This window comes from Cupriavidus sp. 05L411 (assembly GCF_056398045.1).
This window is the reverse complement of record NZ_JBFTOQ010000005.1, coordinates 56,984-113,540: the sequence shown is the minus strand read 5'-3', so window position 1 is coordinate 113,540 and position 56,557 is coordinate 56,984. Positions and strand designations below refer to the sequence as shown.

50 protein-coding genes and 1 riboswitch (2 of these 51 cut by a window edge) are annotated in these 56,557 nt (G+C 66.4%); of the genes, 27 read left to right on the top strand and 23 right to left on the bottom strand.

What is annotated here, in order from left to right; all coding sequences use genetic code 11:
* Both AC1DQR_RS07495 and AC1DQR_RS07490 read left to right on the top strand, forming a co-directional pair.
* Positions 1-686, top strand: partial view of an ABC transporter ATP-binding protein gene (locus AC1DQR_RS07495; RefSeq protein WP_309405275.1) — the 3' portion only. It extends 298 nt beyond the left edge of the window; 686 of the gene's 984 nt are visible here — the last part of the coding sequence; the start codon falls outside the window, past its left edge; its stop codon occupies positions 684-686.
* Positions 673-1,713, top strand: a complete 1,041-nt coding sequence (locus AC1DQR_RS07490; RefSeq protein ID WP_416053358.1) for an ABC transporter ATP-binding protein — start codon at positions 673-675, stop codon at positions 1,711-1,713. The genes AC1DQR_RS07495 and AC1DQR_RS07490 overlap by 14 nt, the downstream gene beginning before the upstream one ends.
* 60 nt (positions 1,714-1,773) lie before the next feature.
* Here the strand turns inward: AC1DQR_RS07490 and AC1DQR_RS07485 are convergent, their stop codons facing one another.
* The 11 genes from AC1DQR_RS07485 to AC1DQR_RS07435 form a co-directional block, all read right to left on the bottom strand.
* Complete coding sequence (locus AC1DQR_RS07485) at positions 1,774-3,003, bottom strand: TetR/AcrR family transcriptional regulator (RefSeq protein WP_416051596.1); 1,230 nt, start codon at positions 3,001-3,003, stop codon at positions 1,774-1,776.
* Positions 3,004-3,112: 109 nt separating this feature from the next.
* Positions 3,113-4,558 (bottom strand): amidase, encoded by a 1,446-nt coding sequence (locus AC1DQR_RS07480; protein ID WP_477132817.1) that lies wholly within the window; start codon positions 4,556-4,558, stop codon positions 3,113-3,115.
* 7 nt (positions 4,559-4,565) lie between these two features.
* Positions 4,566-4,802: a hypothetical protein gene (locus AC1DQR_RS07475; protein ID WP_416051598.1), complete on the bottom strand. Its 237-nt coding sequence runs from the start codon at positions 4,800-4,802 to the stop codon at positions 4,566-4,568.
* On the bottom strand, positions 4,795-5,490 hold the full coding sequence (locus tag AC1DQR_RS07470; protein WP_416051599.1) for an RraA family protein: 696 nt from the start codon (positions 5,488-5,490) through the stop codon (positions 4,795-4,797). The genes AC1DQR_RS07475 and AC1DQR_RS07470 overlap by 8 nt, the downstream gene beginning before the upstream one ends.
* Before the next feature lie 26 nt (positions 5,491-5,516).
* A complete protein-coding gene (locus tag AC1DQR_RS07465; protein WP_416051600.1) occupies positions 5,517-6,302 on the bottom strand; it encodes an SDR family oxidoreductase in 786 nt (261 codons plus the stop codon).
* A 21-nt stretch (positions 6,303-6,323) separates the two neighbouring features.
* Complete coding sequence (locus tag AC1DQR_RS07460) at positions 6,324-7,139, bottom strand: aspartate dehydrogenase (RefSeq protein WP_416051601.1); 816 nt, start codon at positions 7,137-7,139, stop codon at positions 6,324-6,326.
* Between the two features lie 41 nt (positions 7,140-7,180).
* Entirely contained in the window at positions 7,181-8,062 is an 882-nt protein-coding gene (locus AC1DQR_RS07455; protein WP_477132816.1) for a polysaccharide deacetylase family protein, read from the bottom strand.
* A gap of 63 nt (positions 8,063-8,125) precedes the next feature.
* Positions 8,126-9,094 (bottom strand): TMAO reductase system protein TorT, encoded by a 969-nt coding sequence (locus AC1DQR_RS07450; RefSeq protein WP_477132815.1) that lies wholly within the window; start codon positions 9,092-9,094, stop codon positions 8,126-8,128.
* 43 nt (positions 9,095-9,137) lie between these two features.
* Positions 9,138-10,148, bottom strand: coding sequence for an ABC transporter permease (locus AC1DQR_RS07445; protein WP_416051604.1), 1,011 nt, complete (start codon positions 10,146-10,148; stop codon positions 9,138-9,140).
* 10 nt (positions 10,149-10,158) lie between these two features.
* Positions 10,159-11,124 carry an ABC transporter permease gene (locus tag AC1DQR_RS07440; RefSeq protein ID WP_416051605.1) on the bottom strand — a complete coding sequence of 322 codons (966 nt, stop codon included), beginning with the start codon at positions 11,122-11,124 and terminating at the stop codon, positions 10,159-10,161.
* Positions 11,111-12,673: a sugar ABC transporter ATP-binding protein gene (locus tag AC1DQR_RS07435; protein ID WP_416051606.1), complete on the bottom strand. Its 1,563-nt coding sequence runs from the start codon at positions 12,671-12,673 to the stop codon at positions 11,111-11,113. The genes AC1DQR_RS07440 and AC1DQR_RS07435 overlap by 14 nt, the downstream gene beginning before the upstream one ends.
* A 172-nt stretch (positions 12,674-12,845) precedes the next feature.
* Between AC1DQR_RS07435 and AC1DQR_RS07430 the strand changes: the two genes are divergently transcribed.
* The 11 genes from AC1DQR_RS07430 (at position 12,846) to AC1DQR_RS07380 (ending at position 22,689) form a co-directional block, all read left to right on the top strand.
* Positions 12,846-13,796 carry a LysR substrate-binding domain-containing protein gene (locus AC1DQR_RS07430; protein WP_416051607.1) on the top strand — a complete coding sequence of 317 codons (951 nt, stop codon included), beginning with the start codon at positions 12,846-12,848 and terminating at the stop codon, positions 13,794-13,796.
* A 220-nt stretch (positions 13,797-14,016) separates the two neighbouring features.
* The gene (locus AC1DQR_RS07425; RefSeq protein ID WP_477132814.1) at positions 14,017-14,562 is read left to right on the top strand and encodes a RidA family protein; all 546 of its coding nucleotides are present in this window, start codon (positions 14,017-14,019) and stop codon (positions 14,560-14,562) included.
* Positions 14,563-14,640: 78 nt separating this feature from the next.
* Entirely contained in the window at positions 14,641-15,402 is a 762-nt protein-coding gene (locus AC1DQR_RS07420) for an ABC transporter ATP-binding protein (RefSeq protein ID WP_477132813.1), read from the top strand.
* Positions 15,399-16,685, top strand: coding sequence for an ABC transporter permease (locus AC1DQR_RS07415; protein WP_416051610.1), 1,287 nt, complete (start codon positions 15,399-15,401; stop codon positions 16,683-16,685). Before AC1DQR_RS07420 ends, AC1DQR_RS07415 begins: the two co-directional genes overlap by 4 nt.
* The gene (locus AC1DQR_RS07410) at positions 16,682-17,356 is read left to right on the top strand and encodes a DUF3299 domain-containing protein (RefSeq protein WP_416051611.1); all 675 of its coding nucleotides are present in this window, start codon (positions 16,682-16,684) and stop codon (positions 17,354-17,356) included. The genes AC1DQR_RS07415 and AC1DQR_RS07410 overlap by 4 nt, the downstream gene beginning before the upstream one ends.
* 248 nt (positions 17,357-17,604) lie before the next feature.
* The gene (locus tag AC1DQR_RS07405) at positions 17,605-18,507 is read left to right on the top strand and encodes an NAD-dependent epimerase/dehydratase family protein (RefSeq protein ID WP_477132812.1); all 903 of its coding nucleotides are present in this window, start codon (positions 17,605-17,607) and stop codon (positions 18,505-18,507) included.
* 84 nt (positions 18,508-18,591) lie between these two features.
* Entirely contained in the window at positions 18,592-19,395 is an 804-nt protein-coding gene (gene dkgB / locus AC1DQR_RS07400; RefSeq protein ID WP_477132811.1) for a 2,5-didehydrogluconate reductase DkgB, read from the top strand.
* A 468-nt stretch (positions 19,396-19,863) separates the two neighbouring features.
* A complete protein-coding gene (locus tag AC1DQR_RS07395; RefSeq protein WP_416051614.1) occupies positions 19,864-20,025 on the top strand; it encodes a TRAP transporter large permease subunit in 162 nt (53 codons plus the stop codon).
* A gap of 102 nt (positions 20,026-20,127) precedes the next feature.
* Complete coding sequence (locus AC1DQR_RS07390; protein ID WP_477132810.1) at positions 20,128-21,204, top strand: LacI family DNA-binding transcriptional regulator; 1,077 nt, start codon at positions 20,128-20,130, stop codon at positions 21,202-21,204.
* A gap of 117 nt (positions 21,205-21,321) precedes the next feature.
* On the top strand, positions 21,322-21,639 hold the full coding sequence (locus AC1DQR_RS07385; RefSeq protein WP_416051616.1) for a hypothetical protein: 318 nt from the start codon (positions 21,322-21,324) through the stop codon (positions 21,637-21,639).
* A gap of 195 nt (positions 21,640-21,834) precedes the next feature.
* Complete coding sequence (locus AC1DQR_RS07380; protein ID WP_416051617.1) at positions 21,835-22,689, top strand: transcriptional regulator; 855 nt, start codon at positions 21,835-21,837, stop codon at positions 22,687-22,689.
* A 28-nt stretch (positions 22,690-22,717) separates the two neighbouring features.
* Here the strand turns inward: AC1DQR_RS07380 and AC1DQR_RS07375 are convergent, their stop codons facing one another.
* The gene (locus AC1DQR_RS07375; RefSeq protein WP_477132809.1) at positions 22,718-23,734 is read right to left on the bottom strand and encodes a tripartite tricarboxylate transporter substrate binding protein; all 1,017 of its coding nucleotides are present in this window, start codon (positions 23,732-23,734) and stop codon (positions 22,718-22,720) included.
* Positions 23,735-23,977: 243 nt separating this feature from the next.
* On the opposite strand from AC1DQR_RS07375, the gene AC1DQR_RS07370 reads away from it, so the two are divergent.
* From AC1DQR_RS07370 to AC1DQR_RS07360, 3 genes are all read left to right on the top strand, one after another.
* A complete protein-coding gene (locus tag AC1DQR_RS07370) occupies positions 23,978-24,418 on the top strand; it encodes a DoxX family protein (protein ID WP_416051619.1) in 441 nt (146 codons plus the stop codon).
* A gap of 44 nt (positions 24,419-24,462) precedes the next feature.
* Positions 24,463-26,070 (top strand): MFS transporter, encoded by a 1,608-nt coding sequence (locus tag AC1DQR_RS07365; RefSeq protein ID WP_416051620.1) that lies wholly within the window; start codon positions 24,463-24,465, stop codon positions 26,068-26,070.
* A 242-nt stretch (positions 26,071-26,312) separates the two neighbouring features.
* A complete protein-coding gene (locus AC1DQR_RS07360; protein ID WP_477132808.1) occupies positions 26,313-28,376 on the top strand; it encodes an NAD(+) synthase in 2,064 nt (687 codons plus the stop codon).
* Positions 28,377-28,497: 121 nt separating this feature from the next.
* Here AC1DQR_RS07360 and AC1DQR_RS07355 read toward each other — a convergent pair whose 3' ends face one another.
* Positions 28,498-29,379 carry a LysR family transcriptional regulator gene (locus AC1DQR_RS07355; RefSeq protein WP_416053359.1) on the bottom strand — a complete coding sequence of 294 codons (882 nt, stop codon included), beginning with the start codon at positions 29,377-29,379 and terminating at the stop codon, positions 28,498-28,500.
* A 215-nt stretch (positions 29,380-29,594) separates the two neighbouring features.
* Between AC1DQR_RS07355 and AC1DQR_RS07350 the strand changes: the two genes are divergently transcribed.
* A complete protein-coding gene (locus tag AC1DQR_RS07350; RefSeq protein ID WP_477132807.1) occupies positions 29,595-30,842 on the top strand; it encodes an MFS transporter in 1,248 nt (415 codons plus the stop codon).
* A gap of 243 nt (positions 30,843-31,085) precedes the next feature.
* Here the strand turns inward: AC1DQR_RS07350 and AC1DQR_RS07345 are convergent, their stop codons facing one another.
* The 8 genes from AC1DQR_RS07345 to AC1DQR_RS07310 all read right to left on the bottom strand — a co-directional run bounded on the left by AC1DQR_RS07345 (position 31,086) and on the right by AC1DQR_RS07310 (position 41,840).
* The gene (locus AC1DQR_RS07345; protein WP_416051623.1) at positions 31,086-32,567 is read right to left on the bottom strand and encodes a carboxylesterase family protein; all 1,482 of its coding nucleotides are present in this window, start codon (positions 32,565-32,567) and stop codon (positions 31,086-31,088) included.
* A gap of 4 nt (positions 32,568-32,571) precedes the next feature.
* Positions 32,572-33,864, bottom strand: a complete 1,293-nt coding sequence (locus AC1DQR_RS07340) for an MFS transporter (RefSeq protein ID WP_477132806.1) — start codon at positions 33,862-33,864, stop codon at positions 32,572-32,574.
* 18 nt (positions 33,865-33,882) lie between these two features.
* Positions 33,883-35,028 carry a porin gene (locus AC1DQR_RS07335; protein WP_477132805.1) on the bottom strand — a complete coding sequence of 382 codons (1,146 nt, stop codon included), beginning with the start codon at positions 35,026-35,028 and terminating at the stop codon, positions 33,883-33,885.
* A 326-nt stretch (positions 35,029-35,354) separates the two neighbouring features.
* Positions 35,355-36,371: a LysR family transcriptional regulator gene (locus AC1DQR_RS07330; protein ID WP_477132804.1), complete on the bottom strand. Its 1,017-nt coding sequence runs from the start codon at positions 36,369-36,371 to the stop codon at positions 35,355-35,357.
* A 29-nt stretch (positions 36,372-36,400) separates the two neighbouring features.
* A complete protein-coding gene (locus tag AC1DQR_RS07325; RefSeq protein WP_416051627.1) occupies positions 36,401-37,780 on the bottom strand; it encodes an MFS transporter in 1,380 nt (459 codons plus the stop codon).
* A gap of 386 nt (positions 37,781-38,166) precedes the next feature.
* Positions 38,167-39,738 carry a benzoate-CoA ligase family protein gene (locus tag AC1DQR_RS07320; RefSeq protein WP_416051628.1) on the bottom strand — a complete coding sequence of 524 codons (1,572 nt, stop codon included), beginning with the start codon at positions 39,736-39,738 and terminating at the stop codon, positions 38,167-38,169.
* 82 nt (positions 39,739-39,820) lie between these two features.
* The gene (locus AC1DQR_RS07315; RefSeq protein ID WP_477132803.1) at positions 39,821-41,365 is read right to left on the bottom strand and encodes a 3,4-dehydroadipyl-CoA semialdehyde dehydrogenase; all 1,545 of its coding nucleotides are present in this window, start codon (positions 41,363-41,365) and stop codon (positions 39,821-39,823) included.
* A gap of 10 nt (positions 41,366-41,375) precedes the next feature.
* A complete protein-coding gene (locus AC1DQR_RS07310; protein ID WP_477132802.1) occupies positions 41,376-41,840 on the bottom strand; it encodes a DUF4863 family protein in 465 nt (154 codons plus the stop codon).
* A gap of 89 nt (positions 41,841-41,929) precedes the next feature.
* On the opposite strand from AC1DQR_RS07310, the gene AC1DQR_RS07305 reads away from it, so the two are divergent.
* The 4 genes from AC1DQR_RS07305 to boxA all read left to right on the top strand — a co-directional run bounded on the left by AC1DQR_RS07305 (position 41,930) and on the right by boxA (position 47,609).
* On the top strand, positions 41,930-42,904 hold the full coding sequence (locus AC1DQR_RS07305; RefSeq protein WP_477132801.1) for a helix-turn-helix transcriptional regulator: 975 nt from the start codon (positions 41,930-41,932) through the stop codon (positions 42,902-42,904).
* Positions 42,905-43,019: 115 nt separating this feature from the next.
* Entirely contained in the window at positions 43,020-44,678 is a 1,659-nt protein-coding gene (boxC, locus tag AC1DQR_RS07300) for a 2,3-epoxybenzoyl-CoA dihydrolase (RefSeq protein ID WP_416051632.1), read from the top strand.
* A gap of 104 nt (positions 44,679-44,782) precedes the next feature.
* A complete protein-coding gene (boxB, locus tag AC1DQR_RS07295) occupies positions 44,783-46,210 on the top strand; it encodes a benzoyl-CoA 2,3-epoxidase subunit BoxB (protein ID WP_174424313.1) in 1,428 nt (475 codons plus the stop codon).
* Positions 46,211-46,328: 118 nt separating this feature from the next.
* Positions 46,329-47,609 (top strand): benzoyl-CoA 2,3-epoxidase subunit BoxA, encoded by a 1,281-nt coding sequence (gene boxA, locus AC1DQR_RS07290; RefSeq protein WP_477132800.1) that lies wholly within the window; start codon positions 46,329-46,331, stop codon positions 47,607-47,609.
* A gap of 52 nt (positions 47,610-47,661) precedes the next feature.
* Here the strand turns inward: boxA and AC1DQR_RS07285 are convergent, their stop codons facing one another.
* Positions 47,662-48,174 carry a 6,7-dimethyl-8-ribityllumazine synthase gene (locus tag AC1DQR_RS07285; RefSeq protein WP_416051634.1) on the bottom strand — a complete coding sequence of 171 codons (513 nt, stop codon included), beginning with the start codon at positions 48,172-48,174 and terminating at the stop codon, positions 47,662-47,664.
* An 86-nt stretch (positions 48,175-48,260) separates the two neighbouring features.
* Positions 48,261-48,424: riboswitch (FMN riboswitch) on the bottom strand.
* Between the two features lie 108 nt (positions 48,425-48,532).
* Positions 48,533-49,621, bottom strand: coding sequence for an MBL fold metallo-hydrolase (locus tag AC1DQR_RS07280; protein WP_477132799.1), 1,089 nt, complete (start codon positions 49,619-49,621; stop codon positions 48,533-48,535).
* Positions 49,622-49,789: 168 nt separating this feature from the next.
* Here AC1DQR_RS07280 and AC1DQR_RS07275 point away from each other — a divergent pair, with 168 nt between their 5' ends.
* From AC1DQR_RS07275 to AC1DQR_RS07250, 6 genes are all read left to right on the top strand, one after another.
* Positions 49,790-50,416: a TetR/AcrR family transcriptional regulator gene (locus AC1DQR_RS07275; RefSeq protein WP_416051636.1), complete on the top strand. Its 627-nt coding sequence runs from the start codon at positions 49,790-49,792 to the stop codon at positions 50,414-50,416.
* Positions 50,417-51,213: 797 nt separating this feature from the next.
* Positions 51,214-53,697 carry a type VI secretion system Vgr family protein gene (locus tag AC1DQR_RS07270; protein ID WP_477132798.1) on the top strand — a complete coding sequence of 828 codons (2,484 nt, stop codon included), beginning with the start codon at positions 51,214-51,216 and terminating at the stop codon, positions 53,695-53,697.
* A 16-nt stretch (positions 53,698-53,713) separates the two neighbouring features.
* Complete coding sequence (locus AC1DQR_RS07265) at positions 53,714-54,610, top strand: DUF4123 domain-containing protein (protein WP_477132797.1); 897 nt, start codon at positions 53,714-53,716, stop codon at positions 54,608-54,610.
* A 186-nt stretch (positions 54,611-54,796) separates the two neighbouring features.
* Positions 54,797-55,261 carry an inner membrane protein YiaA gene (yiaA, locus tag AC1DQR_RS07260; RefSeq protein ID WP_416051639.1) on the top strand — a complete coding sequence of 155 codons (465 nt, stop codon included), beginning with the start codon at positions 54,797-54,799 and terminating at the stop codon, positions 55,259-55,261.
* 72 nt (positions 55,262-55,333) lie between these two features.
* Complete coding sequence (locus tag AC1DQR_RS07255; RefSeq protein ID WP_416051640.1) at positions 55,334-56,068, top strand: DUF3304 domain-containing protein; 735 nt, start codon at positions 55,334-55,336, stop codon at positions 56,066-56,068.
* Positions 56,065-56,557, top strand: partial view of a DUF3304 domain-containing protein gene (locus AC1DQR_RS07250; protein ID WP_477132796.1) — the 5' portion only. 326 nt of this gene lie beyond the right edge of the window; only the first 493 of its 819 coding nucleotides appear in the window; it begins with the start codon at positions 56,065-56,067; its stop codon lies off the right edge, out of view. Before AC1DQR_RS07255 ends, AC1DQR_RS07250 begins: the two co-directional genes overlap by 4 nt.

The following is a 56,557-nucleotide window of genomic DNA, read 5'->3' as shown; positions in this document are numbered from 1 at the left end:
AGCCGATGTCGTCGATGAACCCGGCGCTCACCGTGGGCAAGCAGATCGCCGAGCCGATCAACCTGCACCAGGGCATGCCCTGGAAGACCGCCCTGGGCATCGCCGGCGAGCTGCTTGGCAAGGTGCAGATCCCCGAGCCGCAGAGCCGGCTGGGCGCCTATCCGCACCAGTTCTCGGGCGGCATGCGCCAGCGCGCCATGATCGCCATGGCGCTGGCCTGCAAGCCGCAGCTGATCATCGCGGACGAACCCACCACCGCGCTCGACGTCACGGTGCAAGCGCAGATCCTTGACCTGCTCAAGGACCTGGCCAGCCAGTCCGGTACGGCACTGGTCCTCATCACGCACGACCTGGGCGTGGTGGCCCGCTATGCCGATCGCGTGGCCGTGATGTACGGCGGCCGCATGGTCGAGACCGCCACGGCGCGCGAGCTCTACGGCCATCCCGCGCACCCGTACACGCGCGGGCTGATGGCCTCGGTGCCGCGTATCGACGGCGATACCCGCCAGCCGCTGGTGCCCATCGACGGCCAGCCGCCCGACCTTACCGCGCTGCCGCCAGGGTGCGCTTTCATGCCGCGGTGCAAGCTCGCCACCGATCAATGCGGCCTGTCGCGCCCCGCGCTGCGTGCCGTGCGGCCGAATCACTTCAAGGCATGTTTCCTCCATGACCATGACCACCACTGAAGCACGGGCAGTGCCCGCTGCGCGCCAGCACGGCAAGATCGGCGACGAGATCCTGCGCGTCGAGGACCTCAAGGTGCATTTTCCCGTGACCCAGGGCGTCTTCATCAAGCGGCAGGTGGGCTCGGTCAAGGCGGTGGACGGCGTATCGTTCACCCTCAGGCGCGGCGAGACACTGGGCCTGGTCGGCGAAAGCGGCTGCGGCAAGTCCACGACCGGCCTCGCCATCATCAAGATGCTGGCCGCCAGCGGCGGACGGATCGCCTTCGACGGCGACGACTTCGCCACCTTCAGCAAGGCGCAGGAGAAGAACTTCCGCCGCAGCGTGCAGATGGTCTACCAGGATCCGTTCGGCTCGCTGAACCCGCGCATGAAGGTCTGCGACATCATCGGCGAGCCGCTCGAAGTGCACGGCATGGCCAACGACCGCGAGCACTATCGCGCCCGCATCGCCGAGCTGCTGCAGATGGTCGGCCTGCTGCCTTATATGGCGGACCGCTACCCGCACGAGTTCTCCGGCGGCCAGCGCCAGCGCATCGGCATTGCCCGCGCGCTGGCGGTCGAACCCAGCCTGATCGTTTGCGATGAACCCGTCTCCGCGCTGGATGTATCGATCCAGGCGCAGGTGGTCAATGTGTTCATGGAACTGCAGCGGCGGCTCGGGCTGACCTATATCTTCATTGCGCACGACCTGGCCGTGGTGCGCCACATCAGCGACCGCATCGCCGTGATGTACCTCGGCCGCATCGTGGAAATCGCCAGCCGGGACGCGCTATATGCGAATCCCCGGCATCCCTACACCAAGGCGCTGCTGTCCGCCGTGCCGGTGGCGAGCGTCGAAGCCGAGGAAAGGCGCCAGCGCATCGTGCTCAAGGGCGAAGTGCCAAGTCCGCTGAACCCGCCATCCGGCTGCCGCTTTCACCCGCGCTGCGCGCAGGCAACGCAGCGCTGCAGGGTGGAGGATCCGGTGCTGAGGGAACGGGGAGGTGGGCAGATGGTGGCTTGCCATCTGGAGGACCTTGAGGGATGACACGGGAAGCGAGGAGCCAGGCCTTGGTGCATCGAAGCGCATCCAGGCGCACCCTCGCGCTCACTGCCCTGAAAATATCCCCAGGAACAAAGGCCGGATAAACAAATCCGCCGCGTTTTCCCCGGATGCATCCGGCACCCACCGCCGCAACTCCACTGCGGCATTGATCATCCCATTTACCTGCAACGAAGCAATCGACTGATCCAGCGCCCGGATCGACCCGTCCTGCATCCCTTGCACCAGGAACCGCGCAAACCGCGCCGACAGCCGGTTCATCGTCAGCATCTTCTCCTTGCGCATCTCCTCGGGCAGCGCGCCGTAGATAGTCAGCCGCAGCAACGGCCCCTGGCTGGAAAACTGATAGCTGACCAGCGCGCGCGCGATCGCGCACAGCTTGTCCCAGCCGGTGCCCGGGCCGTCCTCCACCTTCGACTGCGCATCGCGGATCACCGCGAACATGCGGTCGAAGCAGGCGGAGATCAGGTCGTCCTTGTTTTCGTTGTGGTGATAGAAGGCCCCCTTGGTGAGATTCAGCCGCGCGGAGATGCGATCGGCGGAAGCGCCCCGATAGCCCAGTTCATTGAGCAGTTCCGTGGCGGCGCGCAGGAAGGCTTCCTGCGTGGTTTCGGCTTTGGAGATCGGCGGCGTCCCGGCCGGGGCGCTGTCCCATCGCGATGACGGTGACGCAAAGCCGTTGAGCAGGATATCCACGACGGTATCCGCCACCTTCGGATAGTCCTCTGGCTCATAGCGCTCCACCCATGTCATCGCGCCGCTGGTCAGCGACAGCAGCAAGTGCGCCGCCGCGCTCAGGGCGCTGCGTTGCGCCGGGTCCTTGGGTGTGTCGCTGCGCAGCACCTTGCGGATGCGCCGGAACATGTCCGTGTAGGCCGCGAAGGCGACGTCCGCGTGGGTGTCGGGCAGCGAGCGGATCTCGCGAAAGCTCATCAGCTCGGGGCGCTCGCCGGTTGCCGTCCTGGCCAGCCGCTGGAAGAAAAGCGCGATGAAGCGGCGCACCCTGGCCTGCGGCAGCGGCTCGCTGGCCGTGGCGTCGGCGATGCCCGCGATTTCATCGATGGTGCGCATCAGGCACGCCACCACAAGGTCTTCCTTCTTGCGGTAGTAGTAGGTGATGCTGTTGGTGCTCAGGCCGACTTCCTGCGCCACGTCCGAGAGCGTGGCGCCGCGCAAGCCCTTGCGGTTGAACAGCCGGGCAGCGGCATCGAGGATCGCCTCGCGTTTTTCCACGTACCGGCGTGTCGGGCGGGCTTCCGCTGTTTCCTTGAGCATGAGGCGAGATATCTGCGATGGTTGGCCGGGAGCGCGGATTATAGAGGTGGCCCGCGCGGGTTGAGGCTGTGCCGAGTCTACCATCGCGCCGGCCTGCCATTTCAGATGCTTACCCGTTGTCCGGCTCCGCCGCGATGCCGGCCACCTTCGTGCCATTGAGCACGGGTTCGATACGGTGCCAGATGGTGGCTTGCTGGAATGCGGCGCAGGCGTCAAGCAGGGTACCTTCGGCCCAAGGCCTGCCGATCAGCTGCAAGCCCACGGGAAGGCCGTCGGGCGTGAATCCCACTGGCAGCGACACGGCAGGCAGGCCGAGATAGCTGATGCAGCGGTTGGCGCGCAATAGCGAGGTTGTTACGCGCACCGCTTGCGCGGCGTCTTGCGCCACGGAGGCGATCCGCGGCGTTGGCACCGCAACGCTGGGCGCCACCAGCACATCGCATGCCGAGAAGACGTGATCGACAAAGCGCCGCAGCGCCAGCGGCCGGTAGGCCAGGGCGCGCGCGTAATCGTCGGGGCCGGCCGCCAGCGCCGTCTCCAGCCGCAGCCGCGTGGCACGGGCCAGGCGATCCGCGTGGTTGCGCAGGCGCTCGCCGTGGAGCGCTATCGCTTCGCGCCACGTCACCACGGTGGCCGCGGTATCGCAGGCCTCGACGCCGGGCACGGTCTGCTCATGCAAGCTGGCGCCCAGCGACTCGAACGCTAGCAAGGCGCGGGCAATCACCGAGGCGCCGTCGTCATGCGTTACCTCGAAGAACGGGTGCCGGGCAATGCCGATGCGCAGGCCCGCCAGCGGACTGCGGAGGTCGCCGATGCGATCGAACGTGTTGACCCGCGCGGCCGTTGGATCCAGCGCGTCGAGCACCGCCGCGCAATCCCTGGCGGTCCGGGCGATGATGCCGAGCGTGTCCTGCGACGGCGACAGCGGGACCGCGCCGCGCGTGCAGAGGCGGCCCCAGGTGGGTTTCAGGCCGACCACGCCGCACATCGACGCCGGAATGCGGATCGAGCCACCGGTATCCGCCGCGATGGCGAACGGCACCGCGCGCGCCGCGACCGCCGCCGCCGCGCCACCCGACGAGCCGCCGGTGATGTAGCGTGGATCCCACGGGTTGCGGCAGTGGCCGTAGTGATCGTTCAGGCCGGTGGCGCCGTAGCTGAGCTCGTCGAGCGCGGTGGCGCCCAGGCCGATCGCGCCGGACAGGTGCAGGGCTTCAAGCACGGCCGCCGGCCTTCGGGCCGCCGCCGGATCGTCGATCAGGTCGTCGAACAAGGAGCCTGCGCGCGGCGGCCGGGCGGGGTCGGACAGCACGTCCTTGTGTGCGAACGGGATGCCCCAGAGGGGGGGCTGGGCCGCGCCGGCCGCGCTGTGCGTCTCCAGCCGGATGGCGTGGGCGAGCGCGCCTGCGTCGTCCAGCGCGGTAAAGCAATGCGTGGCGGTGTGCGCCGCCGCGGCCCGCCGCAGGCAGGCTTGCACCAGCGCGGAGGGTGACAGGCGCCGGTGGGACAGCGCCATGCGCAACTCGGCGACGCTCAGGAGAGTGGGGTCGGTCATCGTCCTCCTAGCGCACGGTGGCGCACTGCCGCAGCCAGTGCGTGTACGGCCGTGGCTGCGCTGCGAGTTCCGCGTCGCACGCCGGCAAGGCACGGACGGCTTGCAGCACCGGCGCGGCCGCAGCCGCAATCTCGCCACAGCGGCCGCCATCCAGCCGCAGCCCGAGATCCGCCGCGCGCTGCATCACCTGCGCTGTCAGGGCTGCCAGTGCTGCCGGTGCTGCCAATGTCTCCCGCTCAGACATGCCCGTACTTGGCCAGCGCATCGGCCAGGCTGAGCCCCTGCTGCAGTTCCACGCGGATGCTGCGCTCCTGCTCGGTCAGGCGCTCCGCCTCGATCAGCACGGTGTCGACCACTTCGTGCGGGATCACCAGCACGCCGTCTTCGTCGCCCAGCACGAAGTCGCCCGGGCGCACCTGCACCCATTGCGAGGTGGCGCCACGGATGCTCACCGGCACCTGCCATCCGTTGACCTTCCAGCGGGCAATCGACTGCACCGGCGTGCGGTAGCGCGCGAATACCGGGAAAGCTTGCTCGGCGATCCACCGGATATCGCGAATGCCGCCATCGATCAGCGAGCCGACGCAGCCGCGCTCCTTCATGCCAATGGCGATCAGCTCGCCGAAGTAGCAGACGCCTTCGCCGTCGCCGCTCCAGACCGTGACGTCGCCGCCGGACACGCCCGCGCACGCCTTCATCTTGTCCGGGTCGCCGCCGAGCGCGTACGGCGACATCTGGCCGCGGATGGTGTAGGCCCAGCCGGCCAGCTTGCCGCCATTGGCGGGGAACGGCGTAAAGGCGGACGAGAGGCCCTGGTCGAACAGGCCGAGCGTGTCGAGCACGTCGGCAACGTTGGAGGTGTCGACCAGCAGGAATCGCTGGCGGATCGTCTCGCGCTCGGTGGCGCTGCGGGCTACGTGGGTGGTTTCCATGCTGTGCTTCCTCGGGAGATAGGTGATCAGATGCTCGGGATCATGCCGCCGTCGACGCGCACGACGGAGCCGGTGACAAAGGCGGCGCGCTCGCTGGCCAGGAACGCCACCACGTCGCCGTACTCCTCGGGCCGGCCGTAGCGCCGGGCTGGAATCGTCCCGGTGCTGGCTGCCACGATGTCTTCATAGGTCTTGCCCTCGCGCCTGGCGCGGGCTTCGTCCAGCGCGCGGATGCGGTCCGTGGCGATGCGCCCGGGCAGCACCACGTTGACGCAGATGCCGTCGGCGGCCACCTCGTTGGCCAGCGTCTTCGACCAGCCCAGCAACGCCATGCGCAACGTGTTGGACATGCCCAGGTTGGGAATGGGCGCGACCACGCCGGACGAGGTGCTGGTGATGATGCGGCCCCAGCCCTTGCGCTTCATGGCCGGCAGCAGCAGGTCCGTGAGATGCATCAGCGACAGCACCATCGATTCGAACTGCTTGCGCCACTGCTCCGGTGCGACTTGCGCGGCCGTGGAAGGGGGGGGGCCGCCCGAGTTGTTGACCAGGATGTCCGGGTCGCCCAGCGTGCTCCTGACCTGCTCCACCATGGCCGTCACGCTGGCCAGGTCGGCAAGATCGGCGCGCACGCCGAAAGCCTGCCCACCGGCTGCGCGGATGCGGGCCACCGTATCGTCCAGTGCCTCCGGGTTCTGGTCCGATACGGCAACCACGGCGCCTTCGGCCGCGAGCGCCAGCGCAATGGCCGAGCCGAGGCCGCCGCCCGCCGACATGACCAGCGCGACGCGCCCCTTGATGCCTAGATCCATGTTGTTGCTCCTTGATGGTTTTCAGGTGCCCACGCGCAGCGGGCTGCGCAGCTTGCGCAGTACGGCCAGCACGCTCTGCGCCGTGATGCGGCCGGTCTTGGGGTTTTCCGTGGGAATGTTCTGGATGCTCATGGAGAACGACGCGGCATCGGAATCCACCACGATCTCGTGGGTGTTGCGGGTCAGCGCCGGGTCCGCCCAGATTTCCAGGTGGGTCTTGTCCGGGCCGACGCCGGCCAGCGCCAGCGCAACCACCACGTTGAGGTTGGCGGGGAAGCCCTTGGCGGCCTCGCGGGCGGTGCCGGAGAAGATCTGGATCGGCGCCGTCACGTCGTCGATGTTGATGTTGTTCTCCACCAGGAACGGCGCCCCAACCAGGCCACGCACCGGCTTGCGCGTGATCATGCGCACGGAGTGGATGACGCCCTCCGATGCTGCCGTCACCGCATCCAGGCCCAGCAACGCGCCGGTCGGCACGATGATCTGGCCGCCGTGCTCGCGTGCCAGGTCCACCAGGTCCATGCGGTCAAGCAGCGCCCCGCAGCTGAGCACGATCATGGTCTTGCCCGCGCGCAGCACCGGCTCGGCGATCTCGCCGACGAGTTCCGCCGGCGCGCATTCGATCACCACGTCCGCCAGGCCGGCCAGCTCGCCGAGCCCGACGATGGCCACCTCGTTGCGCAGGCCTTGCAGCGCTTGCGCCGCCTTTTCCTTGTCGCGCACCGCTACCGCAGTCAGCCGCAGGCCGAAGACGCCGGCATCGAGTTGCTTGACGAGCTTCTTGCCGACCGCGCCGAGCCCGGCGATGCCGACCCGCAGTTCTTTGTCGAATGACATTGTGTGATCTCCTGTTTGATGAACTTGTTGTTTGGTTCGGCTCAGGCGTCTTGCGCCGGCAGGCCGATGTAGTGCTGCGCGATGGCGCCCGTGGTGGTCAGCCAGATCTGGTCGCGATGGCGCAGGATGTGCTCCATCGCCCGGCGGAACTGCCGCAGCCGGTAGGGCTGGCCGACCAGGAAGGCGTGGATGGAGATGCCATAGACGAGCGGCTGCTCCACGCTTTGCTCCAGCATCTCGTCGAAGTTGTCGATGATGATGTCGGCGAACTCGCTCGCGGTGGCGTCGTGCAGCGCGATGGCGGGGATATCGTTGACCTCGTGCGGGTAGGGGATGCTGAGCAGGCGCCCGCCGCGCGTGCTGATCCACACCGGCTGGTCATCCATCGGCCAGTCGAGGATGTAGCGGTAGCCGGCCTCTTGCAGCAGGTCGGGCGTGACGTTGCTGGGATTGACGCCGGGGCTGAGCCAGCCCGCGGGCGGCTTGCCCTCGTGGTGGGCGATGGCTTCGGTCACCTCGCGGATCAGCTCGCGCTCCTCGGCTTCGGAGAAGTTGTTCTGCTGCTCCGAGTTGGTGCGGCCATGGCCCAGGATCTCGTCGCCGCGCTTGCGCAGCGCGTCGATCACCTGAGGGCAATGCGCATAGCATTCGGCGTTGAGCAGCACCGACAGCGGGATGCCAAGCTTGTCGCACAGCGCGATGATGCGCCACACGCCAACCCGGTTGCCGTACTCGCGCCAGCCCCAGTTGTAGGTATTGGGGTGCGGGATGCCGGGGGAATAGGAGATGCCGCCGCCGGTGTTGTAGGCGAAGTGCTCCAGGTTCAGGCACAGATGCACCGCGAGGCGCTTGCCGCCGGGCCAGTCGAACTGCGGGCGATCGACGATGGGCGAATAGGGAAATCTGTCGTGAGAAGCAAGCATGGCGTTATTGACCTGGCTGGATGCGTGAATTTGAGTGGGGCGGAATCGAATGGCGGCGCTGCGTCACGGACGATAGTCCTTCGGCGCGGTCACCAGGGAAAGATCGAGCGTGGCGAGATTGTCGCGCGTGGCCAGGATGGATGGCGTGCGCACGACTGCTGTCGTGCTCTCCTTGCGGGCGGCAGCCACCGCCTGCCTGAGCGCCTCGCGGCCCTGCGTGACGATCTGCTGCACGGACGAGCAGGCCAGCTCGCCGTTCTGCAGCATCTGCTGGGCGGTGGGGCTGAGGTTGGAGGCGCTGATCTTGACGCCCTCGCGGTGGGCGGACTTGACTGCCAGCGCCGCGCCCGCCGCCGAGTCATCCACTGCGGAGTAGATGCCGTTGAGCTCGGGAAAGCGTTGCAGCCAGTCGTCCACCAGGTTGATGGCGCCGTTTCGCGTGACCGCGCTGCGCGACTCCGCCACCACCTTGATGCCGGGGTATTCCGCCTTGACGGTTTCCAGGAAGCCCTGGCGCCGCAGGTCGGCCCAGGTCTGCCCCTGCTGCTGGGAGATCATGCCCACCGCGCCCTTGCCGTTGAGCGCCTTGCCAAGGCACTGCGCCTGCAGGCGGCCCATGTCGTAGTGGTCCGCGCTGATCCTGGAGGCCAGCCTGTCGCTGCTGGGCACGCTGGAGAGGCCCACCACCGGGATGCCCTTGCCAATGGCATGCTCCACCGCACCGCGGATGGCATCGCCGTTGGTGGCGCCGACGACGACGGCGTCGACCTTGCGCTGTACGAGGTCCTGCAATTGCGAGATCTGGATGTTGACGTTGGCATCGCCGCCAGCGTTGAGCTTGACCAGCGCAACGCCGAGCTTCTTCGCTTCATCCTCCACGCCGTAGGTCATGGAGATCCAGAACGACGATGACAAGTCCGGCGTGGCGTAGCCGATCGTCAGCGCTTTTTGCGCCATGGCCGGCCCGCATGCCAGCAGGGCGCCTGCCAGGGCGACGGCGGCCCGCAGCCGGGGAATGCTGATTCGCTTCATGATTCAAGCTCCTGTTCGATATCGTTGCAGTGAAGGTAAGGGTTCAGCCCTGGCGCGATCCCACCCTGCGCATCAGGTATTCGAGCAAGCCTGCGGATACGATGACCGCGCCCAGTACGATCTCGGAGGCAAAGGGCGAGGTGCCGAGCAGGTTCAGCCCGTTGAGCAACGCCTGGATGAACAGGGTGCCCACCATCACCTGCCACACGGCGCCCTTGCCGCCGCTTAGCGCCACGCCGCCGATCACGCACGCGGCAATGGCTTGCAGCTCCATGCCCGCGCCGTCGACCGCGACCGCTGCGCCGCTGCGTGCCAGCAGGAACACCGCCGCCAGCCCGGCCAGCGCGCCGCACAGGCCATAGGCCAGCACGCCGGCGGTGCGCACGGGCACCCCTACCAGCAAGGCCGCATCGGGATGGCTGCCGATCATGTAGAACCAGCGGCCGAGTGGCAGGCGCGCGCACAGCAACCAGGCCAGCGCCGCCACCGGCGCGGCCAGCCACACCATCGCCGGCACACCTAGCCATGCCGCGTAGGCCAGCGACTGGATCACCGTTGCGGGCGGCAGCGGCACCGCATCGACGCCACCGGAGACGATGGTCGATATCCCGCGCACGATCAGCGTGGCGCCCAGCGTGACGACGATCGGCTCCATGCGGCGGCAGGCGATCAGGTAGCCATTGCAGAGCCCCACCGCCAGCCCGGCGCCCGTGCCCAGCAGGATGGCGGGCACTTCGCCGAACTGCGCGGCCGTCTGCGCGATCACGATGGACGACAGCACCGCCACGGCGCCCACCGAGATATCGAAGCCGCGCGTGACCACCACCAGCATCTGGCCGAGCGCGAGCAACAGCAGCACGGCACTTTGCGAAACGATGTTGGCCAGGTTGTCCGAGGTGGCGAATCCGGGCGAGATCACGCCCATCACCAGCCACAAGCCCGCGCAGGCGAACAGGCCGGTGGATTTGCGCAGCGCGGGCACGGAGCGCGGCGAGAAGGCTGAGAGGGCGGCGCCGGTGCGAGCCTGCAGGGACATTAGTCGTTGCGTGTTCATGTTCGTGCGCTCAAGATGCGTTGGCAGGAAGGCTGGGCAGCGGGCGCGCGCGCAGTGAGCGGCCGCGCAGTTGCTGGAGCAGCACGGCCGCGAGGATCAGCACGCCAAGCAGGACGCTCTGGATATAGCTGGGGAAATTGATCAGCACGAGCGCATTGCCCACCATGGCCAGGATCAGGCAGCCAAACAGCGCGTGCAACGGGCCGCCCTTGCCGCCGGTGAGCGGAATGCCGCCGATAGCGCACGCGGCAATCGCCTCGAAGGGCAGGTTGGGATAGAGATTGGGCTGGCCCGAGCCGAGCCGCGAGGTCAGCACCGCGCCGGCTATCGCCACCAGCACGGCATTGGCCAGATAGGCCTGCAGCACGCGTGGCTTTACCGCGATGCCCGCCAGGTGCGCGGCCTCCGGGTTGCTGCCCACCAGATACCATTCGCGGCCCGGCGCCGTGTAGCGCGTGAGCGCACCCACAACCAGCAGCGCGGCGCCGGCCAGCCACAGCGGCAGCGGCAGGCCCAGCCACTGTCCCCGGCCCAGCGCGGAGAAGTCCACGCTGGACGGGGCATCCAGCGGCACGCCGCCCACCAGCACGCCGCACAAGCCGTGCACCGCAATCATGGTGCCGAGCGTGGCAAGAAAGGCGGGGATGCGCAAGACACCAACCAGCGTGCCATTGAGCACGCCCAGGGCCAGCACCGCCAGCGCGCCGGCGGCAAACGCACCACCCACGCCGATGGCCGGCATGCTCAGCACGGCCACCACGCTGAACAGCGCCACCCCGGAGCCCACGGAAAAATCCAGCCCACGCACCACGATCACCAGGCCCTGGCCGATCGCCACCAGCAGCAGCACCGCCAGCACGCGCGCCAGGTTGAAGATGTTGCCGCTGGTGCCAAAGCGCGGCACCGCGATCACGCAGGCCACGAACAGCGCCAGGCAGACCCAGGCCGATGCCGGCCACTTCCTAAGCCAGGCCATGATGTGCCTCCTCGCGCGCGGCTTGCGCGCTGTCATCGCCATCGCTGGCGCCTGTGGTGCACGCAATCACCTGCTGCAACGCAACCCCGCGCGCAAACACCCTGGCCATGCGGCCGTGGCGCATCACCACGATGCGGTGCGACAAGGCCACCACCTCGTCGATGTCGCTGGACGCCACGATCACGCAGACGCCACGGCGCGCCGCGTCCACCAGCGCATCGTGGATGGCCTCGCGGGCGTTCACGTCAACCCCGCGCGTGGGCTCGATCACCACCAGCACCTTCAGCCCGGGCAGCAGCAGGTTGCGGATCACGAGCAGCTTTTGCTGGTTGCCGCCGCTCAGCGCGCTGACGTCCAGTGCCGGATCGCCCGGGCGCACCCGCAGCGACGCGAACAAGCGCTCGCTGGCGCCCACCTCCATGGCATCGGAGACAAAGAGATGATCGGAGATGGATGCGTAGGTGGAGGCCACCGCGTTGGCGGCGCAATTGAGCCCCGGGAAGATGCCGTCGCTGCTGCGGTCAGCCGGGATCAGCCCGACGCCGCCTTGCTTGAAGCGCCGGCGCGACATCGCCGTCAGGTCCTGCTCGTCGACCCGGATGGTGCCGGCGCTGGGGGGGCGGCTGCCGCTCAGCACTTCGCCCAGCTCGATCGCACCCGAGCCGATCAGGCCGGCCAGCCCGACGATCTCGCCTCGCCCCACCGACAGCGTGACGTCGCGCAGCAGATCGCCGCAGGCGACTCCTTCAACCCGCAGCCGCGTGTTGCCCACGGCGGGGAGCGCGCGCGCGGGCCGCTCGGCCACCGGCCCCACCATGGCCTCGACGATCTCGTGCGGCGTCATGGCGGCCACCGGCGCCGCATCCACCACGGTAAAGCCATCGCGCAGCACGGTGATGGTGTCGCAGACCTGCTTGATCTCGCCCAGCTTGTGGCTGATGAAGAGGATGCCCTTGCCTTCTTCCTTGAGGCGCGCGACAGCGGCGAACAGGCGGTCGGCTTCATGCGCGTTAAGCGCGGCGGTCGGCTCGTCGAGGATCAGCACCTCGCACTTGCGCGCCACGCCGCGCGCGATCTCCAGCAACTGCCGCTCGGCCATCGACAGGCCGGACACCAGCTGGCGCGGGTTGAGCGCCAGCCCGATGCGCCGCGCCGTGTCCAGATAGCATTGCAGGGGCAGGCGGGCACCAGCGTGCAGCGCGCCGGCCCGGGCCACGTCGAACGCATGCAGGTTTTGTTCCACCGTCAGGTCCGGGAACACGGTGGCATGCTGGTACACGGGAATCACGCCGGCCGCGATGGCGTCGCGCACCGAGCCAAAGGCAACCGGCTGGCCGCGCAGCGCGATGGTGCCCGTATCCGGGCGCAGCGCGCCGACGAGCATCTTCACCAGCGTGCTTTTGCCTGCACCATTTTCGCCCATCAACGCATGCACCTCGCCGGGGCGCACGGTGAGATCGGCGCCGCGCAATGCGCAGGTCGCTCCAAATCGCTTGGAAAGACCGGATACCGAGAGCAGGGGGCGCTCCTCGCCGGGCGTGGTTGTCATGTGGGCTCCTTTTTTTGGCTTTGTCTTTTGTCTGGGTCTTTGTTTTTTGCAGATGCTTTTTTTCTTGCCTGAGAGGAATACTCGGCGTCGCGGATCTTTTCAGCAAACGACTTGATTGCACATACGCATGACTTATACTTATGCGTCCATCGCCCTCGCCCCCAGGTGCCGCATGAAACGTTCGCTTCCTCCGCTGGTTTCGCTGCGCGCTTTCGAGGCCGCCGCGCGGCACATGAGTTTCACGCTGGCCGCGGACGAGCTGTGCGTGACCCAGAGCGCGATCAGCCGGCATATCAAGAACCTGGAAACGCACTACGGGCTCAAGCTGTTCAACCGCCTGACGCGCGCCATCGAACTCACCCCGCAGGGCGCGCGCTTGTTCGACGTGGTGACGCGCTCGCTCGACCAGATCGAGACCGTTGCCCGCGAGCTCACCGGGGCCAGGAGCTCGCGCAGCCTGCTGGTCAGCATCCTGCCCACGCTGGCGTCCACCTGGCTGATGCCGAGGCTGGTCAACTTCACGCAGGCGCACCAGGCCATCGAGATCCGGCTGATCACGTCGATCGATCCGGTTTCGTTCGATCGCGACAAAGTGGACGTGGCCATCCGTGTGGGCAAGCCGCCTGGCAAGCGGGCACGCAAGGGTGCGCCGCGCATCGACCTGGTGATGACGGATGAGTGGAAGGGCGTGGCCACGGAGCCGCTGTTTCCCGACAGCCTGGTGCCGGTATGCAAGCCTGGGCTGGTGAAGGGCCGGCTGCCCGCCAGCCCGGCCGCGCTGGCGCGGCTGCCGCTGATTCACACCGACTCCCGCGCGCATGCCTGGCCGGACTGGTTCGCCGCGCTGGACGTGCCCTACGCGGCCGGCGCGCAGGCCCTGCATTTCGGGCATTTCTTCATGTCGGTGCGGGCCGCCATCGAAGGCCGCGGCATCGCGCTGGTGCCCGATGTGCTGGTGGCCGAGGAGATCGCCTCCGGCAGGCTGGCCGTGCCGGTGCGCGAGCGCATCACCAGCGGCGGCGACTACTGCTTGCTGTACCGCAAGGAGCGGGCCGACGACTACGCCATCGCGGCGTTCCGCAACTGGCTGCACGCCGAGGTGGCGGCGATGCCGTCGATCTGAGCTGTCATTGGCATTGTCGTTGGCCCCACGCATGACCTCAGGGCATGCATGCGGCGCAAGGAGTCATTTGTCCGCGTATAGGGGCGGCTACTAGCATGGTGTCGTGACAATCGCGAACGCGTTCGGTGTTCCGTGTTCTGCGTCCCGCGTTTGCACGGTCCGGCAAGGCAACGCCGCGTTGCCCGGATCCTCCTTCCTTGCTTCTACCGACAGGCCCCCCATGCGCGCAACACGCTTGCTATCGTGTATTTCCATTGCCACCCTCGTCGCTCCGGCACTTTGCATCGCCACGGCCAACGCCGCCGAGCAGATCGTCCGGCATCGCAACCCGGCGCACATGACCGAACCCTGGGCGCGCGAGTTTGCCGAGGCGATCGAGATTCCCGCCAGCGCGGAGCAACTCGTGCTCAGCGGCGTGGGGCCCACGGTGGCGAATGCCTCCGCGCCGCCCGATACCGCGGCCTCTTATGGCGACACCGCAACCCAGACCCGCAACGTGCTCGGCCAGATCGAGCACATCCTCAAGGACCGCGGCTACCAGATGGGCGACATCGTCTCCATGCAGGCGCTGATCGTGGCGGACCCGGCCACGGGCAAGCCGGATTTCACCGGTTTCTCGGGTGTCTATAACCAGTACTTCGGAACCGGCAAGCAGCCCAACGTGCCGGTGCGTACGCGCGCCGAAGTGTTGCGGCTGGTGCCGCCGGGATGGCTGGTCGAGGTCACCGTCACCGCGAGCCGCGTGCCGGCGCGCCCGGCAAGGTAGACGCCGGGGCCGCTTGCCATCTTTTGCCGGGCCGCAGCATAATGCAACAATGTTGCATTATGCTTGGCGAGGTTCTGGATGGCGGATGGTATCGGCGAACATGGCGAGCCCGGCAAGGCGGGCGGCGATGCGGTCATCGACCTGCGGGACATCGCATTCACCTGGCCCGCGCAGGCCGCGCCCGGCCTGTGGCTTGGCCGGCTCCGGCTGGGCGCGGGCGAGCAGTTGTTCGTGTGCGGCCCCAGCGGCAGCGGCAAGAGCACCTTGCTGTCGATGCTGGCCGGCGTGCTGCTGCCACAGCAAGGCACCGTGCGCGTGCTGGGCACCGTGCTCGGCGCGTTGTCGGCCTCGCAGCGCGACCGCTTCCGCGCCGATCATGTTGGCCTGGTCTTCCAGCAGTTCAACCTGCTGCCCTACCTGTCGGTCGTGGACAACGTGCTGCTGCCTTGCCGCTTCTCGCCCGCCCGGCGCAAGCGGGCGGCAGCGCAGGGCGAGACGCCGGAAGCCGCCGCGCACGCACTGCTCAGGCAGCTCGACCTGTCGCCGGCCCTGTGGCGGCGCCCTGTCACCCAGCTCTCGGTTGGCCAGCAGCAGCGCGTGGCCGCGGCGCGCGCGCTGATCGGCTGCCCGCAGGTGGTGCTGGCCGATGAGCCCACCTCGGCGCTGGACGCGCCACGCCAGCAGGCCTTCATGGCGTTGCTGCAGCGCGAATGCGGCGTCGCCGGCGCCAGCCTGGTGTTTGTCAGCCATGACGAGCGCCTGTCGGCGGGCTTCGCGCAGAGGTTGTCGTTGCCGGCGATCGATACGATGGACGCGATCCACGCGATGGAGCCGGCATGATGCTGATGCTATCGATGGCGGCGCGCAGCGCGTGGAACCGCCGCTTCAACCTGCTGCTGATGCTGCTGGCGATTGCCCTGTCCGTTGCCATGCTGCTGGGCGTGGAGCGTATCCGGCATGCGGTGCGGGCGAGCTTTGCGCAGTCGGTGTCCGGCACCGACCTGGTGGTCGGCGCGCGCACCAGCCCGATCCAGCTGATGCTCTACACCGTGTTCCACCTTGGCGGGGCCACCAACAACATGCGCTGGGACAGCGTCGAGCGGCTGGCGCGGCATCCGGCGGTGGCGTGGACCATTCCGCTGTCGCTGGGAGATTCACACCGCGGCTTTCCGGTGCTGGCGACCACGGCCAGCTACTTCACCCACTATCGCTACGGGGATCGCCGTGCGCTGGAACTGGCGCAGGGCAGGATCTTCCCGTCGCTGTTCGATGCGGTGCTTGGCGCCGAGGTGGCGAGCCGGCTGGGCTACCGCGTGGGCGACCGCATCGTGCTTAGCCACGGCGACAGCGGTGGCGATGGGCCACATGCCGATCCTGCCGGCCATCATGACCATGCCGACAAGCCCTTCGTGGTCAGCGGCATCCTGGCGCGCACCGGCACGCCGGTGGACCGCACCGTGCATATCGGCCTGGATGCGATGCAAGCCATCCACCTGGGCTGGGAGGGCGGCGTGCCGCTGCCGGGCCTGGCGATCCTGCCGGAGCAGGTGCGCAAGTTCGACCTGGCGCCGCCAAGCGTGACGGGCGTGCTGGTCGGGCTGAAGCTGCGGTCGCAGGTGTTTGCCGTGCAGCGCGAGATTGCCGAGGACCCGCACGAGCCGCTGATGGCGGTGCTGCCGGGCGTGGCGCTGGACGAGCTGTGGCGCGTCATCGGGCTGGCCGAGCGCGCCATGCTGCTGGTGTCGGCGCTGGTGGTGGTGGTCGGGCTGGCGGGGCTGGCGTCCTCCATCCTTGCCGCGCTGGGCGAGCGGCGGCGCGAGCTGGCCATCCTGCGTGCCGTCGGCGCCCGCCCGCGCGACCTGCTGGCCATGCTGGCGCTGGAGGGGCTGGTGGTGATGGCCGCCGGTGCCCTGCTCGGGCTCCTGTTGTTGAGCGCGCTGGCAGCGGGGCTTGGGCCCTATCTGGAAGCCACGTACGGCGTGGCCTTGCAAGCGGCCTGGCCCACACCGGGCGAGTGGCCGCTGCTTGTCGCTGCGGTGGCCGCCGGCTTCTGCGTGAGCCTGGTGCCCGGGTGGCGCGCTTACCGCCTCAGCCTGGCCGATGGGCTGAGGCCGACCACATGATGATGAAGATGATGAAGAAGCCCGGCGTGACCTCACGCGTGCGGCGTGCCTTGTTTGCGCTCGCCATCATCGGAGTGGCCATGGCGGGCGCCGCGTATGTCTCCCGCCCGCCGCCCCCGCAAGCCCAGGCGGATCCAGGCGCTGCCGAGCCGCCCGCCTATGCGATAGGCGAGGCGCTGCAACCCGTGCCCGCCGCACCCGACTCCGCCTTGCGCGAGATCGGCTGGCAGGCCTTGCTGCCCAAGGGCTGGGATCCACTGGCGCCGTTCAGGGGCCTGCGGCTCGATGAACTGGAGGACGCCGACCCGCGCGCGCAGATCGCCCTGTACAAGGCCCGTCAGTACTGGAAGAACGCACCGGTGGAGCCCACGCTCGATGGCGTGGCGGTGCGCATAGCCGGCTTTGTCGTCTCGCTCGATGGCGAGGGCGAGGCGATCCGCGAGTTCCTGCTGGTGCCGTACTTTGGCGCATGCATCCATATGCCGCCGCCGCCCGCCAACCAGGTCATCCATGTGCGCACGGACAAGCCGCTGGCGGGGCTGCGCAGCATGGATACCGTGTGGATCAGCGGCGCGATGCGGGTGGAGCGGGCGGACACCATGATGGGCTATGCCGGCTACGCCATGCCGGCGGCAAGCGTGCGGCCTTATCTAGCGTCGCCGCGCCGTTGATCGGTGGCGATGATCCGTTCCCGGCCTGGGGCTAAGCACGGCAGCGCAGGCAGCGCGCGCCACATTTCGCGTGCGCGCCGCCCATTCTTGCGCCGGAATCAAATATGTTCTGCACGCCGCACGGTTTTTCTCTGCATGGGTAGCGCGGATACTCGGGTCCTGTTCATCCGGCCATGGCCACCGCCTCACCGCCTCACGGCCCCGCCCCAATCCGGCTCGCCTCGCGAGCCCGCATCCAGGAGCATCCCATGCAAATCTTCATCACCGGCGCCGCCGGCTTTATCGGCGGCTCTGTCGCGGCGCACCTGATCGCCGCCGGGCATAGCGTGCGCGGCCTGGTCCGCAACCCGGCGCAAGCCGCACAGCTGGCCATGCGCGGCGTCGTGCCCGTGCAGGGCACGCTCGACGACGCTGCCCTGCTGACGCGCGAAGCCGCGCAGGCCGATGGCGTGATCAACGCCGCCAGCAGCGACCACCGCGCCGCGGTAGACGCGCTGCTGGCCGGATTGCGCGGCTCGGGCAAGCCGTTGCTGCATACCAGCGGCTCCAGCGTGATCGGCGACGACGCCGGCGGCAATGCCTTGTCGCCGCGCATCTTCGACGAACAGACGCCGTTCGTGGTGGAGCCGGGCAAGCAGGCGCGCCGCGCCATCGACCAGATGGTGCTGGCGGCCGCCGAGCAAGGCGTGCGCAGCGCCGTGCTGTGCAACAGCATGATCTACGGCGTTGGCGACGGGCTGCATGCCGACAGCGTGCAGATTCCGCCGCTGGTGGCGCAGGCCAGGCAAAGCGGCGTGGTGCGCATCGTCGGCACAGGCGTGAACCGCTGGTCCAACGTGCATATTGCCGATGTGGTGGACCTCTATGCGCGCGTGCTCGACAGCGCGCCCGCGGGCGCTTTCTATTTCGTCGAGAATGGCGAGGCTTCGTACGCGGAGATCGGCGCTGCCATTGCCCGGCGGCTCGGCCTCGGGGCCGTGCAGTCCTGGTCGGTCGAAGAGGCCACGCCCATCTGGGGCGAGGGCCAGTCGCGCTACTCCTTCGGCTCCAGCAGCCGCGTGCGCGCCCGGCGCGCGCGCTCGGAGCTGGGCTGGCAGCCCCGGCATGCGTCGGTGACGGCGTGGATCGAGAACGAGATGCCGCTCGCCTGACGCCCGCCTGAAGCGCGGATTCATTCAGGCCATGGCCGCAGCCGGCCGTGGCCGCCAACGCATGACCTGACATAGGAAAACACAATGTCCATTCCCGCCATTGGCCTCGGYACCTTCCGCCTGMAAGRCCAGACCGTSATCGACTCSGTGCGCAACGSSCTKGACGTCGGCTACCGCGCCATCGAYACCGCGCAGATCTACGGCAACGAGGCCGAGGTCGGCCAGGCCCTCGCCGAGAGCGGCGTGGCGCGCTCGGCGCTGTTCCTGACGACCAAGATCTGGACCGAGAACCTGTCGCGCGACAAGCTGGTGCCTAGTCTCAAGGACAGCCTTGCCAAGCTGCGTACGGATCATGTCGACCTGACGCTGATCCACTGGCCGTCGCCAGGTGATGGGGTGCCGGTTGCCGAGTTCATGGGCGCGCTGGCTGATGCTCGCGAGCAGGGGCTGACGCGTCAGATCGGGGTGTCCAATTTCACGATCGGGCTGATGCAGCAGGCGATCGACGTGGTGGGGGCGGGTGCCATCGCGACCAACCAGATCGAGTTGCATCCGTTCCTGCAGAATCGCAAGGTGGCTGACTTTGCCCGCAGCCAGGGGATTCCGATCACTTCGTACATGACGCTGGGTTACGGCAAGGTATTGCAGGATCCGGTGATGCAGGCGATAGCGCAGCGCAACGGGGCTACGCCCGCGCAGGTGGTGCTGGCTTGGGCCATGCAGCTTGGGTATGCGGTGATTCCTTCTTCTACCAAGCGTGCAAACCTGGAGAGCAACCTGGGTGCGCTTGCGGTGCGGCTGTCTGAGCAGGACATGGCTGCCATCGGTGCGCTGGATCGGGGCGGGCGCTTGACCAGCCCGGAGGGGTTGGCGCCTGTCTGGGACTGAGGGCGATGGGCGGGTTGCCGTAGTTCCCGTAGTCGCCGGCTTAGATCAGCGCGCCCGGATAGATTGCAGATTGCGCGCAACACTTGCCTGAACGCGGCCGGCATCGCCGGCCCGTCTTCCCCGTCCCCTTGGCGCTATGAACGTTGCCCGCGCCAAGGCGGTCACAGCCTGAACCACTTCCTTCAGAATGCGCGGCCGGGTACTGCCGCCATGGCGGCGATACCCGGCAAGCCATCGACCTTGCATTTGTCTCACGACCACCTATGCTTTGTAAATCGGTTTAGTAAATCGTTTTACGGAGACGCTTAATACTTGATGCCAAGTACCGGAGACCAAGTACGGAACGGCAGCAATCATGGCCTCAGACGAAGTGCAGCGCGACGCGCCTCCCCGCAGGCTGGTGCCATCCTCCCCGGACGTTGCCGCCTGCGCTGATCCTGTTCGGCCGGCTGCTCGTGCCCGCTGCTCATGTCCATTGGCCAGCAGGCCGGCGTGCATCCGCTACACTTCGGCACGGTGATGGTGATCGCCATGGGCTTTGGCCTGTGCATGCCGCCCTCGGGCCCGGGGCCGGTCGCCACTTGCGCGATGGCCGGCACGCGCAGGGCGCAGTGGCGGGGCCGATGCTGAAATACCTCGCCTTACTGTTGCTGATCATGCTGTTGTTGATCCTGTTGCCATCGCTGACGCCATGGCTATCCCGCCTGATGACGCTGGCATGAGATCCCGATAATGGCAACCATACAAGATGTCGCCAGACTGGCGAACGTATCCGTGAGCTCCGTTTCCAACGTGCTCAACGGACGTACCGAACGGCTCAATCCCGCCACGTTCGAGCGGGTGCGGGAGGCCATCCGCACGCTCGGCTTCCGGCCCAGCCAGGTCGCGCGCCAGCTCAAGACCGGCCAGACACCGATGCTGGGGCTGCTGGTGCCATCCACCGCCAACCCCATGTACGGCCAGCTCGCGCTGAAGATCGAAGCCGAGGCACAGCGCCAGACCGGCTACCGGGTGCTGCTGGGCAATACCAACCGGGACCGGGAGCAGGAGTCGCGCATGCTCGACGACTTGCTCTCGTTCGGCGTGCACGGCGTGATCATCGTGTCGTCGCTCACCGGCGAGCAGCATTTCGAGGTGGCGACCCGGCAGGGGCTGGCCATGGTCAGCTACGACGGCGGCGCCGACCCGAACATGCCGGCGCGCATCGATCATGTGGCGCCCGACAACTTCCAGGCGGGCCACCTGGCGGCGTCGCACCTGCTCGAGCTTGGCCACCGGCGCATCGCCTTTGTCATGCCCGCCGGGCGCACGGTGAGCCGCGCGAGCAAGATCGCCGGTTTCCAGGCGGCGGTGAAAGAGGCCGGGCTGGGCGACGCGGTGGTGATAGAGTGCCCGCCCGCCGCGCATTACGGCGATGCCGAACTGGCGGAACTGGGCCAGGTCCTGGCGGGGCAGCTGGCGCAGGCCAGCACGCGCCCCACCGGGCTCGTCGCTGTCAACGACATGATGGCGATCGGGCTGATGTCCGGCCTGCACCAGGCTGGCTTGTCGGTGCCGGCCGATGTCTCGGTGATCGGCATGGACGACATCAGCATGTGCTCGTACACCAATCCCGCGCTGACCTCCGTGGCCATGCCTTTTGGCGAGATGGCGCAAGCCATGGTGCGGCGGGTCATGCTGCGGCTGGCGCAACCGGACGAAGCGCCGGTCCGCCTGTGCTTTCCCAGCGGGCTGGTGGTGCGCCAGTCCACCGCGAAGCCGCCGGCCGCCACCCGGCTGGCCGGCGCGAGCGCACCAATGCAAGGCTGACGCACGCGTTGCATGCCCATGGCCGCGTCGGGAGCCAGCAGTCATGGGCGGATGGAACCACGCACGCCGTGCGTGGCCGTGGTTGTCACAAATCGACCTGAATCGTGGAGGAACGAGATGGTGCTCGACAAACCGGAACGCCGGCTGGCAGGCCCGGCCAGGACGTATATCGAGGCCGGATATGCCATCGAGGTGGATATCCTGAAGGTGGAGGATGGCAGCTGGGGAGCGCTGGTCCGCCTGTCAAAGCTGGCCGACGGCCAGGTGCCTGCCGCGCACTTCATGCTCAACCGCACGTTCGAGGACCGTGCCATGGCGTTCTCGTACACGCTGGCACTGACGCGCTCCTGCGTAGCGCAATTCGCACCGGCCTCCGCGATCGAGATTGCCGAGATGCTCAAGACCGGAAAGGCGGACCAACAGGCTGGCCGATAGTCAAGGCTAGCCACCACGCACCACGCACCACGCAGCAGACGCGGCGCACCACCAATGCCCGGAACGATTCAGCGCCAGCCCCGGCGGGCGCGGGATATCCGGCGAACGATCGCAACGGCACGCGCGGCCCCACGGGCGCCGGCACGCTGCGGCAAGAGCTGAAGAGGGGACCCACCAGGCAATCAGGGGGGCAGCATGGAAAACACCACGGTGTTCACAAGAGAGGAACTAGACACTTACTTTGCTTCATATGTGGGGATGGAGGGGGGCAATCCGCGGGCCTCGGTCTGGTTTTGCGACAGGAGCCCGCATCCCTGGTCCGAGCACCTGCGTGCGCCACTCAAGCCGCGCCTGGCGCCGCTGGCCTGGGACGCGGCGTTTCGCGCCGCGCACCGCGCCAGCATGGGCAAATGGCTTAGCCACCAGCGCATTGCCCGCATCATGGCCGCCGCCCGCGCCGAGGTGCTGGGCTTGAGCGATACCGATGCCAATGCCGACTGGAAGCCCTACTACGAGCACCACCTGTACGCCGCCTGCGGGGCTGAGTTCAAGCTCAACCTGTTTCCCCTGCCCATGCAGCTCGATGGCCTGACCCCCTGGTCCACGGTGTTCCGCGGCCAGCCGGCCCTGGTGCCCAAGGAACGCTACCTGGATCTGTGCCGGCACGGCGGACGCTTCCGTTTCCTGGCGGAGATGTGCGCGCGCTGGCGGCCCAAGGTGGTGGTGTGCCTGGGCCACCGGCATATGGACGATTTCGTCAACGCGTTCGCCCTGGACTACGCGGCGGTGCGGGACGAGAAACTGCAGCCCGCCGACCTGGTGAAATCACTGCGGATGTTCACGCGTGACGACACCACCTGGATCATCTGCCCGGCCCTGGCGGGCCCCTCCGGGCTGACCTCCGATGTCTTGCTGAACGCCTTCGGCAAGCTGCTTGCCGCCAGCCTGGACGCGAGCGACTTCGGCGCTGTGCAGGCAGGCCGCAAGGTCGTGGGCTTCAGGCCATGGCCGCAGGCCGCGGCTTACCTGCAGGCCGAGCCCTTGTGCTGAGGTCGTCCTTTCCTTGCATCGATTTGCATCAGTCAGCCTTGAGGCCGATCCGCAGGGCCAGCTTGGTCCATCGCGCGATATCGGCGTTCACCACCCGCTGGAATTGCGCTGGCGTGCTGTGGGTGGTGGCGAATCCCAGGTTCGCCAGGTTGGCCCTGACCTCCGGCCTGGCAATGACCCAGGAGAATTCCAGGTTGAGCTTTTGCACGACCTCGGGCGACGTGCCCGCTGGCGCCAGGATGCCGAACCACTGGTCGACGTCGTAGCCCGGCAGGCCAAGCTCGCTGACCGCCGGCACCTCGGGCAGGAACGGCGAGCGGCCACGGGACGTGACCGCCAGCCCGCGCAGCTTGCCGGTCTTGAGGTAGGGCAGGGTGTTGGTGAGCGTGTTGATGCTGACATCCGCCTGGCCGCCCAGCACGTCGGTCATGGCGGGAGCGCATCCCTTGTAGGGAATATGCAGCAGATCGGTCCTTGCCGAGATTTTCAGCAACTCGCCCGCCAGGTGCTGCGGCGTGCCGTTGCCGCACGACGCATAGCTGGGCGGCTTGCCCGAGCGGCCCGCAGCGATCAGGTCCTTGACGCTATGGATCGGAGAATGCTCCGGCACGGCGATCACGGACGGCACCGACGCAAACGCGATGACCGCGCTGAAGTCCTTGCCCGGCTCGAAGGGCAGCTTGCGGAACACGCCGGGATTGATGGCGAAGCTGCTGTTGACCACCAGCAGGGTATAGCCATCCGCCGGGCTCCTTGCCACCAGCTCCGCGCCGATATTGCCGCTGGCGCCGGGCCGGTTGTCCACCACCACGGCCTGCCCGAGGCTGCGCCCGAGTTCCGTGCCGATCACCCGCGCCAGGGTATCGGTGCCGCCGCCCGGCGGAAAGGTCACTACCAGGCGAATTGGCCGCTGCGGGAAGTCGCCGCCGGGGGTGGCACCGGCACCGGCACCGGCATTTGCATTGGCCCGGGCCGGCATGCCTGCCAGGGCCGCCCCAAGCAACGAGATCGCCGCGAGGCAGCGTACGACGGATGAGAGTTTCATGTGAAGCCATCTTCGGATGACCAACATGATAGAGCAGCGTGCGCGCACACACGGCGGCAGGGTTATTGCCGCAGCCGTGCGGCTTCGGTTCCCTTCGTCCTGGCCCGCGCCGCATCCTACAATCACATGGTGTGACGCCGTCGCGGCTCGTGGCCGGCAGGACGGTTGGCGGCGCGGGCTGTTCCGGATTTGCGCCTTTGCGCCTTTGCGGGTTGGCACCTTACCTATCAAGGGGATGGATCGATGGCATCGAGAAGCTCGTACCCCGGGATCTCCCGCGGCAATGGCCTGTCGCGCACTGGGTCCGTCATTGCGTGGATAGGCTTGCTGGGGCTTTGCGCGGCCTACCTGCAGGGCGGCATCAACAAGGCGCTGGATTTCCCCGGCGCCGTGGCGGAACTGGCCCACTTCGGCCTGGCGCCCGCCGCGCCCCTGGCGGCGGCCACCATCGCGCTCGAACTGGGGGCTTCGCTGATGATCCTGCTCGGCTTCTATCGCTGGGCCGGCGCGCTGGCGCTGGCGGTGTTCACCGCCTTTGCCACTTTTCTCGCCAACCGGTTCTGGCAGATGGCGCCGCCGGAGCGCTTCATGGCGGCCAATGCCTTTTTCGAACACCTCGGCCTGGTTGGCGGCTTTGTGCTGGTGGCCTGGTACGACCTGCGTCACCGGCGCGATCGTGGCTAGCCGTGCCGTGCCGGGCCGCCCGCGTCACTGGAGCTGGAGTTGAGATGAGTCAGGAACTCCCCGGCGCCGCGCTGGCAGCGCCTGCGAGCGGGCCGTGGAGCCCCTTGCGCAACAAGGTGTTCCGGGCCGTCTGGCTAGCCACGCTGGTCTCCAATATCGGCACCTGGATGCATGATGTGGGCGCCGGCTGGATGATGACCTCGGTCAGCCCGTCGCCGCTGATGGTGGCGCTGGTGCAGGCCGCCACCACGCTGCCGATGTTCCTGTTTGCCCTGCCGTCCGGCGTGCTGGCCGATATCGTGGACCGGCGCAGATACCTGCTGTTTGCCCAGGCCTGGATGCTGATGGTGGCGACGGCGCTGGGCCTGCTGGCGCTGGCCGGGCTGGTAACGCCTGCGGTCTTGCTGGCCGCCACTTTCCTGCTAGGCACCGGCGCGGCGATGAGCGCGCCGCCATTCCAGGCCATCGTGCCGGACCTGGTGCCCAAGGCGGAGCTGCAGTCGGCGGTGGCGCTCAACTCGCTGGGGGTGAATATCAGCCGGGCGATCGGGCCCGCCCTGGGCGGCGTCGTGCTGACCCTGTTTGGCCCACCTGCCGTGTTCCTCCTGAATGCGGTGTCGGTGGTGGGCGTGCTGTGGGTGATCTACCAATGGCAGCCCGCGCAGGCCACACGGCGCTTGCCGCCCGAGCATTTCTTCCCGGCCGTGCGGGCGGGCCTGCGCTACGTGCAGGCGGCACCAGTGCTGCAGGTGGTGCTGGTTCGCGCAGTGGCGTTCTTTGCCTTCGGCAGCGCCGGTTGGGCGCTGTTGCCGCTGGTAGCGCGCAAGGAGCTGGCGGTGGGTCCCGGCGGCTATGGGCTGTTGCTGGCATGCGTGGGCGCCGGTGCGATCGGCGGCGCGCTGATGCTGCCGCGCCTGCGCAAGATCCTCTCGCCCGACCGGCTGGTGCTGGGCGCCAGCGTGATCTTTGCGCTGGCGTTGTTCGCCATGTCGCGCATCAGGAGCTTCACTCTGATCGCCTTTGTGCTGCTGTTCGCGGGCCTGGCCTGGATTGTCGTGCTGTCCGTGCTCAATGGCGGTGCGCAGCGCAGTGCCGCCGGGTGGGTCAAGGCGCGGGCGCTGGCGGTCTACCTGCTGGTGTTCTTTGGTTCGATGGCGGCCGGCAGCGCGGTATGGGGACAGGTTGCCTCGCTAGAGGGCACCGCGCCGGCCCTGCAGGTGGCCGGCGTGGGCATGTTGCTTGCCGCCGCGCTGGCCATGCGCTGGCGGCTGGCCGATTCTCCCGACCTCGATCTCACCCCGTCGCCGCATCTTGCGGGCGCGCCGGTGCTTGACGAGGCCGCGGGCGACCGCGGCCCCGTGATGATCAGCGTCGAGTACTACGTCGACAAGGCCAATGCCGCTGCGTTCCATGCCGCGGCCCGCGAGATGCGGCGCGTGCGTCGGCGGGGCGGGGCGCTGTCATGGAACCTGTTCGAGGACATGGACGAGCCGGGGCGCTATGTGGAGACGTTTGTCATCGAGTCGTGGCTGGAGCATCTGCGCCAGCATGAACGCTTCAGTGTGAACGACAAGGCGATCCAGGCCCGCGTTCATGCGCTGCACCTGGGCCCGGCGGCGCCCAGGGTCCGGCATTTCGTGTCCCCGCCTTAGCGCGCACGGCAGGCGCCGAGGCATGAAGGACATCATGCCTTCCAGGCGCAGTTTGCCGGTCCTTGGGGTTTGCGTCGTGCTGTTCTCCAGCAACTACGCGCACCACTGTGGCGCGCCAACGCCTCGTTGCTTCGGGACGTCCTCCCGCGCGCGTCGTAGAATTGCGCCATATACCGCACAACCTACTTTCCCGCCCGGCTTGCGCCGCAAGCGCTGCACCGCGCAGTGCAAGGATGATTGACATGACTGACACGAAGAACCCGTTCCTCAACATCTACGCCCATGGCTTTGCCCGCGTGGCCGTGGGCGTGCCGGTGTGCCGCGTGGCCGATCCGGCCTTCAATGCCGCCGAAACGATCGCGCTGGCCAGGGATGCCGCCAGCCAGGGGGCGGCGCTGGTGGCCTTTCCGGAGCTGGGCTTGTCCGCCTATACCTGCGACGACCTGTTCCATCAGCGCGCCTTGCTTGACGCCTGCGAGGCGGCCCTTGCCGCCATCGTCGACGCGTCGAAGTCGATTGCCGCGACGCTGGTGGTGGGGCTGCCGCTGCGGGTCGAGCATCAACTGTTCAACTGCGCGGCAGTGGTAGCCGGCGGGCGCATCCTTGGCGTGGTCCCCAAGACTTACCTGCCGAACTACGGGGAGTTCTACGAGGCGCGCCAGTTCAGTTCGGCCGATAGCGCGGTAGCCACCGAGGTGCCGCTTTGCGGCAGCAAGGTGCCCTTTGGCGCCGGCCTGCTGTTCGAGGCGCAAGACGTGCCGTTCTTGCGCTTCCATGTGGAGATCTGCGAGGACGTGTGGGTGCCGATTCCGCCGTCGTCGTTCGCGGCGCTGGCGGGCGCGACCGTGCTGGTGAACCTGTCGGCCTCCAACATCGTGGTCGGCAAGGCCGGCTACCGGCATCAGCTGGTCAGCCAGCAGTCGGCGCGCTGCCTGGCGGCGTACCTGTACAGCTCGGCGGGCAAGGGCGAGTCGTCCACCGACCTGGCGTGGGACGGGCAGGCGCTGATCTACGAGAACGGCGAGCTGCTGGCGGAGTCCGAGCGCTTTGCGGACAGCTCGCACCTGACCTTTGCGGATGTCGACCTCGAGCGCCTGTCGCGCGAGCGCATGCACCAGACCACGTTCGGCCACTCGGTGCGGCGCCACGGCGCGGAGGTGGCGAAGTTCAAGGTGATCCCCTTCGCCATGAACCTGGCGCTGGACAAGCCATTGCCGCTGCGCAGGACGGTGGAGCGGTTCCCCTACGTGCCGTCCGACGCCCGGCGGCGCGACGAGCGCTGCAGCGAGGTCTACAACATCCAGGTGCAGGCGCTGGTCCAGCGGCTGTCGTCCAGCGGCATCTCCAAGGTGGTGATCGGCGTCTCCGGCGGGCTGGATTCCACGCACGCGCTGCTGGTGTGCGCCAAGGCCATGGATCGGCTGAAGCTGCCGCGCACCAACATCATCGGCATCACCATGCCAGGCTTTGCCACCAGCGAGCGCACGCTGCTCCAGGCGCGCAAGCTGATGGAGGTGGTGGGCTGCGTGGCCAAGGAGATCGACATCCGGCCAAGCTGCGTCGAAATGCTCAAGGACCTCGAGCACCCCTATGCATCCGGCAAGCCTGTGTACGACGTCACGTTCGAGAACGTACAGGCGGGCGAGCGCACCAACCATCTGTTCCGCTTCGCCAATCACAGCCATGCCATCGTGATCGGCACCGGCGACCTGAGCGAGCTGGCCCTGGGCTGGTGCACGTATGGCGTGGGCGACCACATGTCGCATTACAACGTGAACGGCAGCGTGCCCAAGACGCTGATCTCGCACCTGGTCCGCTGGGTGGCGGAGACCGGGCAGATCGGCAATGCCGGCTCGGACGTGCTGCTCGACGTGCTTGGCACGGAGATCAGCCCGGAACTGGTGCCGGGAGACTCCGCCGACGCGCCCCAGCAAAAGACCGAAAATTTCATCGGTCCGTATGAGCTGCAGGATTTCAACCTGTACTACACGCTGCGGTTCGGCTTCACGCCGACCAAGATCGCCTTTCTTGCCCTGAGCGCATGGGGCGAGCGCGACAAGGGCAACTGGCCTGACGGGCTGGACGTGGTGCGCAATGTGTACAAGGTGGCCGACATCAAGCGCAATCTGCGCATCTTCCTCGACCGTTTTTTCCGGACCAGCCAGTTCAAGCGCTCGTGCGTGCCCAACGGGCCCAAGGTGGGGTCGGGTGGCTCGCTGTCGCCGCGCGGAGACTGGCGGGCACCGAGCGATTCGGAGTCCGTGGTGTGGATGAAGGACCTGGACCGGGTACCGGACGAGATCTGACGGGGCCGGGGTGGCTCCGGGCTCTGGGCTTTGGCTATCGCGCGAAGCGGCCCGGCAGGTCGATGCCGAGCACCTCGATCTTGAGCCTGCCGCCCGGCGGCAGCTTGCGCTCCGCCAGGATTCAGCCTGCCATGGTCGCCGGCACGCATTGCCGCATCGTCTCCACAAAGCGGCGCAGCTTGGCGGGATAAAAGCTCGCATAGGGATAGATCAGGTACATCGGCAGCGAGGATGCCTGCCACTCGGGCACCAGGTGCAGCAGCCGCCCCTGTGCAATATCCTCGGCCATCAGCCAGGCCGACGCCACGGCCACGCCCAGTCCCAGCGCTGCCGCGCTGCGCAACGCATACAGGCTGTCGGTGCCCATGCGCGGGCGGAACGTCAGCCGCTGGCTCTCGCCTGTCACCGCATGGGTCAGCGTCACCTCGTTGCGATAGAAGGTGCGCAGGGAAAGCCAGGGCAGCATGGCTAGCTCGTTCGGGTGCGAGGGCATCGCCAAGCCATCCAGCACGGCAGGCGCGGCAACGACAATGCGGGGCACCTCGGCAAGCCGGATCGCCACCACCGACGGGTCGCTCACCTCGCCAACGTGGATGGCGCAGTCGATGCCGTCGGCAATGAACTCCGGTGTCCGGTCATACAACAGCCACTCCACCGTCACTCGCGAGTGACGGCGCAGGAACTCCGCCAGCGGCCCCACCAGCTGCTGCTGCCCGAAGGCATGCGGCACCACGACCCGCAGCGTGCCTTCGGGCTCGTCACCGGCGCCGCGCAGGTCCGCTTCGAAAGCCTCCCATCCCGCTACCAGCTCCTTGGCGCGCCCAAAGCAGCGCTCGCCATCCTCGGTGAGCTTCATCGCATGAGTCGAGCGCTGCAGCAGGCGCAGGCCAAGCGAGCGCTCCAGGCTTTGCAGGCGGCGGCTGATGGTGGGCTGGGTGGTGCCTAGTTGCGCGGCCGCCGCCGACAGGCTGCCGGCCTCGACGATCCGCACGAAGGTCTGCATCAGCTCGACGCGGTCGGCGGAAGGCGTGGAGGAGGTGACCGGAGCCACTGGTGCGACTGGAGCGACTGGGGCGGAGGGCTGGGTTTTCATGGTTTCCGGCATGGCGGCTGTTGGTCATGCGTCTGGCGTATAGCCATTGTGCGAAGTGTAGTACTACCACGTGCCATGGGCCACCGGCAAACTCCAGCCATGTTTTCCAACTGAGGGTTAACGCAATGTCTTCCATTCAAGCCGTACCTACCACCGCTGCCGCGCGCACAGCGCACACGGCGGATTCCCCTGCCACCGGCCTGCCCGCACGGCTGGTCCTGCTGCTTGCCGCGGGCGCTGGCCTGGCGGTGGYGTCGCTGTACTACAGCCAGCCCATGCTCGGCGTGCTGGGCCCGGACATCGGGGCGTCCGATGCGGCGGTCGGCCTGGTGCCCACGCTCACGCARCTCGGTTATGCGCTGGGCATCCTGCTGTTGGCCCCGCTGGGCGACCGCTATGACCGCCGGCGCATCATCCTGGCCAAGGCTGCCGTGCTCAGCGTCGCGCTGCTGGCCAGCGGCGCCGCCTCCGGCATCGGGCTGCTGCTGGCCACCAGCCTGGCGATCGGGCTGGCCGCGACGATGGCGCAAGACATCGTGCCGGCCGCCGCCACGCTGGCGCCCGAGTCGCACCGGGGCAAGGTCGTCGGCACCGTGATGACCGGGCTGCTGCTCGGCATCCTGCTCTCGCGCGTGCTCAGCGGGTTTGTGGCCGAGCACTTCGGCTGGCGCATCATGTTCGTGATCGCAGCGGCCAGCATTGCGCTGATCGGCGTGGTGGCCGCGCGCGGCCTGCCGCGCTTCAAGCCCACCACCCATCTTGCGTACAGCGCGCTGCTGGGCTCGCTCGGCAAGCTGTGGCAGAAGCACGGCGCGCTGCGCCGGGCGACCCTGTCGCAGGGGCTGCTGTCGGTTGGCTTCAGCGCATTCTGGTCGACCCTGGCCGTGATGCTCCACGGCGCGCCGTTCCACCTGGGCAGCGCGGCTGCCGGCGCATTCGGCCTGGCCGGTGCCGCCGGCGCGCTCGCCGCACCGCTGGCCGGCCGCCTGGCAGACCGCAAGGGCCCGGAGCTCGTCACCCGCCTGGGCATCGCGCTGACCGCGATCTCGTTCGCCGGGATGCTGCTCTCGCCGCTGCTCGCACCGCACGCACGGCTGTGGCTGATTGGCGCCAGCGCGCTGGGCTTTGACCTTGGTGTGCAAGTGACGCTGGTCGCGCACCAGACCATCGTCTACGGCATCGAGCCTGGCGCCCGCAGCCGCCTCAATGCGGTGCTGTTTGTCGGCATGTTCGTAGGGATGGCGGCCGGCGCCGCGCTGGGCAGCGTGCTGCTGGCGCGCTGGGGCTGGATGGCGGTGACGCTGTTGTCGACCGCGACGGCCATCGGGGCCCTGGTGGTGCGGATGTGGCCGGGGGCACGGCTGGCCCGGTGATGGCATCCGTGGCTTGACTTGACGACTCTCGACTCTCCTGCCGGAGCGCAAAGGAGCCCCGCCTGCCTGGGAAAGGGCATGGCGGGGCGAAGGTACGGTGCTAGGGGCCAGTCACGTACAGGGATGAGTCTGGGACCAGGAGAGGGCTGCGAATGTCTGCCGCCACACAGAGCGGGGCGGGTGTTGCCGGCCGGAGACGAGGTTGTCACCGGTTCTCGGACGGATCGCTACTCATGGCTGGCACTAAGTGGCAAGCAAAGGATGCCACGGCTGCCAGGAGAGGCCGGCATCCTCGATCTCCGCGATGCCCGGCTCGGCGACATCGAAGGGCTGCCACGCAGCGCCAGGCAACGTGGCTGGCTTGCCCGTCGTGGCAAAGCTGGATATGGCCAGGCGGAAGGCGGCGCCCACGTTCTCGAATATCTCCTCAGGGATATTTGCAATCATGGGCGCATCAAGCCAGTTGCCGCGGTTCCCGAACAGGAAGGGCAGTTCCAGGCAATGCGGGCTCATGAGGTTTGGCACGCGGCTCTGCACGCTGAACCGGTACGGATAGACCGGTTTGGCCGCGCTGGCGAGAGCGCTGGAGATCTCGCGCGCCGCGGCACCGAACAGGCCGTATCCGCTTGCATCGACCAACTGGGTGTACGGCGTGTGGGCAGGGCGCGCGGCGGCAAAGGCCGCGTAGTGTTCCATTGCGGCCGCCCCGAATTTGTTCTCGAACCAAGCCATGACCTGCTGCGCCGAGGCTTCCACCACCTCGGGCGCCGCCGCCATGAAGGCGGTACTCTCGTCAGCCGTAAAGCCGAGCAGGGACGCTGACACGTGCGCTTGCCTGGCCGCGCGCGGCAGGTCGAAGAGCCAGTCGGGGACAAGGCCTTCTTCTGCCACCGGCCGGAAGCCGACCGAGACTTCACCGAAACTGGCGCGCGAGCGCATCAACTGGCTCTGCGCGGCAAGGATCTCATTGACCGACAACGCGCCGATGTCTTGCGCGCCTGCGGCGTCGAGCAACGCGCGGCTCGTGCGATACGCGTCGTCCGGCGACAGTGGCGGCAGGGCTGGCAGGCTGAACATGGCGTTGCGATGGAGCAGCCCCTTCGATGCAGGGCTGACGCCAAGCAACCAGGCGTAGTAGGCCCCGGCCGACTGGCCGCCCACCGTGACGCGCGCCGGATCGCCGCCAAACCGGCCGATATGCTCCTGCACCCACTCCAGGGCGCGAATCAGGTCGCGAACGGCGCGATTGGCGCCGCGCGCATCGCTGGCATCGGTGAAATGGCCCAGCGCGCCAAGCCGGTAGTTGACCGTTGCCACCACCATCCCGCTTTCCCTGGCCAAGCGTTCGCCGTCATACCAGGCAGCGGTGCCACCGCCGGTGAGAAAACCGCCACCATGAATAAACACCAACACTGGCCGGCGCTCCGCATCCCGCGGCGCCCACACATTGAGGAGGAATGCGTCTTCGGATTGCGGGTTGCGGTCGATGCCGTTGCCCATGACCGTAGCCAGGCGCGAAGGGGCTTGCGGAAAGACCGCGCCGAGCGCGGTGGCATCGCGTTCGCCGGTCCATGCGGACGGTGGCATCACTTCGGATAGCCGGCTCCCAGGATGGGCTCGCTCGCCATAAGGCACCCCGCGAAATGCAAAGACGCCATCGGACGCCTCGCCACGGATGGCGCCGATGGACAAGGACACCACAACGGATTTCTCTTTGACAGGCATTGGATCAGACTCCAGGTTCACGCAACTTGCGGATAAGGAACGGTACGATCACGGCGCACACCAGCACCGCGGCGCTGACAGCGGCGATGATCTCGGGCAGCCCCACGCCGGACTTGATCAATAGCCCGACAGAGCCCGCGCCGACGGAACGTATCTGCGTGGGGTAGGCTGCAACCGCGACGGCGTTGAGCACGACGATGGGCCCGCTGATCAGGAAGCCCGAGCAGAACACGGCGATGGCGTACCCTGCCGTGGCATCGGGCGCGGCGATCAGAAGCGGGCTGGCGGCACCGATCAGCAAGGCGATCCCGACGAAACGCAACGGCGCGACGCGCCGGATGGCGAAGGCGCCGACCACCGCGCCGACCAGGCCGCCAAACTGGAACAGGGAGGCCGTTCTGGAAGCCATGGCAACGCTTTCCCCGGTACTCTTGATCAAGGTCGGGAGCCAGCTCGCGATGACATAGAAGCTGCCCAGTATCAGGAGCATCAGCAGCCAGAGCAGCACCGTGGTTGACCGGTACTGCGTACTGAAGAGCTGCGCCACGCTGCCCTTGGTGATCTCGGCCGGCTGCGCGGGGGCCTTGAACAACGCTGCGCCAGGCTGGGGCGCGCCCAGCTTGGCCAGAGCGGCGCATACCCGGCCCGAACCGGCCCCGATCTGCACCAGGAATGCTGGTGATTCGGGCAAGAGAGCAAGGATGGCGGGAACGAGCAGCAGCGGCCCGATGCCTCCGAGGAGAAACAGCCCCTGCCAGCCGATGCCATCGATCAGGTGCCCCGTCAGGAAGCCCGCCGCGGCAGAACCGAACAGGAATCCGCAGAACACGCCGGAGAGCGCCGATGCGCGCCGGCGGGCGGGCAGCAATTCCGCCAGCAGTGCGGCAACGGCGGGCATCGCCACACCGACGCCCACGCCGGTCAGGCATCGCCATGCCACCAGCTGGAATAGCGACGCGCTGAACGCAGAGGCGAGGGTGGCTAGCGCAAACGCGAGCGTGCCGGCCACAAGCACAGGCTTTCGTCCTCGTGTGTCAGCAACGCTTCCCGCGGTCACATAGCCGAGCAGCAGCCCGAACATGCCCGCTGCGATGGCAGCGGAAATCTCGGCAGGCTTCGCGCTGAAGTGCGTAGCGATCTGCGGCGCAATGAATCCAATGATGGCCGCATCGAAGCCCTCGAGCGCAACCACGGCAAAGCAGATGGCGATGATGCGGCGGCGGTGTCGATTGGGCGGGATGTTGTCGATCACCGCGGAGATGTCCAGGGGATCGGCACGCAATGGGGGATTCTTCATGGTAGTCGCTCGTCCCGCTCAGAATGCGTGCTCGACAAAGAGCCCGGACAGTACTTGCTTGTTGCTGTCCGACGGGCCGGCAGCGCCGTTGATAAAGGCCTTGGCGTCCGCGGTGCCCCCCGCCTTCTGGAACGCGGCTTGCAGGTAGACATGGGTTCTCAGCGACAGCGCCTTGTCCAGTTTCAGCAGGACCTGATGCGCGTAGCGATCCTGCAGCGCCGCGTTGCCCTTCATGTACTGGTAGTGAAGGTTGATCGTGTAGCTATCGCCCACAGGCACTGTCGAGCCCGTGCCGAACGTGTCGATCGCGCCATTGGTGAGCGCGTTTCTCACGCGGGTGTAATACCCGGCAATCGTCGACTCGCCGATGTTCCACTTTGCCCCCAGCCCCATCGTCTGGAAGTGCGCGCGGCTGGTCGGCGTGCTGCTGTCCCTGAAATCCGTATAGGCGACGGCGGCGCCATAGCGCGGGGTTTCGTAGAGTGCGCCGAGGCTATAGGTGCTTCCGTCGTTGATCGAACTGGTGCGCTCGCCGAGGGCGTACATCGCGCCGAGCTTGAGCGGCCCGAACTGCTTGGTGTACTTGGCCGCGTTGGCCAGCGCTTCGCCGTTGGTCCGGTCGGCGTCGAACGAACCCACGCGAGCCGGGCTATAGACGCCGCCAAAATTGAGGAACGGCCCCTGCGGGCTGCCCCAGATGCCGCCGAACCACGAGCCGCTGAAGCCCGGGATCGTCAGGAAATCGAACATGAAGTCCCGCGTGTATCCCAGGGCGAGGTCGCCCAGCGAACCGCGCAGGCCAACGATTGCATTGGTGTTGAAGAGCTGCCCGACCGTCTGGCCGTTATCCGCAAAGAACCGGCCGGCCAGCCTGAAGTACGCCGCCATGTCCGGCGACAACGTCTCGGAACCGTTCATGGCGATGTAGTTGGGCCGGTACGGGCCGGAGTCGACGCCATAGCGGGAAGCCCCTCCGACATTCGACGTCACCGTGGGGCCCGCCGTTACCAGGCCGCTGAGAGCGACGCCGTCGGGCTGCGCGGCCGATCCATTGGCCGCCATGCCCAGCGCGGTTGTCGCCAGGCTTGCCAGGCAAAGCCGGCGCAGCTGAATTCGTGGAGATGCACTTCCCGTGATGGCAGACCTGCAGCCTTTCGTCCTCATTGTTTCCTCCTTTTGTGGTTTCGGTTGGAGCGCTCACGCTCAGCAGTACAAGGTGGCGATCTCTCTGATATCCGGCAACGACTTGCCGCGTGGGCGATGTCATTGGCCTGTGACCGATACCGATGGTAGAGCGAAGGTGGCGCGGCAAGGCATGACGAAATTGAGAAGCGTCATGCGTAGGTCGCATGGCCTGTGCCGGTGCTTCGAGGCAGGTGAATAAGCATGGCGGACGCGGGCCACGGCACGGGAACACGCGGTGACGCCAGCGCGGTGCGGACGGCTTTGAAGGGGTGTGTGATTGCCCGCGAATGGGGCAAGCCGCAGGCTCAGTGGCTGCCGGCGTCCCAGGAGGATTCGACGACGCGCCGCAGGCTGAGGATAAAGCTGCGCGTCTGCCGCGTGCTGGTCCGGTCGCGCCGCCAGATGGCCGATAGCGGACCAAGACTGAGGTTGAACGACAGCGGGAGGATGCAAACCTCGCCGCGCGCGGCCATGAAGCGTGCGGCACTTTCGGGGAGCTGCCACAGGAAGTGGCCGCGCGACATCAGTTCGCGCCCCAGTTCCAGCGAGAGCGCGCCCACGATTTCCGGCGCCGGGAGACCGGCTTCCCGGATTTCATGCACCAGCATTTCCCGAAGGATGCTTCCTGGTGGCGCGGAGATCCAGGGGTACTGGACGCACGTCGCGATATCGACATCCTGCCTGGCCAGCGGATGATCCGGAGCGCACGCAAGCACGATGCCGTCATGCACCAGCGCGGCGGTCCGGTAGGTTTCCGCGCTCTGGCTTCTCGGGGCGCGGCTGATGAGCAGGTCGATAGCGCCCGTATCCAGTTTCTCGATCAGCGCCTCGTGCGATCCGACTTCCACCGTGATCTCCACGCGCGGATTTGCCTGGCGGAACTGGAGAATGGCCTCCGCCAGCGGCCACCGGCTGAACATCGAGAAGCAGCCCAGGATCATGTTGCCGAGATCGCCCCTGGCGATGGCACCCAGATCCGCCTCGGCCTTGTGGAAGTCGCTCAGGAGCAAGGCCGCATGGCGGCACATCGCGGCTCCGAGCGCGGTGGCCATCATGCCCTTCGCGGATCGCTCGAACAGCTTCCCGGCAACGATCTCCTCGACCTCGGCAACCGCCCGCGAGAGCCCGGACTGCGTCATGTGCAATTGCTCGGCGGCCTTGGACAGGTTCCCAAGTTCCGCGACGGAGAGAATGATCTCCAGATGGCGCGTCCGAAGCTTTCCGCGAAATGGGGTCATCGTTTGTGGATTTGAATGAACTTTCGGGATGCGCCCGTCGACCGGGCAGGTCGGAGCGAACCGCGATCTTACCCGTAAGTGCATGCGTGGCGGCGCCTGCGCCGCACGCCCCTTTACGATGTTGTGTGTGACCCCGCCACCAGCGCGATGGGTGCTGCATGCCCCGTCTTGCCCTCGGCATGCTGCGCCGAAGCCGAGCGCCGATGATCGATCAGCAACACCGCCATCATCGCAATCACCGCCGGAATGGCGATGGCCACGAAATTTTGCTGCAGCGGCAGCGACATGCCCACCAGCGCGCCGATCACGATCGGCGCCAGGATGGCCCCGCTGCGCCCGATGCCCGACGCCCAGCCGATGCCGGTCGCGCGGACCGCCATCGGATAGAACTGCCCCACATAGGCGTAGGTGACGATCTGCGTGCCGATGGTCGAGGCGCCGGCCAGCGCCACCAGCACGAACAGCAGCGCGGTGGGCACGGGGTAGCCCAGCAGCGTGATCGATACCGCGGCCAGGGCGTACATGCCCACCAGCACGTACTTGATATTGAAACGGTCCGCCAGCCAGCCACCGCCGATGGCGCCGATCATGGCGCCGAAGTTCAGCACCAGCACGAAGGTGAGCGCCGAGCCCAGGCTATAGCCTGCGCCGGCCATCATCTTGGCCAGCCAGGAGCTGAGCGCGTAGACCATGAACAGGCACATGAAGAACGCTACCCAGAACATCACCGTGGAAAAGCCGCGTCCATCCTGGAACAGCTTGCCGATGGGCGCGTCGCCCGCTTTCTCGCCGGCGGGCAGCGCGAACTGGTCGCCGGGCTGGGGCTGGTAGCCTGGCTCCAGGCGCGAGGCGATGTGCTTGAGCGCGTCGATCTGGCCCGATTTGAGCAGGAAGGGCATCGACTCCGGCAAGGACTTCAGGATGACCGGGATCAGTAGTGCCGGCAGGCCAGCGGCGAGGAAGACCGATTGCCACCCGTAGCTTTCAATCATGCCTTTGCCCAGCAGCGCGGCCAGCATGCCGCCCACCGAGTAGCCGCTGAACATCAGCGTGACCATGGTCCCGCGAATCTTGCGCGGGGAGTATTCGGTCATCTGCGCCACCACGTTCGGCATGACGCCGCCGATGCCCAGGCCGGCCAGGAAGCGTGTCACGCTGAACGTCACGGGATCGCTGGTGAAGCCGGCCGCCGCGGTGAAGACGCTGAACAGCAGGATGCAGATGGCGATGGCGCGGCGCCGCCCGATACGGTCAGCCACCGTGCCCATGAAAATGGCGCCGAACATCATGCCGAACAGCGCGGCGCTGACCATGAAGCCGGCGCTGGTGGCGTCCACGCCCATGCCCCTCATGATCGACGGCAGCGCGATGCCGACCACGGCGAGGTCGTAGCCGTCGAAGATGATGATGAGGGCGCACCAGAGGAGGATCTGGGCGTGGAAGCGGTTGAAGCGGGCTTCGTCGGCTAGTTTGTGGATGTCGATGTGGGGCATGGGGTGTCTCCTTTTGGGGTTTTGTTTTTGTTTGGTGGGGTTGCTAAACGTCAAAGGCAAAGGCTTAAAGTCAAAGGCGGTTTCACCACCCCTGCGGGGCGGCGACCTACTTTCTTGTCTTGCCAAGAAAGTAGGCAAAGAAGGCGCGCYGGATGGGGCGACTACCCCCTCGGGCTTCGGCGAAAAGAGCGGCCGGGACCCAAACTCACATCGCCTTAAGGCGATGCTCAGACATGGCCCCCTCTTTTCCGCTCTTTTTGCCTGCCGACGAGGCGCCCCATACGGCCAGGTACACCTTCACGGCTCGCTTCGCATCGCTTGGGGGGCTCGCTTCGCATTGCTCTTTCTTTTTGCCGTTGGGCGCTGGCGTGCTCCTGCTTTGCTTGTCAGGCCGGCGCGCCTTCCATCTCGCGTAGCCTGAAGCGCTGGATCTTGCCGGTGGCTGTCTTCGGCAGCGCGTCCATGAACTCGATGATGCGCGGGTATTTGTATGGCGCCAGCCGTTCTTTGACGAAGGCTTTCAGCTCCGTCTCGCTGACCTGCGCGCCGGGTTTGAGTACCACGAAGGCCTTGGTCTTGGTGAGGCCGGCGTCGTCGGGCACGCCGATCACCGCGGCTTCGAGTACCGCGGGGTGCTGGGCCAGCGTGGCTTCCACCTCGAACGGGGAGACATAGATGCCGCTGACCTTGAGCATGTCGTCGCTGCGCCCGGCGTAGCTGTAGCTGCCGTCGGCGTTGCGCGCGTATTTGTCGCCGCTCTTGGTCCATCCGCCGCGAAAGGTCTCGCGTGATTTCTCCCGGTTGCCCCAGTACATCAGCGCTGCGCTCGGCCCCTGGATATAGAGGTCGCCCACATCGCCGTCGGGCACGGCGTGGCCGTCTTCGTCGCGCAGTTCCACCGCATAACCCGGTACCGGCCAGCCCGTGGTGCCGTAGCGAACCTGCCCGGGGCGGTTTGACAGGAAGATATGCAGCATCTCGGTCGAGCCGATGCCGTCGATGATTTCGCAGCCGAAATGCGTGGTGAAACGTTCGCCCAGGTCGGCGGGCAAGGCCTCGCCGGCGGAGGAGCACAGGCGCAGCGAGACCTGCTCGCGCGTGGGCAGCCCGGGCGCGGCGAGCATGCCCGCGTAGCCGGTCGGCGCGCCGAAGAACACGGTCGGCTGATAGTCCAGCCAGCGCCTGAACGTGGCCTCGGGGGTTGGCCGCTCGGCCATCAGCACCACGGTGGCGCCCACGCTCAGCGGGAAGGTCAGGGCATTGCCGAGCCCATAGGCAAAGTAGAGCTTGGCGGCCGAGAAGCAGATGTCGGCCTCGCCCAGTGACAGCACGGGCTTGGCATAGAGCTCCGCGGTCCAGTACGGGTTGCCCTGGCTGTGCAGCACGCCCTTGGGGCGTCCGGTGGAGCCTGACGAATAGAGCCAGAAGCCGGGATCGTCGGGGCCGGTGCTGGCCGGCGCGGCTAGCGGCGTGTTGCGGTCGATCCACGCATCGAGGGCGATCATGCCATCGGGCAGCGGACCGGCGGGCTGCGAGACGATCACGGTCCCGGCTTCGTGGCCGCCCTGGGCCATGGCCTGCTGCAGCACGGGCAGCAGCGCGCCCGATACCAGCACGGCCTGCGCGCGGCTGTGCTGCAGCATATAGGCGTAGTCATCGGCGGTGAGCAGCGTGTTGACCGCCACCGGCACGATGCCGGCATACATCGCACCGAGGAAGCACACCGGCCAGTCGTTGCCGTCGTGCATCAGCAGCAGTACGCGTTCTTCGCGGTGGATGCCGCTGGCCTGCAGCGCGGCGGCAACACGGCGGATGCGCTCGGCCAGTTCGCCGTAGCGCATCGTGCCGTGGTCGTCGATGTAGGCGGTCTTGCCGGGGCGCTGCGCGTTGCACGCGATCAGGTGCTGGGCGAAGTTGAACGGCGTGCCAGGTGGCTGGACTTGTGGTTCGGCTGTCATGCTTGTCTCCCCCTATCGATGGATCGATGGATCGATGTTTTGGTGGGTCTGCCGTGGCGGTGCTGGCGGTGCCGGTGGTCTTTTAAAGCTGCGCCAGCACGCTGGTGCTTGCCTGCACGGCACTGCGCCGGTGATAGAAATTCAGCGCGCGCAAGCCGCCCAGTTCTTCACCACCGCCTGCGCGGCCCGGGCCGCCGTGCAGCGATTGCGGCATGACGTTGCCGTGGCCGGTATGCAGCTGGGCAACTTCGGGTGAGATCACGTGGACGCGGCCATGGCTGTCGGCCAGTTCCACGGCGGCTTTGGCCAGCGCATCGGCATCGCTGCCGTAGAGCGATGCCACCAGCGAGCCCTGGCCCCGGCGCACGAGCGCCAGTGCGTGGGCGCTATCGCGGTAGGGCACCAGCGTGGCCACGGGGCCAAACACCTCGGTGTCGTGCACGCGATCGGCAGCGTCCGCATCGCGCGTACCCAGCAGCGTGGGCCCGACGCAGCAGGCCACGGCCGGATCGGCATCGATCAGCGCGTGCGTCGCGCCGTCGTGCAGCACCTCGGCCTGCGCTTGCAAGTAACCCAGCCCTTCGCGCACCGATGCGAGTTGCGCCCGGCTGACCAGCGCGCCCATGCGCACCGCTTCATGGCGGGGATTGCCCACTGTGATCTTGGCCAGCCGCGCGCCGATGGCGTCGGCGGCAGCGCCATACAGCGCCTCGGGCACGAAGATGCGGCGGATGGCCGTGCATTTTTGCCCGGACTTGACCGTCATCTCCCGCGCGGCTTCCCTGGCCAGCAGGTCGAACGCTTCGCTGCCGGCGGCTTCGCCGGGCAGCAGCAGGGCCGAGTTGACGCTGTCGGCCTCGATATTGACGCGCACCGAGCGCTGCGTCACCGCCGCATGCGAGCGGATCAGCGCGGCGGTCTGGGCCGAGCCGGTGAACGAGACCACATCGAACGGCTGCAGCTGGTCCAGCAATCCGGCCGCGCTGCCGCACACTACCGACAGTGCGCCGGGCGGCAACACGCCAGCTTCCACCACGTCCCTGACCATGCGCTGGGTCAGCCAGGCGGTGGCCGTCGCGGGCTTCACGATCACGGGCACGCCCGCCAGCAGTGCCGGCGCTGCCTTCTCCCACAAGCCCCAGCTCGGGAAGTTGAAGGCGTTGATCAATAGCGCCACGCCGCGCGTGGGCACCAGTACGTGCTGCGACTGGAACAGCGGGTCCTTGCCGAGCCGCGCGGCATCGCCGTCGATCAGGTAGCGCTGCTCTCCCAGCGCGTCGCCGAGCTTGGCATAGGTGCCAAGCGTGAAGATGCCGCCATCGATATCCACGGCGGAATCGTTGCGCACGGTGCCGCTGTTGGCGGTGGCGATCTCGTCATAGGCATCGCGGTTGGCCTGCAGGATCTTGACGACGGCGGCCAGCATGGCGGCGCGCTCGCGGTAGGTCATGGCGCGCAACGCGGCGCCGCCTTGCTCGCGCGCAAAGGCGAAGCCGTCGGCAAGGTCGAGCCCGGTGGCATCCACGCGTACCAGCGCATCGCCCAGTACAGGGTCGGACAGCGTCGCGCCGGCACCGGAGCCGGCTTGCCAGCGGCCGCCAAGATAGTTGGAAAGCAGTTCGGTCATGAAGGAAATCTCAGCGGGTGAAGTCGATGCGGCCGTCGGGCAGCAGGTAAAGGACGAGCGCGCGGCCGTGGCTGACGGTGGGCCGGTGTGCGCTGCCCGGCGGGCAGACCAGCCAGCCAGCGGGGCGGCAGTCGAACTCGGCGGCGGCGTCAATTGGCACGATCAGGTCGATCTCGCCATTGGGGTGCGTGTGATGCGGCCCGGCGATGTCTTGCATGTCGACCACGTCGACGGAGAACCCGTGCAGGTCCTCGGCCGGCTTGAAGATGCGGCCATAGCGGATGCCGCCGCCCTCACGGTCGCACAGCCAGCCCTCGGCCACGCCGGCCTGGCAGGCCGCCTTGAGTTCGCTGTATGTGGTGCTGCCTACGCCATGCTCGGCATTCAGCCAGGTATCCAGGGCGGCATCGAGTGGGCGGCCGGCAATGCGGGCCGTGAGCCGCGCGATCTGCTCGCGCAATTCGGTGGGGGACATGGAAGGGGCTCCGTTAGACTCAGCCGGGTTGCATACCCGCGCTTCATGCATTATTGTGCATGTGTGAAACATAGAGCCACCAAGAAATCATGTCAAGCACTATATTGCATGTTCCCGGGTTAACGCGGGAGRCTGCCGACGAGCAGGACGCCGATGCCGCGCCAGGCAACGGTAGCGCCGCGGAAGCCGGCGGGGTGGAGAAAAACGCCTTTCTCGCCGCATTGGGCGAGCGCGTGCGTGAGCTCCGCTCGCGCCGGGGGCTGACCCGCAAGGCCACGGCGCTGGCTGCCGGGGTTTCGGAGCGGCACCTGGCCAACCTGGAATACGGCAGTGGCAATGCTTCCATCCTGGTGCTGCTGCAGATCGCCTCGGCGCTGCATTGCTCGCTGGCCGAATTGCTTGGCGATGTGTCCACCTCATCGCCGGAATGGCTGCTGATCCGGGAACTGCTGGAACACCGTGACGAAGGCACGCTGCGCCGCGTGCGCATTGCCGTCGGCGAGATGCTCGGCACCGGCGGCGGCAACGCCGCGCGCAGTCCGCGCGTGGCGCTGATCGGGCTGCGCGGCGCCGGCAAGTCCACGCTGGGCGGCATGCTGGCGGAAGACCTGGGCTTTCCCTTTGTGGAGCTCAGCCGCGAGATCGAGAAGTTCGCCGGCTGCAGCATCTCCGAAATCCAGGGCCTGTATGGCATGAACGCCTACCGCCGCTATGAGCGGCGCGCGCTGGAGGAAGCCATCCAGATCTATCCCGAAGCGGTGATCGCCACGCCTGGCGGCCTTGTGTCCGATCCCGCCACCTTCAACCTGCTGCTGGCCCATTGCACCACGGTGTGGCTGCAGGCAAGCCCGGAAGATCACATGAACCGCGTGCGCGCCCAGGGCGACTTCCGCCCGATGGCCGCCAGCAAGGAGGCCATGGAAGACCTGCGCCATATCCTGGCTGGCCGCGCGGCCTTCTATTCCAAGGCGGAGTTCAGCGTCGACACCAGCGCCGAGCCGCTGGAACCCACCTTCCTGGCGCTGCGCGAGCGCGTGCGCTACGCATTGCAACTGCCGCTCTGACTCCTTGGTGTATATGCACAATATTGCTTGACGGAGTTTTGATGCATGAATTATAGTTCTTTCACCAACACCCAATCCATGCACTATTGTGCTTCATCGCTGAGGAGACACAGCCATGACTACCGCCCCCCGCGTCGAATACCAGACTGATCCGTCCCAGTACAAGCACCTCAAGCTGACCTTCGACGGCCCCATAGCGACGCTGGCGGTAGACATCGATGAGAACGCTGGCCTGCGTCCTGGCTACAAGCTCAAGCTCAACAGCTACGACCTCGGCGTCGACATCGAGCTCAACGATGCGGTCAACCGCATCCGCTTCGAGCATCCCGAGGTGCGTACCGTGGTGGTCACCAGCGGCAAGGACAAGGTGTTCTGCTCCGGTGCCAATATCTTCATGCTGGGCGTCTCCAGCCATTCCTGGAAGGTGAACTTCTGCAAGTTCACCAACGAGACGCGCAACGGGCTGGAGGATTCGTCAAAGCACAGCGGCCTGAAGTTCCTCGCCGCGGTCAACGGCGCCTGCGCCGGCGGCGGCTACGAGCTGGCGCTGGCCTGCGACGAGATCATCCTCGTCGACGACCGTTCCTCCGCCGTGAGCCTGCCCGAAGTGCCGCTGCTGGGCGTGCTGCCCGGCACCGGCGGCCTGACCCGCGTGACCGACAAGCGCCACGTGCGCCACGACCTTGCGGATATCTTCTGCACCACCACAGAAGGCGTGCGCGGCCAGCGCGCCAAGGACTGGCGCCTGGTGGACGACATCGCCAAGCCCGCCGTCTTTGCGCAAAAAGTGCAGGAACGCGCCCAGGCCCTGGCTGCGCAGAGCGACCGCCCGGCCAACGCCAGCGGCGTGGCGCTGACCCCGCTTGCGCGCACGCTGGAGGCCGACGCACTGCGCTACACCCACGTCACCGTGGAGATCGACCGCGCGGGCCGCAAGGCTACCTTCACCGTGAAGGGCCCATCCGCCACGCAGCCGACGAGCGTCGCCGCCATCGCCGAGGCCGGCGCCGCCTGGTACCCGCTGCAACTGGCACGTGAACTCGAAGATGCCATCCTGTCGATGCGTACCAACGAACTGGATATCGGCACCTGGCTGATCAAGACCGAAGGCGACGCCGCCAACGTGCTGGCGATGGACGCCACGTTGCTCGCCAACCAGGATCACTGGCTGGTGCGCGAAACCATCGGCCTGCTGCGCCGCACTTTCTCCCGCCTGGATGTGTCCTCGCGCAGCCTGTTCGCGCTGATCGAGCCGGGCTCGTGCTTTGCCGGCACCTTCCTGGAGCTGGCGCTGGCGTGCGACCGCAGCTACCACCTGGCGCTGCCGGACGACGAGGCGCGCGCGCCCAGGATCACCGTGGCCGAGACCAATTTCGGGCTGTACCCGATGGTGACCGGACAGAGCCGCCTGGGACGGCGCTTCTACGACGAGCAGCCGGCGCTGGACGCGGTGCGCGCCAAGGCCGGCCAGCCGCTGGACGCCGACGCCGCATTCGCGGTGGGCCTGGTGACCGCCAACCCCGACGACATCGACTGGACCGATGAAGTGCGCATCGCGCTGGAAGAGCGCGCTGCCATGTCGCCGGACGCGCTCACCGGCATGGAGGCCAACCTGCGCTTCAATGGCCAGGAAAACATGTTCACCCGCATCTTCGGGCGGCTCACTGCCTGGCAGAACTGGATCTTCCAGCGCCCCAACGCGGTGGGCGAGAAGGGCGCGCTCAAGGTCTACGGCAAGGGCGACAAGGCCGCGTTCGACTGGAACCGCGTCTGACCTGATAGCGCCGATATCGCTGATATCGCACCCGAATCCGAACCCGTAGCTGAACCCGAACCCGAACACGCCGCATCCAACGCATAGCCAGCCCGGAGACCATGATGTCCAGCATCAACTACAGCGACAAGATCCCCAATAACGTCAACCTCAGCGAAGACCGCACGCTGCAGCGCGCGCTCGAGCAATGGCAGCCCAACTACCTGAGCTGGTGGAACGACATGGGGCCGGATGGCTCGCAGGACTTCGATATCTACCTGCGCACCGCCATCAGCGTCGACCCGCAAGGCTGGGCGCACTTTGGCCACGTGAAGATGCCGGACTATCGCTGGGGCATTTTCCTGAACCCCGCCGAGGCCAACCGCAAGATCCACTTTGGCGACCACAAGGGTGAAGACGCCTGGCAGGACGTGCCTGGCGAATACCGCGCTAACCTGCGCCGCATCATCGTCACGCAGGGCGATACCGAGCCCGCATCGGTGGAACAGCAGCGCCACCTCGGCCTGACCGCGCCGAGCATGTATGACCTGCGCAACCTGTTCCAGGTCAACGTGGAAGAAGGCCGCCACCTGTGGGCCATGGTCTACCTGCTGCACAAGTACTTCGGCCGCGACGGCCGCGAAGAAGGCGAAGCGCTGCTGGAGCGCCGCAGCGGCCAGCAAGACAACCCACGCATCCTGCAGGCGTTCAACGAGCAGACGCCGGACTGGCTGTCGTTCTTCATGTTCACCTATTTCACCGACCGCGACGGCAAGTTCCAGTTGTGCGCGCTGGCCGAGAGCTCGTTTGATCCGCTCGCCCGCACCACCAAGTTCATGCTGACCGAGGAAGCGCACCACATGTTCGTCGGCGAGAGCGGCGTCTCGCGTGTGATCCAGCGCACCTGCCAGGTGATGAACGAGCTCAAGACCGACGACCCGGCCCGCTTGCGCGCCGCCGGCGTGATCGACCTGCCGACCATCCAGCGCTACCTGAACTTCCACTACAGCGTGACCATCGACCTGTTCGGCGCGGATGAGTCGAGCAACGCCGCGACCTTCTACAGCACCGGCCTGAAGGGCCGCTACGAAGAAGGCAAGCGCGCCGACGACCACGTGCTCAAGGGCCAGACCTACAAGGTCCTGCAGGCCAGCGGCGGCCAGCTGATCGAAAAGGAAGTGCCGATGCTCAACGCGCTCAACGAAGTGCTGCGAGACGACTACATCAAGGACAGCGTGGCCGGCGTGGAGCGCTGGAACCGCGTGATCGACAAGGCTGGCATCCCTTTGCGCCTGAAGGTCCCGCACAAAGCCTTCCACCGCAATATCGGCGCGCTCTCCGGCGTGAAGATCTCGCCGGATGGCCGGGTGATTTCGGACGCGGAATGGAAAGCCAATGTCGACCAGTGGCTGCCTAGCGAGACCGACCGCGCCTATGTGGCCAGCCTGATGGGCCGCGTGGTCGAGCCCGGCAAGTTTGCCGGCTGGATCGCGCCGCCGGTAATGGGCATCAACCGCCAGCCGGTGGATTTCGAGTACGTGCGCTTCAACTGAGCGTCGCGAGTCGAAAGCCAGAAATCGAAAGTCAAGAATCGCAAGAAGGCAGGGGCCCGGCGGGCTCCTGCGGCAAAAGGCCCCGGCCACAGGGGTCGCATCACCCCCGGAGTTCGCCATGGACATGTCCGACATCCAGGTCATCAGGCAGCACCTGATCGACCCCGAGATCTGCATCCGCTGCAATACCTGCGAGGCCACCTGCCCGGTCGCGGCCATTACCCACGATGCGCGCAACTATGTGGTCGATGCGGACAAGTGCAACGGCTGCATGGCCTGCATCTCGCCATGCCCGACCGGCTCGATCGACAACTGGCGCACCATGCCGCGCGCCAAGGCCTACGGCATCGTGGAGCAGTTTGGCTGGAACACGTTGCCTGACGAACTCTCCTCCGAGCAGCTTGCCGCGCAAGGCGTGGCGGCGGATGCCGAGCCGGTTCTCGAGTCCGCCCCGGCGTCATCGCTGGCGGCCGTCACCGGCGAAGACGGTTTCAACAGCGCCCAGTACGGCGCCACCGTGCCGCCGTGGTCGGCCGCACACGCCTATACCAACCTCTACGGCGCCAAGGCCGCCGCCCGCTCTGTCACGGCCACCGTGGTTGGCAATGCGCGTGTYACCGAGGTCGGGCGCGACTACGATACGCACCATATCGTGCTGGACTTCGGCACCGCGCCGTTTCCGGTGCTGGAAGGCCAATCGATCGGCATCGTGCCGCCGGGCGTGGATGCCAGCGGCCGCCCGCACCATGCGCGCCAGTATTCGCTGGCCAGCCCGCGCAATGGCGAGCGGCCGGGCTACAACAATATCTCGCTCACCATCAAGCGCGTGCTGGAAGACCACCAAGGCAACCCGGTGCGCGGCGTGGCATCGAACTATATGTGTGATCTTCAGGTGGGCGACAAGGTGGAAGTGATCGGGCCATTTGGCGCGAGCTTCCTGATGCCCAACCATCCGCGCTCCCATATCGTGATGATCTGCACGGGCACCGGCAGCGCGCCGATGCGCGCGATGACGGAATGGCGCCGGCGGCTGCGCAAGTCCGGCAAGTTCGAGGGCGGCAAGCTGATGCTGTTCTTCGGCGCGCGCACGCAGGAGGAGCTGCCTTACTTCGGCCCGCTGCAGAGCCTGCCCAAGGACTTCATCGATATCAACTTCGCGTTCTCGCGCACCCCGGGGCAGCCCAAGCGCTATGTGCAGGACGTGATGCGCGAGCGCGCGGCCGACCTGGGGCCGCTGCTGGCGGACCCGAACACCTGCTTCTACGTCTGCGGGCTGAAGAGCATGGAGGAGGGCGTGGTGCTGGCCTTGCGGGACGTGGCGCAGCAGGCGGGTTTGTCGTGGGACACGGTGGGCGCCGCGCTCAAGAAGGACGGGCGGCTGCACCTGGAGACGTACTGATTCCCTGAAGATGCGCGCCGCGTCCCCGAGCCCTAGTGCGGGCCCGGTCCGGTCACGCCGCCAGCTTGCTCAGGCTTTCCACCGTCTTGATGCAGGCCTGCGCCGCCTCGCGGCCCTTCACGACGAAGTGCTCGCTGAAGAATTTGCGGTGGTCTTCGTGATCGTGGAAGCTTTTCGGCGTCAGCACGGCGGAAAGCACGGGCACCTGCGTATCGAGCTGCACGCGCATCAGGCCGCTGATGACGGCGTCCGCGACAAACTCGTGGCGGTAGATGCCGCCATCGACGACAAAGCCCGACGCCACGATCGCCGCATAGCGCCCGGTGTCGGCCAGCTTGCGTGCATGCAGCGGGATCTCGAACGCGCCAGGCACTTCAATCACGTCCACTGCCTCGCGCGCTACGCCGCGCGCGGCCATTTCAGCGAGGAAGGCGTCGCGGGCTTGATGAACGATATCCGCATGCCATTGCGCGTGGATAAACGCAAAGCGCCAGGCCGGATTGACGGGAGCGGTGTCCTGGAGGTCGCGGTGGTCGCGCTGGACAGGAGAAACTAACTGATTCATGGTCTTCTTCAGAAGAGTGGGTTACCAGAATCAGGGCGCACGAGTTTAGTCCCCCGGCCCGGGAGACGGGGCGGGGAACAGAAACATCGCGCTCTCTTTCATCCGGACTATGACCGTCGGCTTCGGATTTGCACCGAATCTGCTGACCCCGGCTCTCGGAGACTTCGAGGAGAACCGGGCGCTCGCGGGCTTATGCGAAAAAATCGCCATCACCGCCGGTGGGGACTTTCACCCCGCCCTGAGAACGCCGATGCAGGCGCGAAGCCTGCAACGCAGCCATGATACACCGTGATGCGATTGTGAGTTTGGCGTGGCTCAGGCCAGCCGTTTGGCCGTCATGCGCCCGACATTGTTTTTCTCAGGGCTGTTCGTTGACGATGCGCGGGCTTGCGGCAGGCGTCGATTTGCGGTTGCGGCGCGTCTTCACGTCCAGCCACCAGCGATCCGCGTTGTGCGCTTGCAGGATGCTGACGCCCTCGCCCATGCGCGGGGTGCTGACTGGAACGCCGCGCGCAGCGGCCAGCGCGATGATGCGGTCGAAGGGCTCGTGCCAGGCGTGCATGGCCAGGTCGAAGGTGCCGTTGTGAATCGGCAGCAGGCAATTGCCATTCAGGTCGATATGCGCCTGCAGGGTCTGCTCAGGCTGCATGTGCACGGCGGGCCAGTTCACGTCGTAAGCGCCGGTTTCCATCAGCGTGAGATCAAATGGGCCATAGCGCTCGCCGATACGCTTGAAGCCGTCGAAGTAGCCCGTGTCGCCACTGAAGAACACGCGCAGATCGGTGTGCAGAATCACCCAAGACGCCCACAACGTACGGTTGCCGTCAAACGGCGTTCGCCCGGAAAAATGCTGCGCCGGTGTCGCGACAAAACGCACGCCCTCCACCTCGGTGGTTTGCCACCAGTCGAGCTGCCTCACCTTGCCCGCGTGGATCCCCCAGTCGATCAGGCGATCCCCTACGCCGAGCGGCGTCAGGAAGTGCTCGGTCTTGTCCGCCAGTGCCATGATGGCCGCGCGGTCCAGGTGATCGTAGTGATCGTGCGAGAGGATCACCGCCTTGATGGGCGGCAAGGCGTCGATGCCAATCGGCGGTTGATGGAAACGCTGCGGGCCAGCCCACTGCACCGGCGAAGCGCGCTCGCTAAAGACCGGATCCGTGATCCAGAATGCGTTGCGTAGTTTCAGCAGCACGGTGGAATGCCCAAGCCGAAACACCGTGTTGTCTGGCGCGGCGAGCAGGTCAGCCTGCGTCAACGTTTGCACCGGAACCGGGCCGGCTGGCTGGGTGTCCGCGGGTTTGTCGAAGAGAAAGCGCCAGGCGATGCCGAGGGTCTTGAGCAAGCCGCCGTTGGGCGGCCCGGCCAGGGCGCGAGCCTGGCTCGCGCGCGATTCCGGCGACTGGGTGTAGCTCTGGCTGCTGACGGGGCGGGGCGAATGATTGGTCATGATGGCAATCAGGATCCAAGGTGGGGGGCAGGGCAAGCGGCGGGGCCGTTCCATCCCGCTTCGATTTGCAAAAACTGTACTGCACAGTGTAGTTTCCATTTTCTGGAAAGTAAACTTGTCGGTGTAAAATTACCCATTTCCCCAACGCCAAGGCCCCCCAGGAACGCCATGCCCCCAGCCCAACGCCTGACGGATCGCAAACGCGAAGCCATCATTCAGGCCGCCATCGCCGAGTTTCGCGACAACGGCTTCGAAGTCACCAGCATGGACAAGGTCGCCGCCCGGGCAGCGGTTTCCAAGCGCACGGTCTACAACCACTTTGCCAGCAAGGATGAGCTGTTTGCCGAGATCCTTTCCCAGTTGTGGGAGAGCAGCCAGGGCGAACTTGACACGGCTTACGCGAGTGACCAGCCGGTGGATGCGCAGTTGCGCGAGTTGGTGCGCCTGAAGATGAACATGCTCAACAACGCCAGCTTCATGGACCTGGCACGCGTGGCCATCGCCGAGACCATCCACTCGCCGGAGCGGGCGAGGGAAATGGTCGCCAGGCTGGGCGAGCGGGAAGAGGGCATCCATGTCTGGATACGCGCGGCGCAGGCCGACGGCAAGCTCAAAGCGGCGGATCCCGCCTTTGCCGCTTGTCAGCTGCAGGCGCTGATCAAGGCGTTTGCCTTCTGGCCGCAGATCACCATGGGACAGCCCCCGCTGGATGCGGCGATGCAGCGGCAGGTGGTGGATTCGGCGGTTGCGATGTTTCTTGCGCGGTATGGGGTGCAAGGGGCGAGAGAGGGCTGACGTGCCTGAAATGCCCGCGGCGCCCCGCCCGCGCCTGGCATCGCCAGTTCATCCGGCCACCAGAGTCTCGACGATGCCACTGCCGCCGTGGTAAGTAGCGTTAAATGCCTGCCCGCTCGCGGTCGGAAGACGGGCGCACATCCACATCGTGGCAAATCAACGGGTCCAGCTCATCCAGGATGCCGCCGCGGCAATCGCTCTCCCGGTGCAACGTGCCGCCCGTGGTTAGCCTTGAATTGGGCGCGCCAAGGCAATCTCTCCCGTGAACGGCATCCAGTGCGGCCCGCCTTGGCTATCGTGCCCGAGCTCCTGCTGGCTTCGCAGTAAGCCAGGCCGCCGATCTTCGCATCATGTTGGGTCCCCACCCGCCAAAATAAATCCCGATGGGCTGCATTTATTCCCGCCTGTGCACTCCATCATGATTTGAAATTTTAAAAATTGCCTCCCATTTTCTCGCAATAATTCACCTTGATCAATCGGACGTGTCCTAATTTGATGTGAATATTTTTGTTCTCTGTGATACGTACTTTCTATCCCGTAATTTTACGAAATCTTGGGGCAAGTGCGGCCGCCTTCTTATGCTCAAGTAAAGACGGCGCAAGACATAGGAGTGCGTGTTAGGAATTAGGAATGATGACTAGGAATAGTGGGAAAATTCTGAATTTACCCAATTATTTGAATTAGTTAACAATCATGAAGAACTCTTTGCGTATAAGATCGCGTTCTCCCCGCAACGAGTGTCTTGTCTGTATCGCGGTCACCTTGCGGCAATCCTTACTGCCAGGAGGCCACCCCGCATGGGTATTCGCGACAACCTGCCATTCCTCTCCAACCGGACGGTCACTGTAAAAGGAGCAAGCCTGCCACAGGTGCTGGGCGAGCCCGTGCTGGTCTTCTCGCGCCTCACTGGCACCGATGGCCTGAATGGCCTGTTCGAGTATCAGCTTGAACTCAGAACGCCGGATGCGCGCAACGCATCCTTTGGGCCGGCGGCCGACCTCGACAAGAAAGCACTGGAGGGCCAGGAACTGACCGTCGAGATCGAACTCGATGGCAGCGGGATGGGTCTCGATGGTGGCGTCGGGGCCGGCAAGCGTGAAATCACCGGGTTGGTGACGGAGGTGCGTGGTCCCATCCAGGCCGATCGCCATCTCATCTATCGACTGACGCTGCGGCCATGGTTGTGGCTGGCCACACTGAACGCCGGCTTCAAGATCTATCAGAACCTCACCGTCGTCGAGATCCTGGACCAACTACTGTCCAAGTACATCTTCCCAGTGGAGATGCGCCTGAATGTAGCGCAATACCCGAAGCGCGTGTTCCAGCAGCAGTTCGGCGAGACGGATTTCGACTACTTCCAGCGGCTGACCCAGGAATGGGGGATGTCGTGGTTTCACGAGCATTCCGAGGGGCACCACCGTCTCGTGCTCACCGACGGCAACGGCGCCTTCCGCAAATTCACCAGCCCCGCCTACCACACGATTCGATGGCACCACTCAGCGGACCGCGTCGATGAAGAGCATATCTATGACTTCGAGGTCATCGATCGTCTGGTGGCCGGAAAGTGGCGCAGCAACGATTACGATTTTGTGAAGACGCGGGCGGACCTCACGGTAGCCGCCAGAGATCCGCGCGACACCGCGCACTCCACGCAGGAAATCTATGAGTATCCGGGCGACCACGCCCAGCCCTCTACCGGCAATGACCCATGGGAGGAGGGCGCGCTCATTGCCCGCATCCGGATGGAAGCGTTGCGCCAGCATGGGCTGCGTGGCCGCGGCAAGGGCAACCTGCGCGGTGTGGTGCCGGGATGCACGTTCACCCTGGCCAAGTATCTGATGCTTGACGCCAACTGCGAGTACCTCACCTACGCGACCAGGCTGCTGATCGAGGAGGTCCCGCAGGCCTCGGGGCAGAGGCAGTCATGGTGCTGCGAGGTCGAGTTCGAGGTCCAGCCCACCAGTGAGGTCTTCCGCCCGGTACGCACCCAGAAGAAGCCATGCACGCAAGGCCCCATTTCAGCAACGGTGGTTGGCCCGAGCGGCCACGAAATTCATACCGACGAGTACGGGCGCATCAAGATCCAACTGCCCTATGACATGTACGGCAGCAACGACGAGCATAGCTCTTGCTGGGTGCGCGTCTCCAATGCCTGGTCTGGCGATCGCTTTGGCTCCACCCATGTTCCGCGGATCGGACAGGAGGTGCTGGTCGAGGGGCTGCACGGTGACCCGGATTGCCTGATCGTCACCAACCGTGTGCCAAACCGGCTCAATCTGCCACCGTGGGAGCTACCCGGCCAGCAAGCCATCTCCGGCTTTCGCAGTCAGGAGTTGACCGGCGGCAATGGCAAAGGCGGCGGGCGGCACAACAAGATGCTGGCCGACGACACGGCCGGCGAGCCGCAGGTGCAGATCGGCTCGGACTACCAGGCCTCCGAGCTGGCACTGGGCCACAACGTCAGCATTCACGACTTTACCGGCCGCAAAGGCAAGCGCGGCGAAGGCTTCGAATTGCGCACCGACGCCTGGGGCGCGCTGCGCAGTGCCATGGGCATGTTGCTGACGACCCACAAGCGATCATCTGGCGGCGACTATGCCATGAGCATGGGTGACATGGTCGACGCGCTGCAGCACGCCGAGAGCCAGACCGAACAACTGGCCGAAGCGGCGCAGACGGCCGGGGCACAGGACGGCGAGCAAAAGGCGGTGGCCAGGGCCATCGCCCAGCAGCATATGGCGCTCAAGGGCGACGGACCACTCAAGGAATTCACCGCGCCGCACCTGGCGCTCACCAGCCCGGTCGGCATTGCCACGGCCACACCGGGGCTGACACATCTGCAAAGCGGAACCCACGTTGCCATCACCACCGGCGAGCACATGTCGGTGACCACGGGCGGCGGGTTCCTCGCCAGCATCCGCAAGGCGTGGCGCGTCTTTGTCTACGAAGCCGGCATGCGATTTGTCGCGGCCGTCGGCGACATCGACGTGCAGGCGCTGAAGAACTCCATCCACCTGCTGGCCATGCTGGAAATCACCGCCACCGCGAACCGCATCGTCATCAAGGCCAAGGAAGAGTTGCTGCTCGATGGGGGCGGCAGCTATATCAAGCTGATCGGCGGGCGGATCGAACACGGCACCGACGGTGCCTGGGTCGTGCATGCCGCGAGCAAGAACATGACCGGGCCGAGCAGTATCCCGGTCGACCTCAAGCCAAAGCAGGTCTGCATTGAATGCCTGCTGAAAGCTGCCGCACGAAACACAGCGCTGGTGCCACGCTAGCCGATGGAGGCCCATCATGACCAAAGAGAGCAACCCGATTCATATCTATGCGCTGGTTGACGGCGCGCAGCATCCCCTTCCGATCCGGGACGCCCTCCAGGGGGCGCCGGATATTCGCAATGTCTACGCCGGCCTGCCCGAGGACGCCGCAGAAAACGCCTCGCTGTTCCTGGCCCGCATTGACAACGCGAAGGCGCAATGGCTGTCAACGCTCGACAGGCTGGATCACCTTGCCCCCTGCCTGACGCTGATATGGAGCCGCGCCGGCATCGGCGAGCTGGCCGCACACCTGCAGTCCTTCCTTCTGGCTGACATCGGCGATGGGATGACCGCCCTGGTCCGGTATTTCGATCCGCGCAATCTGGCCTTTGTGCTGGAAGTCTGGGGCAAGGACATCACAGAAGAACTGATGAAGCCAATCCAGCAATGGAAGTACCGCGGCTATGCGGAGGACTGGCAGCGCATCGACGGCCTGCTGGATGGCACCCAAACCGTGGCGTATCCCATCAAGATCTCGCTTAGTCAGGAACAGGTCGACATGATCACCACGCATTGCGAGGCAGATCAGCTTCTCGCGGCGCTCGTTGAAAACGGCGACGTCAACGGGGATGGGCCCTATTTGGAGCGTTTCGAGGCGTTCGAGGCGCGCTATCTGCGTGCGATCCAATGGGGCCTGGAGGAGCCGGCCGACCGCCTGTTGTATTGCCAGTACAGCTACCTGTATGGCGCGGATTTCGATAGCCATCCCGACGTGCGATCCGCATTTGAGCGGAGCACCCCAGACCAGTCCTTCGGAGAGCGGCTTGCCAGCGTATGGCCGACCGTCTGGGAGTCGTTGCTGGCCAAACAGCAAAAAAAAGCGCCCCGAGATTCGATCCTGCCCGCGCCTGACAAACCGCTACCCGGTTCCTAGGAGGCCATTTCCAAAAGATGCCGGCGTCGTTGCGCGGCCTTGGCCGATCCACTTGTACTGTCTGCGGCCGCGCGCCTGGCCAGAACCGCTTCGCTTCATTTTGAAGCAGCTTCTAAACATCAACCACCAACGCACCTCCAACGCACCTCCAACGCACCTCCAACGCAACTATCAATGCAACCATTCATGAACCAGCAATCTCAACAGCCATCCTTCGCCTTCGTCGCCGCTTCGTGGTCCGCACTTCTTGCAGGCTTTCTTGCCTTCCTGGTGGGACTCTTCAATGCCGACATGCAGCTCAATGAGCGTGGCTACTACTTTACGGTACTGGTCTACGGCCTGTTCGCCGCGGTGTCTGTCCAGAAGAGCGTGCGCGACCGGCTGGAAGGCATTCCGGTGACCGGCATCTACTACGGCTTGAGCTGGGTGTCGGTGATCCTGTCCGTGCTGCTGCTTTGCGTGGGGCTGTTCAACGCCACCCTGGCCTTGAGCGAGAAGGGATTCTATGGGATGTCCTTCGCGCTCGCGCTGTTTGGCGCCATCGCGGTACAAAAGAACACCCGCGACACGCAGGCAGCCCGACCGCAGGTGATCGAGCCCCAGTTTGTTCAGATCCAGGAAAGCGACGCCGCGACGCGCCAGGGCGACTAGCCCTTCCCGCCGGCGGCTTAACGATCAGGCGCCGGCTTCAGCGATCGCAACTTTGCAGCCTTGCGGATCCATATGCACAACACCACCACTGTTGCTCGACACCTCTGGCGACTCTGCGTCAGCCTCTCCCTGATCGCGGCACTGGGCGCTTGCTCCGATCGACTGTCGGCTTGGTTCTCGCCGGTGTTTTCCGATGCAGAAGTGGAGGCGGCGCCCATGCCAGATCGCATGCGTGGCGCCAGCGTGAGCGGATTCAATTACACGCCGGACTTCATCGGCTGGTTCCGCATCACCGGCCCGGATGGCATGCGCGGAGGCGGCCCCAATATCAGGCCGGCACCTCCAGGAGGGCGCTCCGGTGGCGGTGCGGAAAACTGCTGCATGAGCATCCCTGCGGTCTGGCGTCCCGGCATTGAGGTCACGGTCCACTGGCATGTGGAGAAAGTTCAGGACGGAAAAACACCGGGCGTGGTTTACCGTGCCACGACCACGTTGCCCGAGTACGGCGAACTATCCGGCAGCATGTGGGCCATCTTCTTGCCCGGCGATCGCGTCAAAGTAATGGTGAGTGATAGCACTAACGGGCGTCGGGCGGATATCCGTCCCGCCGACGATGACCCCTTTATCGCTCATGGTGTGCTGGATGATGAAGAGACCAAGGGCGTGCGCGCGCAGGCACGAATAGCTGACTGCGCCAGCGACGAGCGCGACTGTCCACCAGAGTTAAGAGAAAAGAACTATGAGAGCGGCCTGTGCAAGGTGGGCCTGCCATGCCCTCCGACATCCAAAAAGGAGAAGAGCCGATGAATATTCTGCGCTGGCCGGCCAAGATGCCGGAACGAGACAGTGGGCGCTTGCCGGAAGGGCGCGAAGCCTATCCTCTTGGCAAGGCAAAGATGATCGATCCGCTCGGGGCATGCGAACAGACGATCCATGTCAACCCGTTCTTCGACGGCACCAACAACAACGATGACAAACAAACTCATCGATGGAATGCCGCCAAGCATGACAACGGCGGTGTTGCGCGAATGCTCTGGCGACTCTGCGTCAGCCTTTCTCTGGTCGCGGCGCTGGGCGCTTGCTCCGATCGACTGTCGGTTTGGTTCTCGCCGTTGTTTTCCGATGCAGAAGTGGAGGCGGCGCCCACGCCAAGCCCCAGGGTTGGCGCCAGCGTGAGCGGATTCAACTATACGCCGGACTTCATCGGCTGGTTCCGCATCACTGGCCCGGATGGCATGCGCGGCGGCGGCCCCAATATCATGCCGGCTCCGCCGGGAGAGCGCTCGGGCGGTGGTG

What these genes read in the sequence shown, in the direction of transcription:
- AC1DQR_RS07455 (WP_477132816.1), bottom strand. Translation starts at nt 8,062, where the DNA reads ATGCTTGCTTCTCACGACAGATTTCCCTATTCGCCCATCGTCGATCGC.
- boxB (WP_174424313.1), top strand. Translation starts at nt 44,783, where the DNA reads ATGTCCAGCATCAACTACAGCGACAAGATCCCCAATAACGTCAACCTC.
- AC1DQR_RS07415 (WP_416051610.1), top strand. Translation starts at nt 15,399, where the DNA reads ATGATGCTGATGCTATCGATGGCGGCGCGCAGCGCGTGGAACCGCCGC.
- AC1DQR_RS07490 (WP_416053358.1), top strand. Translation starts at nt 673, where the DNA reads ATGACCACCACTGAAGCACGGGCAGTGCCCGCTGCGCGCCAGCACGGC.
- AC1DQR_RS07445 (WP_416051604.1), bottom strand. Translation starts at nt 10,148, where the DNA reads ATGAACACGCAACGACTAATGTCCCTGCAGGCTCGCACCGGCGCCGCC.
- AC1DQR_RS07335 (WP_477132805.1), bottom strand. Translation starts at nt 35,028, where the DNA reads ATGAGGACGAAAGGCTGCAGGTCTGCCATCACGGGAAGTGCATCTCCA.
- AC1DQR_RS07405 (WP_477132812.1), top strand. Translation starts at nt 17,605, where the DNA reads ATGCAAATCTTCATCACCGGCGCCGCCGGCTTTATCGGCGGCTCTGTC.
- AC1DQR_RS07480 (WP_477132817.1), bottom strand. Translation starts at nt 4,558, where the DNA reads ATGACCGACCCCACTCTCCTGAGCGTCGCCGAGTTGCGCATGGCGCTG.
- AC1DQR_RS07325 (WP_416051627.1), bottom strand. Translation starts at nt 37,780, where the DNA reads ATGCCCCACATCGACATCCACAAACTAGCCGACGAAGCCCGCTTCAAC.
- AC1DQR_RS07365 (WP_416051620.1), top strand. Translation starts at nt 24,463, where the DNA reads ATGAGTCAGGAACTCCCCGGCGCCGCGCTGGCAGCGCCTGCGAGCGGG.
- AC1DQR_RS07430 (WP_416051607.1), top strand. Translation starts at nt 12,846, where the DNA reads ATGAAACGTTCGCTTCCTCCGCTGGTTTCGCTGCGCGCTTTCGAGGCC.
- AC1DQR_RS07450 (WP_477132815.1), bottom strand. Translation starts at nt 9,094, where the DNA reads ATGAAGCGAATCAGCATTCCCCGGCTGCGGGCCGCCGTCGCCCTGGCA.
- AC1DQR_RS07355 (WP_416053359.1), bottom strand. Translation starts at nt 29,379, where the DNA reads ATGCAGACCTTCGTGCGGATCGTCGAGGCCGGCAGCCTGTCGGCGGCG.
- AC1DQR_RS07390 (WP_477132810.1), top strand. Translation starts at nt 20,128, where the DNA reads ATGGCAACCATACAAGATGTCGCCAGACTGGCGAACGTATCCGTGAGC.
- AC1DQR_RS07460 (WP_416051601.1), bottom strand. Translation starts at nt 7,139, where the DNA reads ATGTCATTCGACAAAGAACTGCGGGTCGGCATCGCCGGGCTCGGCGCG.
- AC1DQR_RS07340 (WP_477132806.1), bottom strand. Translation starts at nt 33,864, where the DNA reads ATGAAGAATCCCCCATTGCGTGCCGATCCCCTGGACATCTCCGCGGTG.
- AC1DQR_RS07255 (WP_416051640.1), top strand. Translation starts at nt 55,334, where the DNA reads ATGCACAACACCACCACTGTTGCTCGACACCTCTGGCGACTCTGCGTC.
- AC1DQR_RS07485 (WP_416051596.1), bottom strand. Translation starts at nt 3,003, where the DNA reads ATGCTCAAGGAAACAGCGGAAGCCCGCCCGACACGCCGGTACGTGGAA.
- AC1DQR_RS07420 (WP_477132813.1), top strand. Translation starts at nt 14,641, where the DNA reads ATGGCGGATGGTATCGGCGAACATGGCGAGCCCGGCAAGGCGGGCGGC.
- yiaA (WP_416051639.1), top strand. Translation starts at nt 54,797, where the DNA reads ATGAACCAGCAATCTCAACAGCCATCCTTCGCCTTCGTCGCCGCTTCG.
- AC1DQR_RS07270 (WP_477132798.1), top strand. Translation starts at nt 51,214, where the DNA reads ATGGGTATTCGCGACAACCTGCCATTCCTCTCCAACCGGACGGTCACT.
- AC1DQR_RS07280 (WP_477132799.1), bottom strand. Translation starts at nt 49,621, where the DNA reads ATGACCAATCATTCGCCCCGCCCCGTCAGCAGCCAGAGCTACACCCAG.
- AC1DQR_RS07330 (WP_477132804.1), bottom strand. Translation starts at nt 36,371, where the DNA reads ATGCACTTACGGGTAAGATCGCGGTTCGCTCCGACCTGCCCGGTCGAC.
- AC1DQR_RS07440 (WP_416051605.1), bottom strand. Translation starts at nt 11,124, where the DNA reads ATGGCCTGGCTTAGGAAGTGGCCGGCATCGGCCTGGGTCTGCCTGGCG.
- AC1DQR_RS07275 (WP_416051636.1), top strand. Translation starts at nt 49,790, where the DNA reads ATGCCCCCAGCCCAACGCCTGACGGATCGCAAACGCGAAGCCATCATT.
- boxC (WP_416051632.1), top strand. Translation starts at nt 43,020, where the DNA reads ATGACTACCGCCCCCCGCGTCGAATACCAGACTGATCCGTCCCAGTAC.
- AC1DQR_RS07370 (WP_416051619.1), top strand. Translation starts at nt 23,978, where the DNA reads ATGGCATCGAGAAGCTCGTACCCCGGGATCTCCCGCGGCAATGGCCTG.
- AC1DQR_RS07285 (WP_416051634.1), bottom strand. Translation starts at nt 48,174, where the DNA reads ATGAATCAGTTAGTTTCTCCTGTCCAGCGCGACCACCGCGACCTCCAG.
- AC1DQR_RS07380 (WP_416051617.1), top strand. Translation starts at nt 21,835, where the DNA reads ATGGAAAACACCACGGTGTTCACAAGAGAGGAACTAGACACTTACTTT.
- AC1DQR_RS07410 (WP_416051611.1), top strand. Translation starts at nt 16,682, where the DNA reads ATGATGATGAAGATGATGAAGAAGCCCGGCGTGACCTCACGCGTGCGG.
- AC1DQR_RS07360 (WP_477132808.1), top strand. Translation starts at nt 26,313, where the DNA reads ATGACTGACACGAAGAACCCGTTCCTCAACATCTACGCCCATGGCTTT.
- AC1DQR_RS07265 (WP_477132797.1), top strand. Translation starts at nt 53,714, where the DNA reads ATGACCAAAGAGAGCAACCCGATTCATATCTATGCGCTGGTTGACGGC.
- AC1DQR_RS07435 (WP_416051606.1), bottom strand. Translation starts at nt 12,673, where the DNA reads ATGACAACCACGCCCGGCGAGGAGCGCCCCCTGCTCTCGGTATCCGGT.
- AC1DQR_RS07375 (WP_477132809.1), bottom strand. Translation starts at nt 23,734, where the DNA reads ATGAAACTCTCATCCGTCGTACGCTGCCTCGCGGCGATCTCGTTGCTT.
- AC1DQR_RS07345 (WP_416051623.1), bottom strand. Translation starts at nt 32,567, where the DNA reads ATGCCTGTCAAAGAGAAATCCGTTGTGGTGTCCTTGTCCATCGGCGCC.
- AC1DQR_RS07310 (WP_477132802.1), bottom strand. Translation starts at nt 41,840, where the DNA reads ATGTCCCCCACCGAATTGCGCGAGCAGATCGCGCGGCTCACGGCCCGC.
- AC1DQR_RS07465 (WP_416051600.1), bottom strand. Translation starts at nt 6,302, where the DNA reads ATGGATCTAGGCATCAAGGGGCGCGTCGCGCTGGTCATGTCGGCGGGC.
- AC1DQR_RS07385 (WP_416051616.1), top strand. Translation starts at nt 21,322, where the DNA reads ATGGTGCTCGACAAACCGGAACGCCGGCTGGCAGGCCCGGCCAGGACG.
- AC1DQR_RS07320 (WP_416051628.1), bottom strand. Translation starts at nt 39,738, where the DNA reads ATGACAGCCGAACCACAAGTCCAGCCACCTGGCACGCCGTTCAACTTC.
- AC1DQR_RS07475 (WP_416051598.1), bottom strand. Translation starts at nt 4,802, where the DNA reads ATGTCTGAGCGGGAGACATTGGCAGCACCGGCAGCACTGGCAGCCCTG.
- AC1DQR_RS07470 (WP_416051599.1), bottom strand. Translation starts at nt 5,490, where the DNA reads ATGGAAACCACCCACGTAGCCCGCAGCGCCACCGAGCGCGAGACGATC.
- AC1DQR_RS07315 (WP_477132803.1), bottom strand. Translation starts at nt 41,365, where the DNA reads ATGACCGAACTGCTTTCCAACTATCTTGGCGGCCGCTGGCAAGCCGGC.
- AC1DQR_RS07425 (WP_477132814.1), top strand. Translation starts at nt 14,017, where the DNA reads ATGCGCGCAACACGCTTGCTATCGTGTATTTCCATTGCCACCCTCGTC.
- AC1DQR_RS07395 (WP_416051614.1), top strand. Translation starts at nt 19,864, where the DNA reads ATGTCCATTGGCCAGCAGGCCGGCGTGCATCCGCTACACTTCGGCACG.